Genomic DNA, 41,738 nt, shown 5'->3' with positions numbered 1-41,738 from the left:
GGGGGGCGGGGATGCTGCTGCTGCTGGGGCCCAGCGGTTGGCTGGCGCGGCTGGCCTTCCAACTGGGCTGGATTGCCTCGGATCAGGATTTTCCCTTGTGGGTGAACGACCGCGGCTATGTGGGGGTGTTGCTCTATTGGCTTTGGAAGGAGATCCCGTTTGCCGCTCTGGTGGCGCTGACGCTGCTGCGCGGGATGGGATCCGAGCTGGAGCAACAGGCTCGGCTGCTGGGGGCTTCTGCCGCCCAGACGTTTTGGTATGTAACGCTGCCCTTGCTGAGGCCGGGGCTGCTGGCCACCGGGATTCTCATCTTCGGCTTTGTCTTCAGCGCCTTTGAGGTTCCCTTGCTCTTAGGGCCCACCCACCCGCGCACCTTGCCCGTTCTGATCTATCAGCGCTTCACCCACATCAACCTGGAGCAGCGGCAGCAGGCGGTGGCGCTGGGGATCATCCTGCTGGCTGTCTCGGCAGCGGTGGTCAGCCTAATCGGAGGGCTGTTTGCAGCCAGAGTATCCTTTCTGCAGCTGCCGTTTGGCTCAGCGGGACGGAGTCCTTGGAGAAAGCCGTGAAAGGACGCAGATGGATTGGGGGATCCCTGCTCCGCCTTGGGGTGGCCGGAGTGGCCCTCCTTTGGGCTTTGCCCTTTGGGGTGCTGGCCCTTTGGGCCTTCACGCGGGCCTGGTATTTTCCCGATGCCCTGCCCCGGGCATGGAGCATAGCCGGTTGGCAGCAACTGCTGAGCTGGGGATCCCAGTTCCGGGCAGCCTTCGGCCAGAGCTTGCAAATTGCCCTGTTTACCACCCTGCTGGCCTTGGGGGTGGGGATCCCGGCAGGGCGAGTTTTGGGCACCCATCCTGTGCCCGCCTGGCTGCGCCTGCTGCTGCTATTGCCCATCATCACCTCTCCTCTGGCTGTGCTGATGGGCATCCAAGGGGTGCTGATTCGCCTGCGGCTGGACAGTACCCTGCTGGCGGTGGTTTTGGTGCATCTGATCCCCACCATTCCCTACATGGCTCTGGTGATGGGCAGTGTGTTCGCCCGTTTCGACCGCGGCTACGAGGCGCAGGCCCGCTGTTTGGGGGCGGATCCCTGGCAGGTGTGGTGGCAGGTAACGTTGCCCCTCATTGCCCCTGGGGCAGCCATTGGGGCGGTATTTGCCTTTTTGATCTCCTGGAACGAATTTTTGCTCACCTTCTTCGTCGGCGGTGGGCGGGTTCTCACGCTGCCGATGCTGCTCTACAGCCTTTTGCAAGGGGGAAACAATACCCTGGTGGCTGCAGTGGCCTTCCTGTCGCTGCTGCCGGGGTGGTTGGCCTTGCTGGGGGCCAGCGTCTGTTTGGGGCAGGCCATCGGGCTACCCCCCACAGAGGTTCAAGAGGGGGAGAGCTAATATCCCTTCAGGGCCAGGTTGGGCCGTTGCAGAGCAGCTCCCACCCGTTGAACCTGAGTTTTGAAGCTGCCATCTCGCTCCAACCATATCTGCCTCAGGGCAGGGGGAATTACCTCCAGGCCAAACTGGGGGCTCTTGGGACGAAATTGCACACAGGTTGAGGGACAAGCCAGGTAATCAACCCCCTCCCGCCGGCGGTGCAGGTCTTGGTGAATATGGCCGAATACAACGAGGCGGATGTGGTCGAACTCGTCCAGAACCCCAAACAACCGCTCTGGCTGCTGCAGGGCACTTTGATCCAGCCAGGCAGAATCCACCGAAAAAGGGGGATGGTGCAGGGCCAACAAAACATGGTGTTGGGCAGCTTTGCTCCGCTGCAATTCCTGTCTCAGCCACAGCAGCGTGCGATCCGTCAGGTAACCGCTGTCTTTGCCGGGCACGAGGGAGTTCAACAAAATAAAACTCCAATTTTCCCGGCTGAAGCTCTTGTCCCCGAATAGCCGCTCGGCGTGGAGCTCTTGGTTCATGTTGTGCAGGCGATCGTGGTTGCCTGCCAACCAGTAAGTATCGATGGGGAGAGCCTGCAAATGGGCTCTCAAACGGGCGTAAGATGCCGCACTGCCATCTTGAGAGAGATCTCCGGTAAGCAGCAGCAGATCCGGCAAGGGATCCAGAGCGGCAATGGCCTTTTGCACCTGCAGGAAAGAGGCTTCCGTGTCCACCCCCAGCAGCCGGTGATGGGGCTTGGCAAACAGATGCAGGTCGCTGATCTGAACCACGTATACGGTCATAGAGCAGGCCCAAGAGGGTGGGATCCCATCTCCGCAGGTTTAAAACACTACCGTTTTACGTTTTAACACCAGATGGCCCGGCTGGAACCAGTAGGTAGGGTCATTTCGATTCAAGCTAGGACACTGCACCCACACCTAAAATGTTGAATGCAGGGAACCACAAGTAAAATGTTGAATGCAGGGAACCACAAGGCTTTCCCCTGTAGGCCAGGCGTCTCGCCCCCAACCTAAATGACCACAACTCAGTCTTAAAGGGCTCAGCCCTGGCCTACAACCCGGTTCAACCCCTTGAGAAAGCCTCAGGAAACATTCAGAGAGCGGCCCACGTTCCTAAAAGCAGCCTGCACCTGAGGCCAGCGGGATTCTTGGGTAGAGGCTGTCAGCGTGTAGAGGCGATGGTGCCGAACGGTCACCGTCACCACCTCATGACGAAGCTGGGATCCCATATCGGTTTGGTATTCCAGCAGGTAATAGGGGTGCTCCTGCCGCTCAAAGGCTTCGGCAGACAACAGCTTGGCCGAGCGACCGGATCCCTCAGGAGCAATGATCTTCTCCGCCACCAACTGCCCCACCTCATCCGGGCTGCCCAAATCGGCAATCGTCTCCCCCTTGTCAAACGGGGCGATCATCAGGCTGACGTTCTCGGTCTCGTACACCAGGTCGCGCAGGAGTACCACCGGCCCTTTCCCCGGCCCAAGATTGACCGCCACCATGCCATTGGGGTAGGCAAAAGCAAAGGCTCCGCTGGGATCCCTGTAGGCCCGTAGGTTAGAGCCTGCGGAACAGGCACCGACCACCAAGCTGAGGCAGACACAGAGCAGCAACAGCGCTCTAGACAGCCACGGGCTGGTTGCGTAAGTGGGCCACAGGCCTGATCGGGCAGAATGCGCGCCTCGTGCTGCTGACATTGCTGGGATCCTCTCCTCAGATGGGTTGCCTATTGTTCCTTTATCATCCTAGTACGAGCGCACTCCCTCTAGCCCGTTGACCGTCAATTCCCAACGGAAAACTCCCCCTGCAACTTAGCAGCGGGGTTGCCGACGTGGGTTGAAAAGCGAGGGATCCCCAAGCTTGGAAGCAACTGCCGCTATTGGGGGAGCCGCTTCTCGAAATCCAGATCCGGTAGCGGCGGGTTGGCCTGGGCACCTCCTTGGCCGGTGAGCATTGCCAAGCGGCGGGAGATTTCATCGTCCATGGCCATTTCATCCAATTGGGCAGCAATCTGCTCGCTGCGATCTTCCGAGAGCTCGCTCATGGCTCGGGATCTGAGCTGGCGAGCCTGGATAGCATTCTTCGCCGCCTCAAATTGCGACTTGGCCGAGTCGATGTTGTAGGAATTGTTGACGCGGGCCATCTGCTCCAGAGCTTGGTTCACCTCGTTGATGTCTTTGAGGTTGCTCAGCTCGCTCTTGTAAGCGGCCAATCGCTCTTTCTCGCGGGCCAGCTTTTGCTTGGCGGCGTTGACGTAGCGCTCGGCAGTTTCCACGTTCTCCTTAAGGGGGCCGAGAATGGCCTCAATTTGCAGCGCTTGGGACATAGCCAGACGGGCAGCCTCTTGATCGCCCCGTTGGGCGGCCAGGCGAGCTTTGTTCTCCAGGGCCTGGTACTCCCGCACCTTTTGCATGTACTTCTGCTCAGCCCGCTGATAGGCGGCTACTTGGGTGGCAACGGCTTCCGTGAGACGCTGAACCGTCTCCTGCATCGTGCGTAGGGATTCTTCCGCCACCATCACCGCCCCTGTGCCACCTTTCTCCACCGGGATCCCCCACAGCCAGTTCCAAGTTCCGACGATGACGCTGCCGGCCCGTTGCCCAAAAATGCCGTAGATGATCTTGCGTGCGCCCATGGCTTGACCCTCTTGCCTACGCGTGCCTCTACTGTATTTAATTTCTCCCCAACTGGAAAGATCTCAGGGATCCGGCAAGTGGACAAATTCAAATCCCCGCTTCTTCAAAGTTGGGATCAACTGCCGCGTTACCTCAACCACTTGGGCTCCTCCTTGTACCCCATCGTGCAGCACGATTAAGGAGCCAGGCCGCACCTGGGCCAGCACCCGCTCCACTACCACCGATACCGGTGGGATCAGCCAATCCTCAGGCACCACGCTCCACATCACCGGACAAAAGCCCCAACGGCGCAAATCCGCAAGCGTCTGCGGCCAAAACAAGCCATTGGGCGGGCGCACAGCCCGATAATCGTCAGGGATCCCGCCACAGGCAGCCACGAGGGTGGTTTGGCTGCGCTTCAGGCTCTGATAAAGCTCTCCAGGGGCAAGCTCGGTAAAAGGGCGATGCTGCCAGCCGTGAAGGCCAATGCGGTGGCCTTGTTGGCGGATCTGACGGGCCAGGTGGGGCCAGCGCTGCACCCGTTCTCCCAACACAAAAAACGTGGCCGGCACCTGAAAATCCATCAAAACCTGCAACAAAGCAGGGGTGTACTCAGGGTGAGGGCCATCGTCAAAGGTCAGAGCCACCCGCTGGGTATGGGGATCTGCCGGCAACTCCCACAGGCCGTCGGGAAAGAGGGTCTTGAGGCCCCAATGCAGGGGTGGGTAGAGAGATGGGGGCAGGATTTGCTGAGAAGAGAAGAGCATTGTGGTGGGCTGTATTTTGTCCAGAACCAGAGGGCAATGCTTTGGGTGATCAACTGGGTAACAAATTTAGGTATTGCCGATTGAGCCAACCAATTGAAAAAATGGGCATGAGCATTGTAGCCCGCAAAACGGAAATCAGGGTTGGCGGGCCCGTCGATGGGCTTTTGGATCTCGTCCTAGCCAGTTGTGATTACAGATTGTGCCTACAGATTGTGCCTACAGATTGTGATTACAGAAGTTGCCATTGGGTGTCGGCAGCAGCCCGCCGCTCGAGTTCTTGAGACGGATGTGGGATCCCTTCTGCCCATAGCCCAGATCCGATAGGCTAGATTCACCCTCAAGGTATCAGCTGATGGCTTGGCAAACTCCAACACTGCTGCTGGTGGATGGTCACTCTCTGGCCTATCGCTCCTTCTACGCCTTTGCCTACAGCCGCGAGGGGGGGTTGCGCACTTCCACTGGGATCCCCACCAGCGTCAGCTTTGGCTTTTTGAAATCGCTGTTAGAAGTCTTGGACAAATACACCCCTACCCATGTAGCCGTTGCCTTTGATACACGGCAGCCCACTTTTCGCCACGAGGCCGACGAAACCTACAAATCAGGCCGCCCGGAAACGCCACCGGAGTTTATCGAAGATGTGGAGAACCTGAAGCAGGTGTTGACGGCACTACGCATCCCGATTTTGGTGGTGCCTGGTTTTGAAGCCGATGACATTTTGGGCACCCTCAGTAGGCTAGCCCCCCAAGATTACCGGGTGCAGATCTTAAGTGGCGATCAAGATCTGTTCCAGTTGATCGATACCGATGGAAGAGTTCGGGTTTTGCACCTCAACAGCAAAGATCGCATCAGCGAGTTTGGCCCCGAACAAGTGAAAGAAAAATTGGGCATCTGGCCTTGGCAGGTGGTGGATTATAAGGCCCTCTGTGGTGACCCTTCTGACAACATTCCCGGGGTGAAAGGGATCGGCCCCAAGCGAGCTGTGGAGCTGCTGGAGCGCTACGGCAGTTTGGATGAAATTTTCGACCACCTGGACGAGATCCAAGGAAAAGTCCAGCAATACCTCAAAGAAGGGATCCCGGCGGCCCATCACTCGCAATTTATGGCTCGGATCAAATGCGACGTTCCTCTTTCTCCCGACTGGGAGAGCATGAAATTAACCGGGTTTGATCAAGCAGAATTGCTGCCGCTGCTGGAAAAATTGGAGTTTCACAGCTTCATCGCCCAAGTGCGCAAAATACAAACGGCTTTGGGGGGGATCCCAACCGAGGCAGAGGTGGTTGGCGCTTTTAATCCCACCGGGGATCCCGCAAACGCTCCTGACGAAGCCCTGTGGTTTGATTTTGCCCTCGATCCCGTCCCTTCTCTGCCGGCGGTGCGCATCATCGATACGCCGGAGCAACTGGAGCTTTTGCGGCAAGAGCTGTTGGCCTGCCCAGGGATTGTAGCTTGGGATACTGAAACCACCAGTCTAGATCCACGGGATGCCCAATTGGTGGGGATCGGCTGTTGTTGGTCAGAGGGAGATATCGCCTACTTGCCCATCGGCCACCGCCAGGGATCCAACCTGGATTGGGAGCTGGTGAAACAAAGCCTGCAACCCCTTTGGGAAGATCCCAACCGACCCAAAAGCCTACAAAACTGTAAGTACGACCTGAGCATTTTCCGCGCCCACGGGATCCGCCTGCAAGGGATCCAGTTTGATCCCATGTTGGCCAGCTACGTTTTGGATCCAGAAGCCAGCCACAATTTGGCCGATTTGGCAGCCACCCATTTGAATTTGCCGACCACCAGCTACAAAAAGTTGCTGGGCAAGGAACAGTCCATTGCCGATATCCCGATTTCCAAAGTTGCAGAATACTGTGGAACCGACGCCTATTGTGCCTATCGTCTGGTGCCGATCCTCGCCGAAAAGCTACAGAAAACCGATCCGCGCCTGTGGGATCTTTTTATTCAGGTCGAGCTGCCCTTGGCCCAAGTTCTGGAAGAGATGGAGTGGATCGGCATTCGCATTGATACCGAGTTTCTGAGGCAATTTTCCCAAGAGCTGGAACAAGAGCTGCAAAGTTTGGAGCAGAAAGCCTATGCCCAGGCTGGAGAAACCTTTAACCTCAATTCTCCCAAGCAACTGGGATCCCTGCTCTTTGAAAAGCTGAAATTGGACATTCGCAAAACCCGCAAAACGGCTACTGGCTATTCCACTGATGCCTCAGTTTTAGAAAAGCTAGAGGGGGATCATCCTCTCATCGAAACCATCGTGCAATACCGCACCTTGGCCAAGCTGAAATCGACCTATGTGGATGCTCTGCCTGCCCTGGTAAGAAGCGATACCGGCAGAGTCCACACCGACTTTAACCAAACCGTTACTGCCACCGGCAGGCTCAGCTCCTCAAACCCCAACTTGCAAAATATTCCCATTCGCACCGAGTTCAGTCGCCGGATTCGACAAGCTTTTATTCCCCAAGAGGGATGGCTATTGGCGGCAGCAGATTACTCTCAAATTGAGCTGCGCATTTTGGCCCACCTCAGCCAAGAACCTGCCTTGCTGGAAGGCTTTCGCTCAGGGGAAGATGTGCATACCCTGACCGCCCGCCTGCTCCTGGAAAAACAGGAAATAACCAGCGAAGAACGCCGCCTGGCCAAAACGATCAACTATGGGGTGATCTATGGCATGGGAGCGCAGCGCTTTGCCCGCACTGCGGGGGTTTCTTTGTCGGAAGCCAAGCAATTTTTACAGCGATTTAACGAGCGCTACGCCGGCATTTTTGCCTATCTGCGCTCCACTGAAGCCTTTGTGGAAAAGCATGGCTATGTAGAAACGATCTTGGGTCGCCGTCGCTATTTTCCCAATTTGTCTCGTCTGACAGGCCATCGCAAACAAGCGGAATTGCGGGCAGCTGTGAATGCTCCCATTCAGGGATCCGCCTCGGACATTATCAAAGTAGCAATGGTGCGCCTGCGGCAAAAGCTGCAGAACTTTCGTTCCCGCTTGCTCCTGCAAGTGCATGATGAGCTGGTGTTTGAGGTGGATCCCTCGGAATGGCAGGCCCTAAAACCGCTGATCCAAAGGGAAATGGAAGGAGCAGTGCCCCTCTCCATACCGCTGGTGGTGGATATCCAAATTGGCCACAATTGGAAGGAAGCCAACTAGACCATGGGAGGCAGAAAACCCCAGGTTTGCAAGGAAAGGGATCCCGGCTCCGTGAAAATGTTAAGCTATGTAAAAGCGTTTGTTGTTTTCTTATGACTGTTGAGATTTACACCTGGCGTTTTTGTCCCTTTTGCATCCGGGCTAAGCAACTGCTGGATCGCAAAGGCGTGAAGTATATCGAGTACGCCATCGATGGAGACGAGGCAGCACGGGCGGAAATGGCCAAGCGGGCCAACGGCCGCCGTTCGGTGCCGCAAATTTTCATCAACGACCAGCATATCGGCGGCTGCGACGATCTTTACGCGCTAGAGGCTCGCGGCCAGTTGGATCTGCTCCTACAGCAGGCCAGCTAAGCCTCAACTGTATCTCTCATCACTTTGTAGCCTGTTTAACTTGAGCGCGAGCCTGCTTCACCATGGCAATTAAGGTTTGATGGGCGTCCTCGGAGTCCCGCAGGGGGTGGTCGAAGCGGATCCGCAGCGTTTGTACGGCCCCGTCGACCTGCACCCGCAAGTCCATCCCTTCCGGGTCAATGGCCTGCATGCAGGCTTGGGTAACTCCTTCCACCTGGCCAAAGACCCTGGCGTAGAGGGCTATTGCATCGGCATGATCTTCGTTCATGTGCTTGCAGATGCGCTCGCTAACTTGGGGGGTGAGAGGATCGCCCATGGCAGTTGTTTTTAGCTTACAGCCCTCAGTTTAAAGCTCCCGCCAGTCCACAGTAAACTACCCAACCCTACCCCTGGCCAGTACAATAATGCGGCTAACCCAGCGTTAAAAGCGGCGCTCCCGGATAGGCAGCCGTTTAGGTTTCAGAATAAAAAGGCAGGGATCCCTTCCCCTCCATCCCAGAGAACATCAGGGATCCAGGGGATCAAGCTTGTCCTTGGGCCTGTAGCTCCAACAGCTCATCTGCCATATCCAAAAAAGCCTCCCGATCCAGATAGGAGACATCTCCCACCCACTCCCCCAGCTTGACCACATAGACCTCGCTCAAGGTGGGCCGGCGCTGCAAATCGCGGGAATAGGCTTTCACCAACCCGAGCACCGATTGCTTTTTGACAATTCGCCTGTAGCGGGGATCGTCCTTGGCCCGCACACGATAGACGACTCCGGTCTCATCGCCAATTTCCATCTCAAACTGGCGCTCCCGCACCTCTTCAATGTAGAAGTTGCCCTCTTCATCCAGCTTTTCTCGCTCTTCCACCACCACCTCGTAGCGGCGAGTGCGCAACACCTGCCCAAAAAACAATCCCCCATAGGGAATCTCGCGAAAGGCTAGCTGACGGCGGGAGATGGTATAGAGCGGCCCCCACAGGAAGGGATAGAGCAACGAGAGAATCCCGACCAGGAAGGCGATTGCCCCCAGAAAGGATCCCTCGCCGAAAGCGCGAGAGAGAACCAGCAACGCCACACCCACCAAAATGGCCGTGATGATGCGGCCCGTGCTCTTGAGGGCATCGCTCCAGTAAGCCGCATACTGAAGGCGCGTTGGCACCACCGGAATCACCGATTCGCATTCTTCTGGGGTTAGCTCCAACAACATGCTCCAAGGATCCTCACAATGCCACACTCCACCTGCAACGGGCCAGACCCTATCTTAAAATGAGGCAGGGGCGCTTTGCCGCCGGGCTTGTCTGCTGCCAGTTCTTGCACACTTCCCATTTCCATGCTGACAGGATCCCATTGCTCCTCGACCAGCCAGGCCATCAGACAGCAGGTGGCCCAATTGGACGAGGGATCCCGTCGAGACAAGGCTTGGCTGGGGGATGCGGTGTTGAGCTTGTTTGCCCGGCAGTGGCTGCTTGGGCCACCTCAAGACTGGCAAGTGCCTTCCCCGCCCAGTTGTGACTTGAATCGCGCAGAACTCTTCACTTGGCTGACCTCCAATCAATTTTTGTCGGCCTTCAGGGATCCCACGCAGGTGGAAGCGGAAATCGGCCTGATTTACGAAAAAGAAGGTCTGCAAGCAGCGTTTGAATATATCCGGGCGCACCTGCTGCCTCTGTTTGTAAGGCAGGTGAACAACCGCGCCAAAGCCCTGCGTGGCAAACGCCACTAGCCAGTTTCTGAGCGAAGCAAGAGCGCGGCAGGATGGCTGGACAGGTCGCTTTTTGAGGGGGAAGCAGAGTTAATGGGAAGAAGGGGGATCCACCCAGCGCCCATCGGCTTTGATCAGGTCGATCAGCGCCTGCACGCCTTCCGATTCCGGCACCCTCTTCACTTCTTCTTTGCCGCGGTAGAGAGAGATCACCCCCGGCGTTTTACCCACATAGCCGTAGTCGGCGTCGGCCATTTCTCCCGGCCCATTGACAATGCAGCCCATCACGGCAATGTCTAACCCCACCAGGTGCTGGGTTGCGGCGCGCACCTTCTGCAGCACCTCCTCCAAATTGAACAGGGTGCGGCCACAGGAAGGGCAGGCCACATACTCCACCATGGTTTTGCGCAGGTTCAGAGCTTGCAAAATGCCGTAGGCCACCGGGATCTCCTTCTCTGGCGCTTCCGTGAGAGAAACCCGAATCGTGTCGCCGATCCCTTCAGCCAAGAGGGTTCCGATCCCCACCGCCGACTTGATGCGCCCATATTCTCCATCGCCCGCCTCGGTGACGCCCAAGTGGAAGGGATAGTTTAGGCCCAGGGCATCGAAGCGACGGGCTGCTAGACGGTAGGCCGCCAACATGACCTGCGGGCGGGAAGCCTTGAAGGAAAGCACCACATTGTGAAAGTCTTGCTCGGCGCAAATTTGGGCAAATTCCAGGGCCGACTCCACCATGCCCTCAGGCGTATCCCCGTAGGTGAAGAGCATCCGCTCTGCCAGGGATCCATGATTTACCCCGATGCGCAGGGCTTTGTTCTGGGCTTTGAGGGTCTGGACAAGGGGGGTGAAGGTTTCCCGGATTTTGTTACGAATGGCCTCAAATTCCGCCTGGGTATATTCTGTGCGACCGGGCTGAGGTTTTTCAAAGACGAACAACCCTGGATTGATGCGCACCTTGTCCACGTATTTGGCCACCTCCAGGGCGATCTTGATGCCGTTGTGATGGACATCAGCTACCAAAGGCACGGGCTTGTAGGTTTGGATCAGCTTCTCCCGAATCGCCTCCATCGCCTTGGCATGGGCCATGCTGGGAACGGTAACCCGCACAATCTCTGAGCCTGCCTCGTGCAGACGGCGGATCCCGGCCACTGCCGCGTCGATGTCGAGGGTGTCCTCGTTGATCATGGACTGTACCACCACCGGGTGCTGGCTGCCGATCAACACATCAGCTACGGCCACCGTGCGGGTGGGGCGACGGGGATAGACCGGTTCTGGGTAGGGCTGCTGGGTGGGGGCGTTGGGCCGATCCAGGGTTTGCATAGCTTGGTCAAGCCAAAAGAGCTGCTCTAGCTTGATTGTAGGTCGGAAACTAACCTGGGGTTCGATTCAGCTCAGGGTAAAGGCTGAGGGGTTCAACCCCGAGGATTTCGACGGGATCCCCAACCCTCAGGTGCTTGCCCGCCTCCGTTCTCGGGATCCACGTATTGATTCCAAGGCGATAGAAATGGTCAAAGCGGCTGGCTTCGGCCCAGGGTGGCAAGGTTTTCTGCCGTTGCGCTACGAAGTGCTTTTGAAAACCGGGATAGGCCTCTCCGCTCAGGGGATCCCGGGTGGGCACCACACAGCGGGCGCAGGGGTTGAGGCCCAGCAGCTCCACTTCCCCAATGCGAAAGCGCACCCCTTGATCTGCCTGGGCAAAGAGCCGATCCTCCCAAAAGGCAGAGCAATCCGACAGCTCGATATTCATGCGAAAGCGCTGCCGAACCGCTTCCAGGGTCAAGTTGGGGAACCAACCGGCCACCGTCTCCAGAGTGGCTGTGCTGATCAGGGTGGGGCCGTTGGCATAGGGATCATCCGGAAACCCCCTGAGAGGCTCCTCCAGCAGTTGCACCGGAAAACCGAACCAATCGCTGAGCCAAGTCTGCAAAGCATCCCGCTGCTGCTGCAGGTCAAACTGAGCCGCCTTGCCCTCCCCCCACAACTGCACCCGGCACAACCGGGGATCAAACCGGGCACGCAGGCGGTGGACTGCAGCATGGCGTTTGCCGTTCACCCGCTTCCCCTCCGCATCCAAGAGGGCGTAGCGGCGATCCCCTTCCAAAGTTCCCCCCGCCGTCAGCCTCACCTCAGACAGAGGGATCTCATCCAGGGACTTGATGGGATAGACCGTTAACCTGGCAACCTGGGGCATGGCCTGTCTGCCGGGATCCCTGGGGGTGGGATCCGCCTTAGCTGCTTAACTGTCGGCTTCGGTGGGATGGTCGGTCATGGGGTAGCTGCGGATAAAGTCTCTGGGGGTTACATTTTCTACAAACTTGCGAAAGGCCTCCCGCTCTGCTTCGTCGGCATCTTGGTTCATGGGGATCGAGGCTTCCGCAATGACCTCTTCCACCGTCCAGATGGGAACATGGGCCCGCAGAGCGAGGGCAATGGCGTCGCTGGGGCGGCAGTCGATCTCTTGTTTTTTGTCACCATTCACGGTGACGAGCACCGCGTAGAAGGTGTTATCCAGCAACGCGTGAATGATGACTCGCTCCAGCTTGATCCCCCACGTCTTCCAGGAGTTGAGGATGAGATCATGGGTCATGGGGCGCAGTGGCTTTTGGTCGTCCAGGGCCTGCAAAATGGCGTTGGCCTCTGCTTTTCCCACCCAAATGGGCAGGGCACGACGCTCACTGCCATCGCGCAGGATGACAATGGGGTTTTGGTTGACGGCATCGACCGCAATCCCAGCCACATGCATCTCGATCATGAGCAATTGCCTCCAGCCGGTGATCTTGATCGTATCTACGGGCGTCAAAGTTTGGCAACACACCATGAGCTCAGTTGGTAGTCCAGTTGAAGTGGCTTTGATCGGGGGCACTAGCGAGAGCCGCAGCTTGGCCGACGCCCTCAGCCGGCAGGGGATCCCTTGGGTGGCAACCGTCACCACCGAAGGGGCTAGAAGGCTGTATCAGGATTTGCCCGGTCAGGTGGTGGTCACCCGATTTTCGCCGCCATCTCTGGAAGAATTCCTGCAAGAGTGCCGGATCCGCGTAGTGGTGGATGCCTCTCATCCTTTTGCCCAGCAAATCTCGCAACTGGCCATCCAGGTGACGGCTCAACTGAGGATCCCCTACCTGCGCTACGAACGCCCTCCTCTGGAGCTGGATCCCTGGGTCCAGGTGGTGCCGGACTGGCAGGGGGTGCTCACAGAGGCGGTGCTGGCGGGGCGGCGGGTGCTGCTGACGGTGGGAGTGAAGGCCCTGCCCCTGTTTGTACCTTGGCAAGACCGCTGCCAACTGTGGGCGCGGGTGCTGCCGGAATCGGTTTCCCAGGCGGTGCAAACGGGGATCCCTGCCGAGCGGGTGATTGGGATGCGCTTACCCCTCAGCTTGGAGCAGGAACTACAGCTTTGGCAACAGCTCAGCCCTCAGGTGGTGATCAGCAAAGCTTCTGGGGAAGCAGGTGGGCTGGGGATCAAACAGGCAGTGGCCAAAACCCTGGGGATCCCTCTGTGGGTGATCCGGCGACCCCCGTTGGACTATCCCTGGTGCAGCCAGGATTTGACAGAGGTGGTGCAGGAATGCAGGCGATGCTTGGAAGGAGCGGGACCTTGAGGTTGCCCAGCTCCAGTCCAACGGGTCAAAACGGCTCTTCGGGGGGCAGGTTGGAGTCGCGGTCTTGACGGGATCCCAGCAGTTCTAGGCGATCTACAGCGATGATGGGCCTCTGGCGCTCTTCTCCGGTGGATTTGTCTTTCCAGCGATCGAACTTGAGGCTGCCCGTTACTCCGATAAGACTGCCTTTGCGCACATACTCTCCGGCCACCTCGGCAGTGCGGCCCCACAACTCTAGGCTGAACCAATCGGGCTTGTCTTCTCCTTTGCGGAATCGGTTGACCGCCAAGCTAAAAGTACAGACCACCTTGCCTGACTCAAAGTAGCGCACCTCCGGATCCATGCCGGCTCGCCCCACCAAGGTCACCAGGTTCAAGCTCATGGGTAGTTTCTCCAGACCGCCAGTAGATCTAGCCTTTGTTGTAGCGTTGGCAAGGGATCCCTGTCATCTTTTTGCTTGCGACCGTCAGCTTGGGCTCAGAGCCGATTCTTTAGGATATTTACAGATTTAGCTGCGGGGATCCCGATTGATCTCTGGGAAAAGCCTCTGCTGTGATGGACTTGATGCTCGGGATCCGGATCCGCACTCTGTCGCAAAAGTTTACAATGGCAGAAGCAGTTGAGCAAATGCCAGCCCACCAGACACTCCCACCGGCCAATTGCAGGGCTAGCAGAGCAGGTTCGTTGCTGTGAGAGGACGCATTCGGAAGCATTTCCCATGGAATTCATCTACACATACGCCTGGTTGATCCCCGTCTATCCTTTGGTGGCAGCCTTTCTCCTCGGCTTAGGTATCCTGATGTTCAACGCCTGGACAAGGGCCAACCGCTCTCTGGCTGCCTTTTTGAGCGTGTTCGCGACCGGGACGGCGATGGTTCATGCCTTTGCCCTTTTGGTCAGCCAGGTGCAAGGGCACGAAACCGTCCTCAGAACCATCACCTGGGCCCAGGCGGGATCCTTCTCGGTGGACATGGGCTTTGTCGTGGATCACCTGAGCGCCATGATGCTGGTGGTGGTGACCACGGTGGCCTTTCTGGTGCAGATCTACTCCCATGGCTACATGGCCCACGATCCCGGCTATGTGCGTTTCTACGCCTACCTGAGCTTATTTAGCTCCTCGATGCTGGGCTTGGTGGTCAGCCCCAACCTGGTGCAGATCTACATCTTCTGGGAGCTGGTGGGGATGTGCTCCTACCTGCTCATCGGCTTTTGGCACGACCGGCAGGCAGCGGCAGAAGCAGCGCAAAAGGCGTTTGTGGTCAACCGGGTGGGAGATTTCGGCCTGCTGTTGGGCATTTTGGGCTTTTACTGGATTTCCGGCACCTTCGCGTTTGACGAGATCGGGCGCAACTTGCAGGAGATGCTGGCTAGCGGGGCAGTGAGCAGCAGCTTGATTGCCCTGTTTGCGGTGTTGGTGTTCTTGGGGCCGGTGGCCAAGTCGGCCCAGTTCCCGCTGCATGTGTGGTTGCCGGATGCTATGGAAGGTCCCACGCCTATCTCGGCTCTCATCCACGCGGCGACGATGGTGGCGGCTGGGGTATTCCTCTTGGCCCGCATGTTCCCGGTGCTGGAAGGGATCCCGGTGGCTATGGACATCATTGCCTGGACAGGGGCGGGCACGGCCTTTTTGGGGGCCAGCATTGCCATCACCCAAAATGACATCAAAAAGGGCTTGGCCTACTCCACCATTTCCCAGCTGGGCTACATGGTCATGGCCATGGGGTGCGGCGCCTATGGGGCGGGCCTGTTTCACCTGATGACCCACGCCTACTTTAAGGCGATGCTCTTTTTGTGCTCTGGCTCGGTTATCCACGGCATGGAAGCGGTGGTCGGCCATGACCCGGTTTTGGCCCAAGACATGCGCCTGATGGGGGGGTTGCGCAAATACATGCCGGTTACGGCCATCACGTTTTTGATCGGCACGTTGGCCATTTGTGGGATCCCGCCCTTCGCCGGCTTTTGGTCTAAAGACGAGATCTTGGGCGCTGTTTTCGAACGGAACCCAGCTCTGTGGGGGGTGGGCTTCCTCACCGCCGGGATCACCGCCTTCTACATGTTCCGCATCTACTTCCTCACCTTCGAAGGGGAGTTTCGCGGCACCAACCTGAGACTGCGGCAGGAGGTGGCCATCAGCCACGGCCGTCCTGTGCCGGCTTTTGCCTACGTTTTTGCGGGGAAACAGCCGGCCTTTGGCCCTGGAGCCATGAACATTCAAGAAAAACCCCAGCCCAGCAGCCATCCTGAAGCCCACGAAAACCTGCACGACGGAGATGCCCATGCCTCAGAGCCCCATGAGTCCCCTTGGTCGATGACCTTCCCGCTGTTGGCTCTGGCCGTCCCTTCTGTGCTGATTGGCCTGGTGGGTACCCCTTTTGCCAACTTCTTTGAAGCTTTCATCCACCCACCGACTGAGTCTGTGGCAGAGGCAGGCTCGATTTTGCCGCTGGTGGCAGCAGAGTGGCAGGAGGTGCTGGCGGGCCATTTCGATTGGGCAGAGTTTCTGATCATGGCGGGTAGCTCCGTGGGCATTGGGCTGATCGGCATCACCTTGGCCAGCTTGATCTACTGGCAAAAGCGCATCGACCCGGGCACCTTCCCCCAAAGCCTGCAGCCGCTCTACTACTTCTCCCTCAACAAGTGGTACATTGACGACCTCTATGAGCGAGTCTTTGTGCAGGGCACCCGCTTCGTGGCACGGGAGGCGCTGGAGGTGGACAGCCGCATTGTGGATGGTGTGGTCAACCTGACGGGCTTGGTGACCATGGTGAGCGGCGAGGCGATGAAATACCTGGAGAGCGGCAAGGCCCAGTTTTACGCCTTGATTATCTTTGCGGCGGTGGTGGTGATGGTGGTGGCATCAGGGGTAGGGTTCTAGCTCGAAGGCGAGGATGGATCCGGCCCGCTTGGCCAAGGGATCCCTCAGCCTAGAACTGCTGCTATGCTACGGAGCAAGTTAAGCGGATCCCTTGTTGCAATGGCCCCGCGTTCTCTTAAGTCGATTTCGCATCCCTTGTTGGCGGAAAGGCAAGGTCAGAGGGAGCGTGTCTTGGCCCTGAAAAATCAGATCGAAGCGATCCTCTACTTAAAAGGGCAGCCCCTGGAGCTATCCGCCCTGGCCCAGTTGGCCCATTGCAGTCGCGACGAAGCCTACGATGCGCTGCTGGAATTAATGGAAGACTATGCCCATCGCGATTCTGCCCTGGAAGTCCTACAGGTGGGGGAAGGGTTTGCCCTGCAGTTGCGGGAGCCGTTTTTGGAGCTGGCCAACCGGCTCTTGCCCCCTGAGATTGGGGTGGGTGCCACCCGTACCCTGGCCACCATCATTCTGCGTGGCCCCCTCTCGCAGGCGGAGTTGGTGGAGTTGCGCGGCCAAGGTGCTTATCAGCACGTGGCAGAGCTGGTAGAAAAAGGCTTCGTTACCCGCTATCGCAAAGAAGGCTGCCGTTCCCCTTGGTTGCGGGTGACCGATAAGTTTCATCGCTACTTCACAGTAGATGAGCTGGCCAAAAAAGCAGCAGAGGCGGCTTCTTTCCCCGAAGAATAAACTTTCCCCAACTGCAAAATGAGGGATCCCTAACTCCTCTCTCCCAAAGGGAAAGTGTCTCAATCTGGCTTGAAATAAAAAAGGATCCCCTGGTCGGGGATCCAAATCGAGGGGAGCGCAGCTTCGGCAGAGAAGGGATCAGCCGAAAGTAGGTTCGATTGCTGAGACTTCTACTTGTTGGGCTGAGGGGTGACCCGCAAATAGGGCTTAATTTCCTTGTAGCCTTTTGGGAACTTCTCTTTCAGCACTTCCGGATCTTTCAGCGAAGGCGGAATGATGACATCGTCACCGTCTTTCCAGTCGGCAGGGGTGACGACATTGTACTTATCCGTCAGCTGTAGGGCATCGATCACCCGCAGGAGCTCGTCGAAGTTGCGGCCTGTGCTGGCCGGGTAGGTAAGAATGAGGCGTATCTTCTTGTTGGGATCGATGATGAACACCGAGCGCACCGTCAGGGGCAGCCCTTCTTGATTGAGGTTGGTTTGATCCAACATGCCGTAGAGCTGAGAGACCTTGCGGTCTGCATCTGCCAAAATGGGATAGGTCAAAGTGGCGTTCTGGGTTTCCTCGATGTCCTTTACCCAGCCGACGTGGGAGTCCACATCGTCCACACTGAGGGCGATCACCTTCACACCCCGCTTTTCAAATTCGGGCATCAGCTTCGCAACAGTGCCTAGCTCCGTGGTGCAGACCGGCGTGTAGTCGGCGGGGTGAGAGAACAACACCACCCAGCTATCCCCGGCCCAAGAGTAGAAATCGATTTCGCCGTGGGTAGACTTTTGCGTGAAATTGGGAGCAGTATCGCCAAGTCGGAGAGACATACGCTCTTGATCCTCCGTAAAAGGGTTCAATCCGGTGAGACAGGGATCCGGATCCTTCGACCCGATCCCTTCCGATCTTGCCACATAACTCCACTTTTCCGAGCGGATTGCAGGTGATTTTAAGATTCTTGCTGGCGGGAGGGAGTGCTCCTCCTCTTCCCTGACGCCTTGCGCCCAGGCAGAACGTAAACAATTGCTGCGCGGATCTTAACGTTCCTTAAGTTCTTTGCTGCAGCGGTAGCCCCCTAGAAGTATGCTAGGTAGCACTAGATCCTCTGACGTAAGGTAGGCCATGGAAGAATTGAGGCAAGACGCAGAAACCGTTACACCTTGCAGCTTGGCCACCCTGTGGGCGCAAAAATATGTAGACAAGCTACGGGCACAGGCTGCCTTGGGCGAGCTGCCAGGCGCCCCTCTAGCTGACAAGGTGAAGGGATCTTTGCGCTTTGCCAGCTCCCAGGCCTGGGCGAAGACGGAGCGGCTCTTGGCTGCTGAAATACCGAGGCAGCGGCTGGATCCGGACTTGATTGATCCCTGGCAAATTGCCGAGGATTCCCAGGAGTTATTTGAAAAGGCAGCAGCAAGTTGTGGGGAGGGCCTCTCACCAGCCCGCTTTTCGGTAAAGATCGCGCCATCTTGTGGCCAGCTGCGGGCTCGCTACAGCAAGCCGGATCCGCGGGTACTTGGCTTTTTAAGCATGCAATTTCACTACACGGGGCAAATGGTCCTGCAGGCTCTGCTGCCCCAGGAGCGGGGTCTCTTCCACCCCTACTTGAAGGTTATGGATGACCACCTGTACATGCCTTTGCAGAGGATGTACGAGGCCGCTGCCGCCCAGGCAGGCGATCACTTTTCTGCGCCTTTGGCTGCTATTCAAGAGCTCTTGCCCCTGGTTACCAGCGTGGCAGAGTCCATTTGTGCCGAGGTAGCCCAACGTTTTCCGGACTATCACTGCGAAAGCGGTCCTTTGACAGATCTGAACGTGCGGATTTCCAGCATCCGCGATGTGGAGATGTTTCAGGTGTACTTGGGCCTCTGTGCCCTAGAAGGCAGCATGGCGGCTATCCAGCAGGAGCTGTTTCCCCTCTGTGTGATGCTCTACCCCCCTTTGAAAGTGAGCTGGGAGCTGGTACGGCAGATGCTCAAGCTCTTGGATAAGGTTCTGAGGTCTGGTCTCAGCCAGGCCAGCTATGCCGTCCTGCTGCCCTACCTCCAGGCAGTGCAGGGTATGTTCTCGCTGGAGGTTTTTCCTGAAAATGACCCCATCTGGAGCCATCATCCCGATGTGATGCGCTTTATGGAGACGGCGCAGAATCTGTTGCAAGAATTGCTGGCTCAAAAAGCTTAAAGGCCAGTTAACGCCACCATTCCTATTCCCGCTCGCGACCTCCCAGTTACGCAAGGAAGGGAACATTGGCAGTTGCTGCTCAGCCTGCCTGCAGCTTGGGATCCACCAGCTCGGCTACGAATTGGTGCAGGATGGTGACATAGCGCTCTCTGGCCACCTGCAGCAAGTTGTTGTGATCGGCTCCCTCGATGGGCACCAAGCGTTTGGGATCCCGTGCTGCTTGGTAAAGGGCTTCAGCATGCCAGAAGGGGATTAGACGATCCTGGGTACCGTGCAAAATTAGCAGCGGGCAATTGATCTTGGCCATGCGGCTGAGGTTGTCGAAGCGATCGAAAGGTAGCAGCGGGATGCGCGTCAAGACGCGGAAGGCAGTCACGAAAGTAGATTCCAGGATCAGGCCGCCCACTGGTTTTTGCGCTGCCAGGTAAACCGAGGGCCCGCCCCCTACTGATCTTCCATAGACCAAGATCCGCTCCGGCGGGATCCCTTGGGCAACTAGGTAAGTGTAAGCGGCCTCGATATCTTTGTAAGCGCCGGCCTCGGAAGGGATCCCTTCGCTGGTGCCGTAACCGCGGTAGTCGTAGGCCAAGACGGCAAACCCAGCCTGCTGCAGGCCCACCAGGCGGGGCAGGATATCCCCCAAGTCTTCGGCGTTGCCATGGCTGTAGAGGAGGGTGTAGGCAGCGGCGGGATTGGGCAAATGTACCGCTGAAATCTGTAGCCCATCAGAGGTCGTGAGCTTGAGAATGGCATCCCCATCTCGATAGCTGGCGGGCTGGGGCAGAAAGATCAGCCGCTCCGATTGAAACCAGCCCAGCCAGAGCAGGTAGCCGTACACCACCAGCCCGACCAGCAGCAAGGATCGCCCCACGCGCAGCCATGGGAAGGATCCCCAAACTAGTTGTAGGAGATCTCGGTGGGGCATTGACAGGAAGGCATCGACAAGTAAGTTAAGCTCAATTTGCGGCACTTGCCCAAGGTTCTGCGCTGCTTACAGGCAACCCCTTTCCCATAAGGGAAGAGGGGAGCAGGAAAACTGCATCCTTCAGGGCTCCGCTTGAGAGAAAAAGCATTTCCAGGCACAAACCCCAATCCAGTTGACAAGGGTGTGGGCGACAATGGTGACCAACAGGTTTCCCGACAGCCACAAGCCAATCCCCATGAGGATACCAACCCCGCTGGCCCAGACGGCATAGGGCCAGCCCTGCCATCCCAGCCAATGCAAGGCGCCAAACAAGAGGCCGCTCAGCAGGATCCCGCCTGTCCACCCTAAGGGGCTGGCCACCAGAGCTGACAGCAGCACACCGCGAAACAGCCATTCCTCGCTCCAGCCCGGCAGCAGGCCCACCCAAAGGATATCTCCCCACTGCAAGGGATCCGCCACCCAGTGTAAGTAGGCAGTGGCTGCCCGACGATAGGCTGGCCAGAGCCGGTAAACCCCGCCGCTGAGCAGAGCCACCCCCAGTCCCAGCCCTGCCCCCCACGCCAAGGCCAGGGGATCCCAGCGAAACGGCACGGGAAAGGAGGATCCCAGCCAGATCCAGAGACCCACAATGAGAGCCGAAAACAGGGTGGTGATGCCCATTCCATTCAAGATCTGTTCGCGTGTGCAGGGCTGAATCTGGGAAGTCATGGAGGGGATCCCTAGGCTTCGAAGTCCGGAGGGTTAACAGCAGCTGCTGTTTTTATCATCGTTTATCTCAGCGGTCCTAGGTTCACGGCAGGTTGACAGCAGCTACAGAGCGTCCCTCAAAACTGCCTCAGCTTGTAAGCCAGCATGGATATGAGCCTTGAGTGTGACCAAAGGGACTCAATCGCCCCCTTGCTCTGTCTTCTGAGCCTCTGTGTAGCGCTTGATAACCTCTCCGGAAACTTGCCCCGCTGTACCCGCGTAGTAGCTTGGGTTCTACAAATAACCACCCCAGAGCCTCTTTTTGAGTTCAGAATGTCTCCCAAAGAGAGCAGGAGCCGTGGAACTTTTAATACCTTGGCAACGACCGCCGGAGCCGCCTTGGGAGAAGCAGAAAGAAAAACGTGATTCAAGGCTTAGAGTAGAGAAGGGCTTCCAAGCTTTTACCCTCAGCCCGGCTATACCCCAAATACCCACACCCGAGATGGGTGCAAAGTGCTCCGCACCACGGACGCGACCGAGCGGCGCATTCACCAAGCCATTCAAAACGCGCAGGCTCGCTTCGACAGCGACAAGTTCGCCGACAAATTTGCCCAGCAACTGCGGGGAGAGCCGGGGAACTGAAGAAAAGCGAGCAGGAATGGCTCAGTCGCCTGGGAGCCTTGGGCAACCCAACCAACGGCGGATCTACTGCTGGCCAATTCAAATCTGCGGTGGGATTGTTTTCTGGAGAGTTGCCGCTACCATTACACTTTGAGCGTTGCCACCGGAAACTCCCCGGCGGGAAAAGAAGAGGGGGCTGCGTCCAAAGTGGGGAATTAAGGTCATGTTCCAGCGTATTGCTCTCGGCTCTGCTGCATTGGGATTGCTTCTGGCCATACCCGTCCTTCCCAGCCACGGGTTTGGAGAGCCCCGGGTCGTTCCCGATACCCCGTTCTACTTCGACAACCACCGCTTCGATCGCTACCCAGATGCGGTTGTGGTGCGGGTGGTCAACGGCGACACCCTAGTGGTGCAAATCGAAGGGGAACAGAAGATGCGCCTAATCCGGTTGGCCGGGATCGAGGGTCTCAGCCCGGAAGAAAACCCCTATTACCAGCAAGCCATTGAACTGATGCGGGAGCGCATCCTCTACCGCACCGTCAAGCTGGAAGGGGATAAGTTGCTGCGCAACGTAGATGCTACGGGCTTGGTGGAGGCCTATGTCTGGTTAGAAGGCCATCAGATGAACGCCATGTTGGTGCGCAATGGCCTGGCCCGCATCATCCCCTACAGCCACAACATCAAGTACGACAGCTACTACGGTGGCCTACAAGAAAAAGCCCAGCAGGAGCGCCTTGGCATTTGGAGCCGTCTCTGAGTTGGCTTTATACTGAACTTCAGTTCTTTAATCTTCAAGGGAGCAGAGAGGAAAGAGCTTCTCCCTTCTCTCCCGTTACTTCCTCTAGGTTATGCCTAGCCTGCCTTGACGGTTGAACCCACCCCAGCCCCCAGGGATCCCAATCGCTGGGTGAGGCGGCTGCCTCTGGTGACCGGCCTTTTGGGCAGCGTCCTTTTGGTTATTAATCGACTGGCCTTTACGCCGGAATTGCTTACCAGCCAGTCCCGTTCAGATGCCTTGGGGATCCTCCTCAGCGCCGTTTTGATCCTGACCGGCCTGCTGTGGCAGCAGATCCAGCCTCTTCCACCCCAAACGGCCCCCCTGCAGGGGATCCCCGGCTGTGATTGGCATCCCGATCTTTCCGAAAGCGAGAAACTGGAGCTGGCTTGGGCCTCCCATACCCTGCTCAGCACCACCGCCGCCCGCACCGTGGTGATCTGGGTGGGTGGGCGAACCCTCCTACAACGGGGGATCCTGGCCAACCCCGGCCAGATGCCCTCCATTCAGCCCAAGAGCGTTTTGCAGCGGGTTTTGCAAACGGGGCGACCCGTCTATCTGGTGGATCTCAAGCTGTTCCCGGCCCGCGCCGAGTTCGATGGCCTGTTGCCCCCCGGATCCCAGGCCGTGCTGTGCCAGCCCATCGGCCAGCGAGGGTGCTTGATTTTGGGGAGCGATACCCCACGCAGCTTCAGCCGGCAGGAGCAAACCTGGATTGCCGCCATTGCCGACAAGCTAGCAGCCACCCTACTCCCCTCTCCCCCTGGGAGAGGGGCTGGGGGGTGAGGGCACACTCCCCCTGGGAGAGGGGCTGGGGGGTGAGGGCTAGGCGGCGCTCTCCAAGCTCACCTGGAACACTTCGCTGAAGGCTTTTTCCACCTTGTAGCCGGAGTCGATGGTTTCCAAGGGATCCTTGCGCAGGCGGTGACGCAAACACAGGCTGATCACCCGACGGATATCGGCGACGGTGACCTCGCTCCGCCCTTCCAAAGCCGCCAGGGCCTTGGCAGCCCGGTTGGTGACAATGTCTCCGCGCAGTCCATCCACCTCCAAAGCCGCACATACTCCGGAGATCTTCAAGCGCAAATCGGGATCCACTGCCACGTTGGGCAAAAGATGTTGGGCTTTTTCGATGCGTTCCCGCAGGCGCTGCTGGGAATCGGCATACTTGGCCAAAAAAGCCTGGGGATCGGCGTCGAACTGGCTGCGCTCCTCCACGATCCGCACCCGCAGGGCAGCATCTCGCACCGTTTCGATCTGGACGAACATGCCAAAGCGATCCAGCAGTTGAGGCCGCAATTCCCCCTCTTCCGGGTTGCCGGATCCCACCAGCACAAACCGAGCCGGATGACGAATGGAAATGCCCTCCCGTTCCACGGTGTTCCAGCCTGAGGCCGCCGCATCCAGCAACACATCCACCAAGTGGTCATCCAGCAAGTTGACTTCATCCACGTAAAGGATGCCTCGATTGGCCTTGGCTAGTAGCCCCGGCTCAAAAGCCTTCACCCCCTGAGCCAAGGCCCGCTCAATGTCGAGAGTGCCACACACTCGGTCTTCTGTTGCCCCCAAGGGCAGATCCACCATCGGCACCTGGATCCAAGTGCTTTCCAGCGTTTCTCCCGCCTGCAGGCGTTCCCACACTTGATCGCTCATCAAGTCCCGCTGCCGTGGGTGGCTGTTGAAGGGATCCCCTTTCACCACCTCGATCCGGGGCAGCAGGTCGGCCAAAGCGCGAATGGTGGTGGACTTGCCCGTGCCGCGATCCCCCATGATCAGCACCCCGCCAATGCGCGGGTCGATCACGTTGAGGAGCAAGGCCAATTTCATCTCCTCTTGGCCGACGATGGCCGTAAACGGGAAAACCGGGCGACGTTCCAAATGCATAGGGGCAATAACCAACAATTCATCCCCATTATCCCAGAGGCCACTCCCTTCTGGGTGTCAGATAGGCTGGAAAGGGACTGGAACTGGAACCTAAAGACCAGTTTTCGGTCAAATGGAAAAGCAAGCTCAGTTGTCAGCGTGGACGACGCCCTAGGCTTTCACAGAGAGAAGCAGATAGGATCGAAGCCCGCGGGGTTCATCAGAGTGTTGAACCGGCGTGGGGCCGAAAGCTCACAAAAACCCTAGGCAACCTGAGCAACATTTGGCGGGTGGGGAGACATCAGCGGTGTCAGGCAAAGCAAGTCGGAGATGGTGGACGGCATTTCCAATCCAAAGCGTGGTCCAAAAAGGGCTGGTGGGTTTGATCTGGGTTTGCACTTGGATCCCTGTGCTGACTGTTTCTCTTGCCGTGGCTCAAACCCCCACCACCTCTGTGGTGTTGAGCGATGAGCAGGTAACAATGTACGCCCGTATCGTCTTGGAGATGGAGCCCCACCGGCAAGAGGCCCAAAAGCGCTCCCAAGCCACAAACGACCCGGCCAGCAAAGATCAAATCCGGCGAGAATTCATCCGCACCGCGACCGAGATCATCACTCGCCACGGTATGACCGTGCCCGACTACAACCGCATTACCCTCCTGATTCGCTCCGAAGAGGGAAAAGCTTTGCAACAGCGCATTGAGGCCGAAATTCTCCGCCTACAAAGCGAGGATCCCCAACCGCCAGCCCGATAAAAGTGACTGGTAAAAGTGACTGGGGCCGGAGAATGAAGATAGGCTGGAAGCGAACGTTGGTGTTCATCCAGGCGAGCGGGGGAAAAAGATGAACGAGCCCATGTCGCCGTCAGTACGGGCGGCTATCGAGCGGATGAAGTCTCGTTTGCGCATGACTCGTCGCTTTGGGTTTTGGTTCCAGGCAATCTTGGGGGCGACGGCGCTGCTGCTGTGGTTTGGCTTTTTAATCGGCCAAAATACCGTCTATCGAGATGACTCGCTGGGGGCTGTCATCGCCTTCTGGTTCACCTTGTTTACATTGCTCACCCTGGCAGCCGGTCTATTTTTCAACTGGCGCTACTTGCTCCACGCGGAGCGCCGCTCAGCTTCTGCTGATGCCCTAAGCCAATTGGATTTGCCCAAGCAGTTGCAGTTGGTCACCTATGTCAGCCTCATTGGGGCCTTCCTTGCTTTGATTGGTATGGAAGCCCAAGTGGGCGAGCTGTTGGCGCGCATGTTTTCCCGCACCCAGGCCAACCAGGTGACAGGAGTGCTGCTGCTGGCCGCCAACATCAACGTGACGTTTGCCCACTTCGTCTGCTTGGCAGGGGTTCTCTGGATTACCGGTGTCCTCGACCGCGAACCCTAGCGCCGGATCCCTGGCCCAGTTTTGGGAGTCATTGGCATTTACGTTTTTGACCAGTGACAAGACGGCTTGTCGCTTTTGCCGGGGTATAGCAACAAACCCCCCAACCTGGGAGAGGAGCTGGGGGGAAGCACCTCGGCCCTGCCTGAGTTTCCTCCGGACAAGACCTCAGCAGGAGCGATGGCTTCACTTGAAGCCCACTGCCGCTTGCCAGACAAAGGCCAGCAGGAAAAACAGAACAGGGATGATCGGCAAAATGTCGATCAGCGGGTCAAACAATTCATAGCCTTCCGGCAAACTGGCCAGGAGCATCATCGCTGACATGGCAACAAACCTCAGGGGAAAACGCGGCTGAAGGAACTGCTTTTTTCAGAATCGAAATAGAGTGTAACATCACCAAGCAGGGATCCCGGCCAAGTTCAAGAAACTTGACATACCCCCCTGCCTACAGGCAAGGGATTCTGGTTCCTGGTTCTGCGACAGCACTTACTGTGTTGGGTTGTCCCTCCACGACAGCGGTGCTTATTTCCCCAGGCGTTCCCTCTTCCGTTCGCGTCAGCCTAAAGAACGCCAATGTTAGAGAGGCCCAAAACGACCCCCACTCCCAACAAATGGCCAAAGCTGGCAACCCCGATGACTTCCGGCCAGGTCATTCCCAGTACCGGCCCAGTCTCTGAGGCCACTCCAGAGGAGGATTTGAAGCTCAGGTAAGCCAGCCCTGTGCAGAGCAGAATGATCACGGCGTTCAGGGGGGACCAGGGGCTGGTTTGAGCGGTCAGAGCCAACAGCGCAACAACAGGCATCATGGTTTCCATCCTCAGCTCAGGTTAACCGACCCTTAGATTACCCCTCCTGCTGGGATCCCCTCGCAATCTGCACATGAATTGCAACAAAACCTCACACTACGGCTTTTCTCTGGCTTCAGGGGCAGTTTGCCGTTGCCGGGATCCTTCGGGAATCCTTGGCCAGGAGAGGAAGGTGCCCCCATGGCTGGGGTTGTGAGGAAAATAAGGCTTGGGCTGAGAAGCTGGGCAGGTCTCTGCCGTATACTAACGAAAGTTAACAAACTTATCTCTTCGATCTCTTTTCGGTGTGATGACTGGGACGCGCTGCCTCGACCCATCCTCTCTGTCTGCACTGTGCGCACCTAAGGATGGCTGCCGATGACTGTTGCTGCTACTGCTGAACCAGCCCAAAAACCTTTCGCATTGCCTCGTGAGCTGTTGGGGCCACCCTCGGAATTTTGGAATCCCACCTTGCTGATGTTTTTGGCTGCGGTGGTGCTTTCGGCCTCTTGCTTTGGCGGGTACGCCTTTTGGCACTGGCCCAAATGGATGGTGTTCTGGCTCAATTTTGTGGCCCTCTATGTTCTGGGCACGGTGATTCACGATGCTTCCCATGGCTCGGCCCACCGCAACCGCTTTCTGAACGAGGCACTCGGACACGGCTCTGCCCTGTTGCAGGGTTTTGTCTATCCCGTCTTTAAGCGGGTACACATGCAGCACCACGCCCACGTCAACCATCCTGAAGACGATCCCGATCACTATGTCTCAACGGGAGGGCCGCTGTGGCTGATCGCGCCGCGGTTTTTCTACCATGAGGTGTTTTTCTTTAAGCGGCAGCTCTGGCGGAAAGGTCGCTGGGATCTGCTGGAGTGGGGCTTGAGTCGGCTGGTGGTTATCCTGACCTTTGGTCTGGCCAGCTACTTCGGCTACACCGACTACATCATGAACTATTGGCTACCCCCTGCCTTTATCATGGGGTTCTTGCTGGGCTTGTTTTTTGACTACCTGCCCCATCGCCCTTTTCAATCCCAAGAGCGGTGGTACAATGCCCGCGTCTATCCCGGATGGCTGACCAACATTCTGCTGTTGGGGCAAAACTATCACCTGATCCACCATCTCTGGCCTTCTGTTCCCTGGTACAAATACCAAGCAGCCTACTGGGCAGCCAAACCTGAGCTGGACGCGCGCAACTGCCAGCAAACGCTGGGGATCTGGGAGAAGGGAGAGTTTTGGGGCTTTTTGTACGATGCTCTGATCGGTCTGCACTGGCACAAGCCCACTTCAGCTCACCCCGCTGCGCCAGCCAATCCAGAATCGGAGGGATCCCCTGCGGATCCACAGCCCGGCTAGCATGGTTTGGCCAACGCTGCAAGTCCCGCAGGTGCTGCTGTTTGTGGAAGCGGCCAGCCTGTTGCAGGACTCTAGCCAGGTTTTGTTGCAGGCCGGTCGGGCAACGGCAGATTTGCCGGAGTTGATTGCAGAAGCGCAGGCGCGGGCCGAAGTCCAGGTGCAGCTCCTTGGGATCCCCGCAGACTTGCGGGCACAGGTGCGAGGGATCCTCAGGTTGACCTCGCCTCAAGAGGTGTTGGCCTACTTGCAGGACTTGCTGGACAGGGGATCCGGCCCGGATTTGGAAACCTTTTTGGAGCAGGCGGGATCTGCCTCTACGGTGCTGCGCTTTCCCCCTCTGTTGGTGGGGGCTGTGGCTCTGGAGGTGGTGCTGGAGCGGTTGGACTTTTCCCCAGAAGAGCGGGCTGTGGTGCAAGCCCAACGGGATCAATGGGAACAGGCCCTGGCGGAATTGGCCATCCACCACAGGGTTTCCCCAGAGCCGCTCCGGGCCACTGCCGAGACGGTGCTGCGGGCTGCTTCAGCAGAAGAGCTGCTGCAACTGGGGCAGGATCTTTTTCAAGATCTCCAAGATCTCGCTGCTGCCGATTCTGAGCCAGAAGCCGAGCCCCAGGTGGAATTGGCGGGGCCTCTGCTGTTCATGATGGTGGCCGATCACCTGTTGGCCCAAACAGAGTATCCGCTGACCCCGGAGCAGCGGCTGGACTTGCAAACCAATCGCGCCGCGGCAGAAACCCGCTACTTGGCCATGCAAAAGTTGGGCCGCATTGAAAACTTGGCGGAGCAGCAGGCTTATATTCGATCCTGGATTGACCAAGCTTCCGTACCGGATTTGCTGCAGGCTTTGGATCGCTTTTTCGCGGCGTCTGAACCCAACTCGTGAGGCCCAGAGATCACCAAAGGTTTGCTATCCCCTATCCTGGAAGCAAAGGGATCCCACTTGAGGTGCGAAAGTGGACTGGGGCAGCCTGTTCTGGATTTTCCTGATCTTCAGCTCTTTGCAACCTCTGCTGAACCGTCGTGCCCAAGAGTTCCGGCGCTTGATGGCCATTCGGGAGTTGGAGCAAAAGCGGGGCAGCCGGGTGATTCTGCTCATTCACCGCCAGGAGTCGATCAGTTTTTTGGGGATCCCGGTTTCCCGCTACATCAGCATCGAGGACTCCGAACAGGTGTTGAGGGCAATTCGCCTTACCCCACCCAATACCCCGATTGATTTGATTTTGCATACCCCTGGTGGCCTGGTGCTGGCCACGGAGCAAATTGCCCGCGCCCTGATCCGCCATCCGGCCAAAGTGACAGTGTTTGTGCCCCACTACGCCATGTCGGGGGGGACGATGCTGGCCCTGGCCGCCGACGAAATCGTCATGGATGCCAATGCAGTCCTGGGGCCGGTGGATCCACAGTTGGGGGGGTATGCTGCCGCCAGTATTCTGCAGGTGGTGGCGGATAAACCCATTGCCGAAATCGATGACCAAACCTTGATCCTAGCAGATCTGGCCCGCAAAGCGATGCAACAGGTACAGAACTTCGTGCGGGATCTCCTGAAGGACGATGTGCCCAAGCGCAAAATTGCCCCCGAACGCATCGAGCCCCTCATCCAGTACCTAACCAGTGGACAAGTTACCCACGACTACCCGATCACTGCCGAAGAAGCCCAAAGGTTGGGCCTGCCCATTTCTACCGAGTTGCCACCCCAAATCTATGCCCTGATGGACTTGTACCCACAGGCCACCATGGGCCGCCCTTCCGTGCAGTACATCCCCATCCCCTATGATCCTCGCCCCTCTCTGCCCAGGGGAGGATCCCGCTCTGGCTTAGGGTGAACTCTTGGCGTAAGCTTCCATAGCTTCCAGGCGCAGCCCCCCTGCCCGGCGAAACAGCTCTTGTCCGGTGTGCAGATGGCGGTCGTCGAAGTTCAGGGGGAAATACTGCAGCTCCTCTAGAGCGTCCTCTAGGTGGTTGAGGGCGTAGTAGAGGCGAGAAGCCACTCCCCCCAGGCTGCTGGGATTGGGGAGGCGGCCAAAGATCTGCTGGGCTTGGGCCAGTTTCTGCGCACACTCTTCCAGATAGTCAGCAAAAGACTGCAACAGGTCGGGATCAAAGGGATCCGCCGCCAAAGCATTTAACTGAGGCTTTAGGGAAGACAACAAGGGCCCCAACACTCGGTTTAGAGGGGTGTAGACCTGTCGGATCCAGGCTGCACGGGCGATGGCTTCGTGGCTGACGGTTTCACGGGGGGATCCCGTCGGCTGAGGGCAGGGTGAGGTGCGGCTGGAGTGCAATTGCCGGTCGTATTCGCGGCGAGATTGGGGATCCTTGAGCACCGCGTAGGCAGCGTTGATCTGGCGGATGCGCTCAGCGGTGGCCCGATCTTTTTTGGCCAGCAGGCTATCGGGATGGTGATACTTGACCAAACGACGGTAGGCAGACTTGATCTCCTCCGCCGTCGCCGCCACGGAAACGCCCAAAACTTCGTAATGGGATCCGCTCTCCATACTCCCCAGGCCTGCCGGAAAGAAAAGAAACTTCCACATTGTACCTGCAGCCTAGAATAAAGGTGAGTTTTCCGGTGCTGCCCCATGTCTTCCGCCTCGCCCCAGGGATCCCCCCATCCTTTCAGTGCCCTCTTGGGGGCCGCCATCGCCGTCAGTTTGGGCTACGGGTTCTTTCAACTGCTGCTCTCGATGTTGGCCAAGTTGCCGCCAATTGAGGTGGAGATTGGATCGTTGGCCCGCGGAATCAGCATTCTGGTGCGCTACCTGCTGGTCGGTTCCGTTTCCCTGATTGCCTTCATGTTTGCCATGGTGGGGTTGGGGCTGGCGGCCTATTGTGTGCAATTGCTGGGAGAGCGGCTGACCTCCTCTCAGCGCTGAACCTAGGGGCACAACCTCTGGCCGACTCGTTGGGCGTTTATCATGATGAGCCAGCTTCTTCTCAGCGCAGCACCACCTTGGGGGAGAGCAACAAAGTCAGGGATCCCTGGCGGTAGTCAATCCGGCCTTCGGCAAAGCGCACTTGGGCTAGGCCTGCTTTTTTGAGGGTGATCGCGTGGGCGTTGGCCGGGTTTAGACCAACAGCCGCTTGTACCCACAGGCTCAGATCCGGCTGGTGACCGACTAGAGCCAAAGACGCCAGAGGTTCCCGCTCTGCTTGCCAGCGCACCAGGTCAGCAAAACTGCCCCCCGGAGCCAGCGGTTCAAACACCTCCACAGCTTCGGCCAGGTTCTCGTCCAAAAAGATCTCAGCGGTCTGTCGAGCCCTCACCAAGGGACTGGTGAGCAGGAGATCCCACCTCCAGCCCATGTTCTTGAGCTGGCGGGCAACCTTGCGGCAACGCTTGCGACCTTCGTCTGTAAGGGCCCGAAAGGCATCCTCGACTTCTGGCCGGGGTTCCTCGGCTATGCCATGGCGAATAAAATCCACAGCCAGCTCCTGTCGGGCAGTCTGCTTTTCTGCCGCCCCCTGATGGTGCTCCGCGCTGCTAACGCGAACGCTCTCCTGTTGTTCAGACCCAGAGACCATAGAACCCCGTCCTGTCAGCGCGAACGGCACTGTCAAATCTTGACTGCCAAATCTTGGAATAACTGTAACTCTCCCAGAATACTGTGGGAAAAAAGCCCACTCCCTCTACGGCAGCACTCCCGCGAAAAAACCGGAAGTCATGAAGAAGACGAGGGGTTATGCAGTCGCTGGCTGACCAGAGTGCGCCCCTCCTGGGTGTAGAGCTGCCAGTAGTTCCAGTAGTTGCCAAACACGGACTTCACATAGCCCCGGGTTTCGGGGAAGGGGATCTGCTCCACAAACACATCCGGATCCCCGAAGCCAAAGCGGTTCAGCCATCTGGCCACGTTGCCGGGGCCACCGTTGTAGCTGGCCAGGGCCAGCAAGGTGTTGTCTTGATAGGTGCGGTGGGTGTAGTCGAAGTACCAGGATCCCAGGTAGAGATTGTCGGCGGGGTTGGTGAGGCTGTACTGGGCCAGGCCGACCTGCTGGGCAATCCAGCGGCCAGTAGCGGGCATCACCTGCATCAAGCCCAAAGCCCCCGAGGCCGAGACGATCTCCGGCTCAAAGCGGGATTCCTGCCGGATCAAAGCCGCCACCATCAAGGGATTGAGGTTAAATTGCCGTGACCAGTGGGCCAAGCCGGGTTGGGCGTAGGGATCCCCGCTCCAGGAATTGTCGGGGCCCGCATAGTAGTGCAGCGGATAGATGGCCTGCCAGAAATCTTGGCGCTGCCTCAACGTCTCCAGCAAGGGATCCGGCTCTTCGCTAAAGCGCAAAGCAGCCACCTGGTTAATGCCCCGCAGGTGCTCTCCGGCGCTGTTGCGCAAAATGCCCGTAACAAAGCGCTCGGCAACGCTCATCTGGCGGGGATCCCGCTGCACCGGAGTTTCGCCCTGCCAGCGTTCCCAGGCCAGTTGGCTGGCTCCCATCAAATGCAGGGTTTGCGTAACTGCAGAGACCCCTGGCAACGGTTGGCGCACCGGCTGAAAATCCACCTCCACTCTTTTGCGCCCGCTGTAGAAATCCCCCACCGGCCAGCCCAGTTGCACTGCCGACCGCCAGCCGTAGTAGGTGTGGGGAAACTGCCGCAGCACCTGCCGATAGGTCTGCCGAGCCGCAGCCACATCCCCCTGCTGTTCCCGCCATTTGCCCGCCCAGTAGAGCAGTTGTGCCCCCATTTCCGTGTCCCGCTGAGCAGATCCGATCTGTTGGGCCAGGGCGATGGCTTGGCTGAGATTGCCTGCTTGTGCTTGGCTCCAGGCCACCGTCCAGGCGGCATTGGCTGCAGCTTCGCTGGCCGGAAAGCGATCCCAAAGGGCTTGCCGGGTGGCTTGGGCCGATTGGGGGCTGGCGTTGCGATCATAGAGCTGGCTGAGGCTGAGCAACGCCTCTGGAGCTTCTTTATCTGAGCCGGATCCCACCTGTCGGAGGAGTTCAATTGCCGTCGGCAGGTCGCTCAGTTCCGCCAAACGGCGGCGGGTGAGAGAAGCCTCTGGCCCATCGGGAAACTGTGCCAGCAGCGCTTGGTAAGCCGCTTTGGCCTGGGGAAACTCCCGCGAGATCTGGTGGCTGCGGCCCCAGCGGTAGAGGTTCTGAGAGGTGGCGGGGGCACGCCCATAGGCCCGGGCAGCTTTGCCGTACTCCCGTTGCTCCCAGTAGGCATCGGCGAGGATCTGCCAGTCGGAAGCCGTGAGGGATCCCTCCTGAGCCTGCCGCCAGCGATCCAGCAGCGGCGTTAGCCCAGGGGTTTGCGGGTGATGTTGGGCCAAATCCCGCAGCAGGTCATAGCGGTCGGGGTTCAGCTCTAGCAAATGCTTGAGGGCACGTCCGGTCAGCGGATGGGTGGGAAATTGCTGCCGCAGCCGATCCACCTGGCCCATCCCCCAGAGGGCGTAGGCGGCCACAGGACTGTGGGGATATTCCTGCAAAATCTGGGGCCACCAGATCCCTTGGGCTGTTTCCTTGTCCTGCAACTGTTCATAGGCTTGGGCCCTGAGCTTCCAAATCTCTTCCCTCAGAACCGGCAGGCTCTCTTCCAGCCCCTGCAAATGCTTCAAGGCAGATTGCGCTTGGCCGGCTTGCAGCGCTGCGTAGGCCCGCAGAAAGGCCGTTGTGGAAGTTTGGGGCAGTTGCGTCGGATCCCTGCCTTCTCGTGCAGAGGCCACTTCTACGGTTTCTGCCCAGGATGAGGTGTAGAAGCCCCAGACAGCTCCACCCAGAGCCGCTCCTGCTGCCAGCACACCGGCAGCCCATCTTGTCCAGCGTCGTTGGCTGCTTGTCAGGATCCCCATGCTTTACCTCCCCACCACCTCTGACCTACGATACTCAACCTGACTGCGTTGAGTCACCAGACAACTCGATACTTGCGAAACGGCTGGAAAGCTCACCTGGCAAGCGGTCACCGAGCATTGGGGCCAGACGATAAGCAGGGAGAGGAGCAGTTCTTTCCTCAAATCTTCAAATTTCAGACAGCAGTGAAACAGCTCATTTCCCCAATTGCGGGATCCCTGTCGGGCTTTCGCTGCGGTACACCTTGGCCCCGACACTGCGCAGCTTTTCATCAATGGCTTCGTAGCCCCGGTCGATGTAGTGCAATCCGTGGATCGTGGAGCAGCCTTCAGCCGCCAGACCGGCCAACACCAGGGCCGCACCCGCCCGCAGGTCGGTAGCCACCACCGGAGCGCCGGAAAGGGACGGCACCCCTCGGATCAGGGCCACTCGGTTCTTCAGGCGAATATCGGCTCCCATGCGATTCAGCTCGGGAATGTGGTGCATGCGGTTTTCAAACACTGTCTCCTCAATGGTGCAACTGCCCTCGCTCAAGGCGGCCAAAGCCATGATCGGCGCCTGCACATCGGTGGGGAAACCGGGATAGGGCAGCGTTTGAATATCAGTTGCCTGACAGAGCCAGCCTGAGCTCAGTTGAGCTGGGGCAATGCGCAACCGGTTTGGGCCCTCTTCTTCCACCCGCAGACCCATGGCTTGCAACTTGGCGATCACCGCCCGCAGATGATCGGGAATAACAGGGCCAACTGTGAGGTGAGAGCGGGTAATGGCCCCGGCAATGAGATAGGTGCTGGCCTCAATGCGGTCGGGAATGACGGTGTACTCTGTTCCATGCAAGCGGGGCACCCCTACCACCACAACCGTATTGGTGCCGACACCGCGAATGCGGGCCCCCATGGCTTGACAAAAACGGGCTAGATCCGCCACCTCCGGCTCTTGGGCGGCGTTCTCGATCACCGTTTCTCCATCCGCCAGCGTAGCGGCCATCATCAAGGTCTCGGTGGCACCGACGCTGGGATAGTCCAGGTAAATACGGGTTCCCAACAGTTTACGGGCATAGGCATGAACCACCCCATGCTCGATTTGGACCGTTGCCCCCAAGGCTTGCAGACCCCGCACATGCAGATCCACGGGACGAGACCCAATCGCACAGCCACCGGGCAGGGGAACTCTGGCCACCCCCAGCCGCGCCAACAGAGGCCCTATGATGAAAAAGCTGGCCCGCAACTGGCTGACCAATTCATAAGGGGCTTGAGAGGTTTTGAGGGAGCTGGCATCCAGGTCCAGGGTATTGCCAACATGGGAAACCTTAACTCCCAGCGTGGCCAGGATCTGCCCCATGCGTTCAATGTCCAGCAGACGCGGCACGTTGTGAATTCGACAGGCCTCAGGAGCCAAGATGGCCCCGGCCATCAGCGCCAAGGCAGAGTTTTTTGCCCCGCCAATAGGGATGTGGCCACTCAGGGTCTGCTTGCCAATGATTTTCAGCACTGGCCCCATCATCTCTGGCGCGGTTGCCATGCCGGTCTGGGGCGGCGTCAGGCCAGGCTCTAGGGGATCCGCCCCGCTGACGCGATTGTCAAAACCTTTCAATCTCCCTCCTCACCCACAAAAAATAGGCGAACCCTTCTCAGAGAATACTCTGGGGATCACAGCAGCGGCTAAACTCGCAAGCCAAATTGGGTGTGAGGAAGAAGTTCCCATGGCTGTGCTTCTATCCTGCAGCAGCGGACAGGGGAGCGGCTAGGCCAGTTCACCAGATGCAGGCTCTCAGCGAAGGCAACTGGGGGGCAGCCCAACAGCAGGGGGCGGTATGATGGATGCTCAGGGGAAGTGCTTGCAAGGAAAACAGGAAGGAGACAGCCGATGATCGCCACTCAAGTCTCTGCCCAAGAGTTGTTTCGGGCCGCCTATGAAAACCGCTACACCTGGGATCCCGCTTTCCCGGGCTACAGCGCCGAGGTCACCTATTGGGATGGGGAGCGCACATTCGTTGGGCAGGTGCGAGTGGGAGCAGACCTAAAGGCCACTGTTACCGGCGTAGAGGATGAGGAAGCTCGAAAAGCCATTCACAACCAACTCTGGGAGATTGCCATTCACCGGGTGCGCCGCAGCTTCGACGAGACCCATGGGAACAATACCTTCCGCTATGGCCAAACCCTGCCCGATGGCACAGTGGAGATCCTGGTGGGGGGCAAAGCAGAAGGGGATCGCTACCACGTGCGCGATAACCAGGTTACTATGGTGCACCGGCATATCCACGGAGTGGTGGTTACCATCCACACCTTCAGCAGCCACGATACCGGCGAAGGCTATCTTTCCCACCGCTACGATTCCGTCTATCACGATCCCCAAACGGGCGAGCAAAAAGGCGGGCGCAGCCAATTCGAGGATCTGTACACAAAAGTGGGCAAGTATTACATCCTCTCGGAGCGGCGTATCCAGACGGAGACGGAAACCGGCCCTGTGGAGAAGCGCTTCACCTTCAGCAACTTGACCTTGCTGGACACTGGGGCGTGAGCGACCCGGCATTGCTCTCTGCGGGGTAGGGGGCCAGCTCTCCCGTTCGTCACTGTTGGGCAGCTACCGGGAGGCTGAGTTCACGCCCTTCTTGGCGGCCAAGCCTTTCTCGATAACGGGAAAGCCGATTTGTAGGCTTTCAAGCTTTGTTGCAGAACGATCCTCCCGGTTAGAAAAAGCAAGAGAGCCTGAGCTATGCTTTGAATATTCTCCCGCCTGCGATTGGCATGGACAACACCACAGCAAGACCCGACCCGGATGCCGAAGCCCCCATTGGTGCCCCTGAACTGATCATTCGCCCCGCCCAACTGGGGGATCTGGAGGCTGTGGAAGAGATTTTGGCGCAAGCCTTTGATGAAGAGTACAGCAGCCGCTCGGTGGATATTCGTCGCCAAGTGCGGCGGTTGCGCCAGTGGTATGGGCCCCTGAAAACCCTGACCCTGTTTCCCAATCGCTTCCAGCACATGTTTACAGTGCATGTGGCGGAGCTGAAGGGCAAGATTCAGGGGGTGATTCAGGTTTCCCCCTTCAACCATTCCCGCAGCACCTGGCGGGTCGATCATATCGCAGTGGCGCCCTCTGCCCAGCGACAGGGGGTGGGATCCCGGCTGCTCAAGCACTGCATGGAGCACTTTCGGGAAGCTCGCACCTGGATCCTGGAGGTGAACATCCACAACAAGGGGGCAATGGCGCTCTACCGGCGCAACGGCTTCCAACCCTTGGCTCAGATCACCTACTGGTCGATTCCAGCCGATATTCTGGCAGCTCTCAGCCAGCACGAGCCCAAATTGCCCAACCTGGTGCCGGTGACCAACCGGGATGCCTATGCCATCTACCAACTGGATACGGGATCCATGCCGGCCACTGTGCGCCAGGTGTACGACCGTGAGGTGAACGATTTTCGCACTAGCCCACTGGATTGGCTTTTGGAGCAGGCCAAATGCGCCATTAGCCAGACGGAGCGGGTGGAAGTGTGTGTTTACGAGCCCGAACGCAAAACCGCCATCGGCTACTTCAACTTGAAGTTGGATCGCACCGGGCAGCAACCTCATGTGGCCAAGCTTACGGTTCACCCTGCCTACACTTGGCTTTACCCCGAACTCATGGCCAAGATGGCCCAGCTTACTCAGGCTCATCCGCCGCAATCTCTGGCCTTGGCCTCCACCGATTACCAGCCGGAACGGGAGGAGTTCTTGCTGAAGCTGGGAGCCCAGGATGTAGAGCGGACGTTGCTGATGTCGCGTTCGGTGTGGCACAAAATCCGCGAAAGCCGCTTCTTTAGCTGGGATAGCGCCTATCTCAACGCGGTGTTGCGGGGATTGCAGGTGAAGCAGCCGGTGCCGGAGCGGTTTGAGGGGCCACCGGAAGGCTGGCTGGAGCACCACTTTCATCCCATCAGCCCAACTGAGCCGGATCCCAGCTCTGGTCGCGTCGGCGGTGCGGAGTCCTCACCAAGGCACTCCAGAGACTCCCAATCTGAGACTTCTCCACCCCCTAGCTAAGGGAGAGAGAGCCCCAATCCTGGCTTGCTTGCACCTTGCGAAAAACGGATGAAAGACCCGAAGGGCAATTCTACTGCGGATCCCTCTTGGCGGGCGCTGATTCAGGCGGCACTGCACCGGAACCGTAGCGATCCCGGTGTGCGGTATTTGCAATTGGCCACGGTGGATCCCCAGGGGCATCCGCGCAACCGCACGGTCGTTTTCCGGGGGTTTTTGGGCGATACCGACCGCATTCAATTGGCGGTGGATAGTCGCAGCGAGAAGATCCGACAAATTGCCCACTGCCCCCAAGCCCAGATCTGCTGGTATTTCTGCAAAACCCGCGAGCAATTCCGCATCGCTGGCACCCTTGAGGCCATCGCCGCCGATCATCCGGATCCCCAGGCTCAGCGCCAGCGGCAGCAGTTGTGGCAACAGATATCGGAAAAAGGACGGCTCCTCTGGTTTTGGCCGGAACCCAAAGGGCCGCTCGCCCCGCCAGAGGCTTTTATTCAAGAGTTGCCGAAAGAGAAAGATCTGCTGCCTCCGCAGACCTTTGTGGCTTTACTGCTGGAGCCAACGGAGGTGGATCACCTACAGCTTAAGGGGGATCAGATCTATCCCCAATTGCGGACAGTGTACGAACGTACCTCCCAAGGGTGGCAGCGTCGGGCTGTGAATCCCTAAAAGGGATCCAAACTTGCTTAGCCTGGTCTGGAGTGGGGGATCCCTTCTTTCCTTGACGTTCCCCGAAAGCCCAAAGAATAGAGGAATGGACGTGTTAACGTAGCTGAACGATCGTGTTCTGCACGGTGGGGGCGTTATCCTCTGATGGAACTCTGTACGCGTATGGCTGGTCTATCAGGGGTAGGGCAGCAGTTGATGCCTTTTGTCTAACTCGACACGTATCACTTTGGCTTGCAGTGGTCTCGATGTGCGTCTTGATCTGCTCATTCGCTCAGGCTGTTGCCTCTTTTTTCGCCGGCGGCCCATTGCTGAACAGAGCTTTGAGGGGCAAGGGATCCCTAGTGTTGTCTGTCGCTTTGGTTGGGGTAGGGGTTCTTGTGCAGGGATTGAGAGCACAAACTCTGGAGAAACCGATGCTGGAAGCCTTGGAAGATTCTGTTGAGGGGAATGTTATCCCTGTTCTGCCCTCAGAGCCTGTCTTATCCCCCCAGGCTGCCCCCACCTCCGCCCGTACGGGACCCTTTCGGGTCGGCAATCGCACGCCCCATCCGGTTCGGCTGGTGATCTTGATGCGCAGCGGCGAACGGATGATCAATCCGGAAACGGCCCACTGGGACTTTGCCCCTGGAGAGGGGGGGAGCGAGGGATTGCTGCTGAGCTTGGGAGAAGAACCGCTGCAAATCGGCCCCGGAGACATTGTGGTGGCTTTCGCCTTGGATGGAACCCGCCGCTATTGGGGGCCCAATGTGGTGGGAGAGTCTCTGGCCCCGTTTTGGGATGGGGAGAGCGGCTCCTGGTCGATGATCTTGCAGCCTTAGGGTGCTCCGCGCGCAGCTTGGACATTTGCAGCGGTCACCTCAAACTCCTCTGGGGCAACTTCTCCATTCCTCACTCTTCTGGGCCAAAGGGGGAGGATCCAAGCAACAGAACATTTTGAGAACAGTCTCCAGACCATAGTCATTTCAAGCTAGATTGAGACACTCCCCAAGCGCTCTGTGCCGCTGCCGCGACCAACCCCAGCTCTTCTCCCAGAGAGAGAGGGAAGTTAGGGAACAATGCAACAGAAATGTTTCATTCCTGTTTAATAATGACTACACAAGTGGCTGCGCAGTTTATAGCTCTGTAGGGTGTTGGCCAGCAGCATCGTTACCGTCATCGGCCCTACGCCTCCCGGTACGGGCGTGATGGCAGCGGCCAACTCTTTGACCGCTTCATAGTCCACATCTCCCACCAATTGCTCGGCTCCGGCAGGGGTCTCGATGCGGTTGATGCCAACGTCGATGACCACCGCGCCGGGTTTCACCATGTCTGCCCTCAATAGGCGGGGGCGGCCCACGGCCATCACCACAATGTCGGCGGCGCGGGTCACTTCTGCCAAGTCGGGGGTGCGGGAGTGGGCTAGGGTGACCGTCGCATCGGCGGCCAACAACATCAAGCTCAAGGGCTTGCCCACCAAGATGCTGCGACCGACCACCACTGCCTTTCGGCCTGCAATCGGGATCCCTTCTGCCTGCAACAGGCGCATCACGCCCAAAGGGGTACAACTGCGTAGGCCGGGCTCGCCGCGCAACAGCCGGCCCAGGTTGAGGGGATGGAGTCCATCCACATCTTTGTCGGGATTGATGGCCAGAAGGGGGGGGATGGGATCCCAGCCGGGGGGCAGGGGCAGTTGGACGAGGATGCCATCCACCCGCTCGTCCTGATTGAGTTGGTCGATGGTGTCGAGCAAATGGGCAGGGGAGTCTTGGGCGGAAAAATGTCGGCCAAAAGAAGCAATGCCCAACCGCTCACAGGCCCGCTCTTTGCCACGCACGTAAGCCGCACTGGCGGGATCCTCTCCAACCCGCAGCACTGCCAATCCCGGTGGCCGCCCCACCTGGGGTATCCAAGCTTGCACTTGGGCGGCCATCTCCGCTTGCAAGCGGGCGGCTAAGGCTTTGCCATCGAGGATCTTTGCGGGCATGGGGGCGCAAGGATAAAGACAACCATCCAACGACCATCCATAGTGAAGCAGAATGGCGACAGCAGTGCAGGGGGAATGATCGGGTGGGATCCCTAGAACGCTTGAGAGTCTTCTTCCTCTTGGCCCAATTGCTCGATGATGATCTCCACCTGCTGCCGCTTTTGCTCCAGGAAGTCCGCGCAGGTTTTCAGGGTTCGGGCGGCCTGTTGAAAGCGCTCCACCACCTCGGCCAGATCCAGCTCCCCCGATTCAATCTGGGCAATCAAAGTTTCCACTTCGGCAATGGCTGCTTCATAGCGCCACGGCTCCTCACGTTTGCGGCGGCTCATGGCTCTCCTCTACTCGTACCCATAGGCTTCCCGAGGCCAGTTGTATCATCAGGCGGGTTTGGGGAGGCAGGCGATGGGTGCGGATCAGGGATCCCTCTTCATCTCGCACCAAGGCATAGCCCCGTTTCAGAATGGCTTCGGGATCGAGCGCTTGGAGGCGATCTTGCAGGGCCTGTTGGTGCTGTTGGCGTTGCTGGAAGCGATGGCGCACGGCTTGGAGCAGGCGATGTTGGTGTTGGGTCAAGCGATCCTGAGCCTGTTGCAACAGCCGCTCTGGATGCACGTAAGCCAGGTGGTGTTGGGCCTGCTGCAAACGCTGCTGGGCTTTTTCCAAAGCTTGGCGAGTGCGTTCGATCAACTTCTGGCGCAACTGGGATCCCTGACGCTGCAATTCCCCCAGATCCGGCACGATCCGCTCGGCAGCTGCCGTTGGGGTATGGGCGGCGTAGTCGGCAGCGTAGTCAGCCAGGGTTTCATCCCGCTGGTGGCCAATCCCGGTGACCACCGGGATCCGACATTCGGCAATGGCTCGCACCACCCGCTCATCGTTAAAACAGGCCAAATCTTCGCTGGCTCCACCGCCCCGCGCCAAAAGAAGCACTTCCGCCCGCCCATCCTGTTCCACCCGGCGAATGGCCCGCACAATTGATTCCGGGGCCGCCTCCCCTTGCACTTGAGCTGGGGAGAACAGCACCCGTAGCCCGGGGTAGCGCTGGTTGAGGGTGCGCCGAATATCTCCCCAGCCGGCAGCGTGGGGGGAACTGACGACGGCAATGCACTGGGGATGAACAGGCAGAGGTCGTTGGTTATCGAACAAGCCCTCAGCACTGAGGCGGGCCTTGAGCTGTTGAAATCGCAACGCCAACAGCCCTTCCCCGGCAGGCAGCAATTGCCAGATGACGAGGCGATAATGGCTGCCGCCGCTATAGATGCCAAGTTGCCCAAGGGCAAGCACCTGTTGCCCCACTTCCGGCCAGAAGCTGAGCCTGGAAGTTTGGCCCTGCCAGACCACCCCCTTGAGAACGTCACCGGTTTCCGGATCGACTAGGGTCAAGAACAGGTGGCCATTGCGGTTGCGCTGGCAACTGGAGACTTCCCCGCTCACCCACAGCCTGACCAAGTAGGGATCCCCAGCCAGCAGCGATTTCAAATAACGGGACACTCCCCCCACCGAGAGCAGGGGAGCTTCATCCGTGAGCAAAAACTCCATCCCACTGCTGCGGGCGGCTAAAGTCACTTGTAAACTACCCGACCCTGACTACTTCGCAGTACAGGGCGGGCTTAAGGCCTCCGGCCCGCTGGCGCGAA

General features: G+C 58.3%; 45 protein-coding genes. 22 read left to right on the top strand and 23 right to left on the bottom strand.

Annotation, left to right across the window (positions count from 1 at the left end; translation table 11 throughout):
* Both NW839_RS01395 and NW839_RS01390 read left to right on the top strand, forming a co-directional pair.
* A partial coding sequence (locus NW839_RS01395; protein ID WP_414380446.1) for an ABC transporter permease subunit occupies positions 1–569 on the top strand: 569 nt, incomplete at its 5' end.
* Positions 566–1,390: an ABC transporter permease gene (locus NW839_RS01390; RefSeq protein WP_414350254.1), complete on the top strand. Its 825-nt coding sequence runs from the start codon at positions 566–568 to the stop codon at positions 1,388–1,390. The genes NW839_RS01395 and NW839_RS01390, both read left to right, overlap by 4 nt.
* Here the strand turns inward: NW839_RS01390 and cpdA are convergent.
* The 4 genes from cpdA to NW839_RS01370 all read right to left on the bottom strand — a co-directional run bounded on the left by cpdA (position 1,387) and on the right by NW839_RS01370 (position 4,774).
* On the bottom strand, positions 1,387–2,181 hold the full coding sequence (cpdA, locus tag NW839_RS01385) for a 3',5'-cyclic-AMP phosphodiesterase (RefSeq protein ID WP_414350255.1): 795 nt from the start codon (positions 2,179–2,181) through the stop codon (positions 1,387–1,389). The two genes, NW839_RS01390 and cpdA, sit on opposite strands and share 4 nt — an antisense overlap.
* 299 nt (positions 2,182–2,480) lie before the next feature.
* A complete protein-coding gene (gene psbP / locus NW839_RS01380) occupies positions 2,481–3,005 on the bottom strand; it encodes a photosystem II reaction center PsbP (RefSeq protein ID WP_414329451.1) in 525 nt (174 codons plus the stop codon).
* Positions 3,006–3,268: 263 nt separating this feature from the next.
* Positions 3,269–4,027, bottom strand: a complete 759-nt coding sequence (locus NW839_RS01375) for a PspA/IM30 family protein (protein WP_414350257.1) — start codon at positions 4,025–4,027, stop codon at positions 3,269–3,271.
* Positions 4,028–4,090: 63 nt separating this feature from the next.
* Complete coding sequence (locus NW839_RS01370) at positions 4,091–4,774, bottom strand: polysaccharide deacetylase family protein (protein ID WP_414350259.1); 684 nt, start codon at positions 4,772–4,774, stop codon at positions 4,091–4,093.
* A gap of 352 nt (positions 4,775–5,126) precedes the next feature.
* On the opposite strand from NW839_RS01370, the gene polA reads away from it, so the two are divergent.
* The gene (gene polA, locus NW839_RS01365) at positions 5,127–7,922 is read left to right on the top strand and encodes a DNA polymerase I (RefSeq protein ID WP_414350261.1); all 2,796 of its coding nucleotides are present in this window, start codon (positions 5,127–5,129) and stop codon (positions 7,920–7,922) included.
* 92 nt (positions 7,923–8,014) lie between these two features.
* Positions 8,015–8,275 carry a glutaredoxin 3 gene (grxC, locus tag NW839_RS01360; protein WP_011431797.1) on the top strand — a complete coding sequence of 87 codons (261 nt, stop codon included), beginning with the start codon at positions 8,015–8,017 and terminating at the stop codon, positions 8,273–8,275.
* A gap of 19 nt (positions 8,276–8,294) precedes the next feature.
* On the opposite strand, the gene NW839_RS01355 is transcribed toward grxC, so the two are convergent.
* A complete protein-coding gene (locus tag NW839_RS01355) occupies positions 8,295–8,591 on the bottom strand; it encodes a DUF2470 domain-containing protein (RefSeq protein WP_414350262.1) in 297 nt (98 codons plus the stop codon).
* A 205-nt stretch (positions 8,592–8,796) separates the two neighbouring features.
* Positions 8,797–9,468, bottom strand: coding sequence for a hypothetical protein (locus NW839_RS01350; protein ID WP_414350264.1), 672 nt, complete (start codon positions 9,466–9,468; stop codon positions 8,797–8,799).
* An 87-nt stretch (positions 9,469–9,555) separates the two neighbouring features.
* On the opposite strand from NW839_RS01350, the gene NW839_RS01345 reads away from it, so the two are divergent.
* Complete coding sequence (locus NW839_RS01345) at positions 9,556–9,984, top strand: hypothetical protein (RefSeq protein ID WP_414350266.1); 429 nt, start codon at positions 9,556–9,558, stop codon at positions 9,982–9,984.
* 69 nt (positions 9,985–10,053) lie between these two features.
* Here the strand turns inward: NW839_RS01345 and ispG are convergent, their stop codons facing one another.
* Genes ispG through NW839_RS01330 form a run of 3 tightly spaced genes read right to left on the bottom strand, consistent with a single transcriptional unit; the run spans position 10,054 to position 12,715 of the window.
* Complete coding sequence (ispG, locus tag NW839_RS01340) at positions 10,054–11,283, bottom strand: (E)-4-hydroxy-3-methylbut-2-enyl-diphosphate synthase (protein WP_414343922.1); 1,230 nt, start codon at positions 11,281–11,283, stop codon at positions 10,054–10,056.
* 49 nt (positions 11,284–11,332) lie between these two features.
* Entirely contained in the window at positions 11,333–12,154 is an 822-nt protein-coding gene (locus NW839_RS01335; RefSeq protein ID WP_414350267.1) for an MOSC domain-containing protein, read from the bottom strand.
* A gap of 45 nt (positions 12,155–12,199) precedes the next feature.
* Entirely contained in the window at positions 12,200–12,715 is a 516-nt protein-coding gene (locus tag NW839_RS01330) for a bifunctional nuclease family protein (protein WP_011431791.1), read from the bottom strand.
* Between the two features lie 64 nt (positions 12,716–12,779).
* Between NW839_RS01330 and NW839_RS01325 the strand changes: the two genes are divergently transcribed.
* On the top strand, positions 12,780–13,562 hold the full coding sequence (locus tag NW839_RS01325) for a cobalt-precorrin-6A reductase (protein ID WP_414350269.1): 783 nt from the start codon (positions 12,780–12,782) through the stop codon (positions 13,560–13,562).
* 25 nt (positions 13,563–13,587) lie between these two features.
* Here NW839_RS01325 and NW839_RS01320 read toward each other — a convergent pair whose 3' ends face one another.
* Positions 13,588–13,944 carry a single-stranded DNA-binding protein gene (locus NW839_RS01320; protein WP_414350270.1) on the bottom strand — a complete coding sequence of 119 codons (357 nt, stop codon included), beginning with the start codon at positions 13,942–13,944 and terminating at the stop codon, positions 13,588–13,590.
* A gap of 336 nt (positions 13,945–14,280) precedes the next feature.
* Here NW839_RS01320 and NW839_RS01315 point away from each other — a divergent pair, with 336 nt between their 5' ends.
* Positions 14,281–16,437, top strand: a complete 2,157-nt coding sequence (locus tag NW839_RS01315; RefSeq protein WP_414350272.1) for an NAD(P)H-quinone oxidoreductase subunit 5 — start codon at positions 14,281–14,283, stop codon at positions 16,435–16,437.
* Between the two features lie 171 nt (positions 16,438–16,608).
* Positions 16,609–17,106 carry an SMC-Scp complex subunit ScpB gene (gene scpB, locus NW839_RS01310; RefSeq protein WP_414350273.1) on the top strand — a complete coding sequence of 166 codons (498 nt, stop codon included), beginning with the start codon at positions 16,609–16,611 and terminating at the stop codon, positions 17,104–17,106.
* Between the two features lie 170 nt (positions 17,107–17,276).
* On the opposite strand, the gene NW839_RS01305 is transcribed toward scpB, so the two are convergent.
* On the bottom strand, positions 17,277–17,927 hold the full coding sequence (locus tag NW839_RS01305) for a peroxiredoxin (RefSeq protein WP_414350274.1): 651 nt from the start codon (positions 17,925–17,927) through the stop codon (positions 17,277–17,279).
* A gap of 292 nt (positions 17,928–18,219) precedes the next feature.
* On the opposite strand from NW839_RS01305, the gene NW839_RS01300 reads away from it, so the two are divergent.
* On the top strand, positions 18,220–19,275 hold the full coding sequence (locus NW839_RS01300; protein WP_414342724.1) for a hypothetical protein: 1,056 nt from the start codon (positions 18,220–18,222) through the stop codon (positions 19,273–19,275).
* A gap of 79 nt (positions 19,276–19,354) precedes the next feature.
* Here NW839_RS01300 and NW839_RS01295 read toward each other — a convergent pair whose 3' ends face one another.
* Both NW839_RS01295 and NW839_RS01290 read right to left on the bottom strand, forming a co-directional pair.
* The gene (locus NW839_RS01295; protein WP_414342726.1) at positions 19,355–20,146 is read right to left on the bottom strand and encodes an alpha/beta hydrolase; all 792 of its coding nucleotides are present in this window, start codon (positions 20,144–20,146) and stop codon (positions 19,355–19,357) included.
* 174 nt (positions 20,147–20,320) lie between these two features.
* On the bottom strand, positions 20,321–20,908 hold the full coding sequence (locus NW839_RS01290) for a lysostaphin resistance A-like protein (protein ID WP_414328684.1): 588 nt from the start codon (positions 20,906–20,908) through the stop codon (positions 20,321–20,323).
* 492 nt (positions 20,909–21,400) lie between these two features.
* Between NW839_RS01290 and NW839_RS01285 the strand changes: the two genes are divergently transcribed.
* The 3 genes from NW839_RS01285 (at position 21,401) to NW839_RS01275 (ending at position 23,069) form a co-directional block, all read left to right on the top strand.
* A complete protein-coding gene (locus NW839_RS01285; protein WP_414328685.1) occupies positions 21,401–21,529 on the top strand; it encodes a hypothetical protein in 129 nt (42 codons plus the stop codon).
* A 202-nt stretch (positions 21,530–21,731) separates the two neighbouring features.
* A complete protein-coding gene (locus tag NW839_RS01280) occupies positions 21,732–22,265 on the top strand; it encodes a thermonuclease family protein (protein ID WP_011431781.1) in 534 nt (177 codons plus the stop codon).
* A 105-nt stretch (positions 22,266–22,370) separates the two neighbouring features.
* Positions 22,371–23,069 (top strand): cofactor assembly of complex C subunit B, encoded by a 699-nt coding sequence (locus NW839_RS01275; RefSeq protein WP_414350276.1) that lies wholly within the window; start codon positions 22,371–22,373, stop codon positions 23,067–23,069.
* Positions 23,070–23,108: 39 nt separating this feature from the next.
* Here the strand turns inward: NW839_RS01275 and bchI are convergent, their stop codons facing one another.
* Positions 23,109–24,167, bottom strand: coding sequence for a magnesium chelatase ATPase subunit I (gene bchI, locus NW839_RS01270; RefSeq protein WP_414350299.1), 1,059 nt, complete (start codon positions 24,165–24,167; stop codon positions 23,109–23,111).
* 388 nt (positions 24,168–24,555) lie between these two features.
* Here bchI and NW839_RS01265 point away from each other — a divergent pair, with 388 nt between their 5' ends.
* Complete coding sequence (locus NW839_RS01265) at positions 24,556–24,900, top strand: DUF4168 domain-containing protein (RefSeq protein WP_238376835.1); 345 nt, start codon at positions 24,556–24,558, stop codon at positions 24,898–24,900.
* Between the two features lie 88 nt (positions 24,901–24,988).
* On the top strand, positions 24,989–25,528 hold the full coding sequence (locus NW839_RS01260; protein ID WP_414332564.1) for a DUF3611 family protein: 540 nt from the start codon (positions 24,989–24,991) through the stop codon (positions 25,526–25,528).
* A gap of 183 nt (positions 25,529–25,711) precedes the next feature.
* On the opposite strand, the gene NW839_RS01255 is transcribed toward NW839_RS01260, so the two are convergent.
* Together NW839_RS01255 and psaK are read right to left on the bottom strand one after the other, a co-directional pair.
* Positions 25,712–25,849, bottom strand: coding sequence for a photosystem II reaction center protein K (locus NW839_RS01255; protein ID WP_414350277.1), 138 nt, complete (start codon positions 25,847–25,849; stop codon positions 25,712–25,714).
* Between the two features lie 236 nt (positions 25,850–26,085).
* Positions 26,086–26,331, bottom strand: coding sequence for a photosystem I reaction center subunit PsaK (gene psaK, locus NW839_RS01250; protein ID WP_011431775.1), 246 nt, complete (start codon positions 26,329–26,331; stop codon positions 26,086–26,088).
* 357 nt (positions 26,332–26,688) lie between these two features.
* Here psaK and NW839_RS01245 point away from each other — a divergent pair, with 357 nt between their 5' ends.
* From NW839_RS01245 to NW839_RS01235, 3 genes are all read left to right on the top strand, one after another.
* The gene (locus NW839_RS01245) at positions 26,689–27,660 is read left to right on the top strand and encodes a fatty acid desaturase (protein ID WP_414350279.1); all 972 of its coding nucleotides are present in this window, start codon (positions 26,689–26,691) and stop codon (positions 27,658–27,660) included.
* Between the two features lies 1 nt (position 27,661).
* Positions 27,662–28,543 carry a hypothetical protein gene (locus NW839_RS01240; protein ID WP_414350281.1) on the top strand — a complete coding sequence of 294 codons (882 nt, stop codon included), beginning with the start codon at positions 27,662–27,664 and terminating at the stop codon, positions 28,541–28,543.
* Positions 28,544–28,613: 70 nt separating this feature from the next.
* Positions 28,614–29,483, top strand: coding sequence for an SDH family Clp fold serine proteinase (locus NW839_RS01235; RefSeq protein WP_414350282.1), 870 nt, complete (start codon positions 28,614–28,616; stop codon positions 29,481–29,483).
* On the opposite strand, the gene NW839_RS01230 is transcribed toward NW839_RS01235, so the two are convergent.
* Entirely contained in the window at positions 29,475–30,194 is a 720-nt protein-coding gene (locus NW839_RS01230; RefSeq protein WP_414380444.1) for a J domain-containing protein, read from the bottom strand. The two genes, NW839_RS01235 and NW839_RS01230, sit on opposite strands and share 9 nt — an antisense overlap.
* Positions 30,195–30,239: 45 nt before the next feature.
* Between NW839_RS01230 and NW839_RS01225 the strand changes: the two genes are divergently transcribed.
* Positions 30,240–30,533: a DUF3082 domain-containing protein gene (locus tag NW839_RS01225; RefSeq protein WP_414350285.1), complete on the top strand. Its 294-nt coding sequence runs from the start codon at positions 30,240–30,242 to the stop codon at positions 30,531–30,533.
* Between the two features lie 61 nt (positions 30,534–30,594).
* Here the strand turns inward: NW839_RS01225 and sixA are convergent, their stop codons facing one another.
* The 3 genes from sixA to murA form a co-directional block, all read right to left on the bottom strand.
* Entirely contained in the window at positions 30,595–31,182 is a 588-nt protein-coding gene (sixA, locus tag NW839_RS01220; protein WP_414350286.1) for a phosphohistidine phosphatase SixA, read from the bottom strand.
* A gap of 137 nt (positions 31,183–31,319) precedes the next feature.
* The gene (locus NW839_RS01215) at positions 31,320–33,455 is read right to left on the bottom strand and encodes a transglycosylase SLT domain-containing protein (RefSeq protein WP_414350288.1); all 2,136 of its coding nucleotides are present in this window, start codon (positions 33,453–33,455) and stop codon (positions 31,320–31,322) included.
* 193 nt (positions 33,456–33,648) lie between these two features.
* The gene (gene murA, locus NW839_RS01210) at positions 33,649–34,971 is read right to left on the bottom strand and encodes a UDP-N-acetylglucosamine 1-carboxyvinyltransferase (protein ID WP_202943714.1); all 1,323 of its coding nucleotides are present in this window, start codon (positions 34,969–34,971) and stop codon (positions 33,649–33,651) included.
* A 345-nt stretch (positions 34,972–35,316) separates the two neighbouring features.
* Between murA and NW839_RS01205 the strand changes: the two genes are divergently transcribed.
* From NW839_RS01205 to NW839_RS01190, 4 genes are all read left to right on the top strand, one after another.
* A complete protein-coding gene (locus NW839_RS01205; protein WP_011431766.1) occupies positions 35,317–35,970 on the top strand; it encodes a DUF3386 domain-containing protein in 654 nt (217 codons plus the stop codon).
* 227 nt (positions 35,971–36,197) lie between these two features.
* Positions 36,198–37,472, top strand: a complete 1,275-nt coding sequence (locus tag NW839_RS01200) for a GNAT family N-acetyltransferase (RefSeq protein WP_414350290.1) — start codon at positions 36,198–36,200, stop codon at positions 37,470–37,472.
* Between the two features lie 48 nt (positions 37,473–37,520).
* Positions 37,521–38,138 carry an Npun_F5749 family FMN-dependent PPOX-type flavoprotein gene (locus NW839_RS01195; RefSeq protein WP_414342653.1) on the top strand — a complete coding sequence of 206 codons (618 nt, stop codon included), beginning with the start codon at positions 37,521–37,523 and terminating at the stop codon, positions 38,136–38,138.
* 344 nt (positions 38,139–38,482) lie between these two features.
* The gene (locus NW839_RS01190) at positions 38,483–38,956 is read left to right on the top strand and encodes a hypothetical protein (RefSeq protein WP_414350292.1); all 474 of its coding nucleotides are present in this window, start codon (positions 38,483–38,485) and stop codon (positions 38,954–38,956) included.
* A 263-nt stretch (positions 38,957–39,219) separates the two neighbouring features.
* Here NW839_RS01190 and folD read toward each other — a convergent pair whose 3' ends face one another.
* The 3 genes from folD to xseA form a co-directional block, all read right to left on the bottom strand.
* Entirely contained in the window at positions 39,220–40,101 is an 882-nt protein-coding gene (gene folD / locus NW839_RS01185) for a bifunctional methylenetetrahydrofolate dehydrogenase/methenyltetrahydrofolate cyclohydrolase FolD (RefSeq protein WP_414350294.1), read from the bottom strand.
* Positions 40,102–40,193: 92 nt separating this feature from the next.
* Positions 40,194–40,430, bottom strand: coding sequence for an exodeoxyribonuclease VII small subunit (xseB, locus tag NW839_RS01180; RefSeq protein WP_414350295.1), 237 nt, complete (start codon positions 40,428–40,430; stop codon positions 40,194–40,196).
* The gene (gene xseA / locus NW839_RS01175; RefSeq protein WP_414350297.1) at positions 40,411–41,667 is read right to left on the bottom strand and encodes an exodeoxyribonuclease VII large subunit; all 1,257 of its coding nucleotides are present in this window, start codon (positions 41,665–41,667) and stop codon (positions 40,411–40,413) included. The genes xseB and xseA overlap by 20 nt, the downstream gene beginning before the upstream one ends.
* Between the last annotated feature and the right edge of the window lie 71 nt (positions 41,668–41,738).

Source organism: Synechococcus sp. R5-15, from assembly GCF_047462035.1.
Classification (GTDB): Bacteria; Cyanobacteriota; Cyanobacteriia; order Thermostichales; family Thermostichaceae; genus Thermostichus.
Note: the sequence above shows the minus strand (reverse complement) of the source record. Positions and strands in the feature narration are given on the sequence as shown.

What these genes read in the sequence shown, in the direction of transcription:
- murA (WP_202943714.1), bottom strand. Translation starts at nt 34,971, where the DNA reads ATGGCAACCGCGCCAGAGATGATGGGGCCAGTGCTGAAAATCATTGGC.
- NW839_RS01245 (WP_414350279.1), top strand. Translation starts at nt 26,689, where the DNA reads ATGACTGTTGCTGCTACTGCTGAACCAGCCCAAAAACCTTTCGCATTG.
- NW839_RS01200 (WP_414350290.1), top strand. Translation starts at nt 36,198, where the DNA reads ATGGACAACACCACAGCAAGACCCGACCCGGATGCCGAAGCCCCCATT.
- NW839_RS01370 (WP_414350259.1), bottom strand. Translation starts at nt 4,774, where the DNA reads ATGCTCTTCTCTTCTCAGCAAATCCTGCCCCCATCTCTCTACCCACCC.
- cpdA (WP_414350255.1), bottom strand. Translation starts at nt 2,181, where the DNA reads ATGACCGTATACGTGGTTCAGATCAGCGACCTGCATCTGTTTGCCAAG.
- NW839_RS01205 (WP_011431766.1), top strand. Translation starts at nt 35,317, where the DNA reads ATGATCGCCACTCAAGTCTCTGCCCAAGAGTTGTTTCGGGCCGCCTAT.
- NW839_RS01330 (WP_011431791.1), bottom strand. Translation starts at nt 12,715, where the DNA reads ATGATCGAGATGCATGTGGCTGGGATTGCGGTCGATGCCGTCAACCAA.
- NW839_RS01240 (WP_414350281.1), top strand. Translation starts at nt 27,662, where the DNA reads ATGGTTTGGCCAACGCTGCAAGTCCCGCAGGTGCTGCTGTTTGTGGAA.
- NW839_RS01230 (WP_414380444.1), bottom strand. Translation starts at nt 30,194, where the DNA reads ATGTGGAAGTTTCTTTTCTTTCCGGCAGGCCTGGGGAGTATGGAGAGC.
- NW839_RS01305 (WP_414350274.1), bottom strand. Translation starts at nt 17,927, where the DNA reads ATGTCTCTCCGACTTGGCGATACTGCTCCCAATTTCACGCAAAAGTCT.
- NW839_RS01215 (WP_414350288.1), bottom strand. Translation starts at nt 33,455, where the DNA reads ATGGGGATCCTGACAAGCAGCCAACGACGCTGGACAAGATGGGCTGCC.
- NW839_RS01350 (WP_414350264.1), bottom strand. Translation starts at nt 9,468, where the DNA reads ATGTTGTTGGAGCTAACCCCAGAAGAATGCGAATCGGTGATTCCGGTG.
- NW839_RS01315 (WP_414350272.1), top strand. Translation starts at nt 14,281, where the DNA reads ATGGAATTCATCTACACATACGCCTGGTTGATCCCCGTCTATCCTTTG.
- polA (WP_414350261.1), top strand. Translation starts at nt 5,127, where the DNA reads ATGGCTTGGCAAACTCCAACACTGCTGCTGGTGGATGGTCACTCTCTG.
- NW839_RS01355 (WP_414350262.1), bottom strand. Translation starts at nt 8,591, where the DNA reads ATGGGCGATCCTCTCACCCCCCAAGTTAGCGAGCGCATCTGCAAGCAC.
- NW839_RS01255 (WP_414350277.1), bottom strand. Translation starts at nt 25,849, where the DNA reads ATGTCAGCGATGATGCTCCTGGCCAGTTTGCCGGAAGGCTATGAATTG.
- bchI (WP_414350299.1), bottom strand. Translation starts at nt 24,167, where the DNA reads ATGCATTTGGAACGTCGCCCGGTTTTCCCGTTTACGGCCATCGTCGGC.
- folD (WP_414350294.1), bottom strand. Translation starts at nt 40,101, where the DNA reads ATGCCCGCAAAGATCCTCGATGGCAAAGCCTTAGCCGCCCGCTTGCAA.
- NW839_RS01280 (WP_011431781.1), top strand. Translation starts at nt 21,732, where the DNA reads ATGTTCCAGCGTATTGCTCTCGGCTCTGCTGCATTGGGATTGCTTCTG.
- ispG (WP_414343922.1), bottom strand. Translation starts at nt 11,283, where the DNA reads ATGCAAACCCTGGATCGGCCCAACGCCCCCACCCAGCAGCCCTACCCA.
- NW839_RS01195 (WP_414342653.1), top strand. Translation starts at nt 37,521, where the DNA reads ATGAAAGACCCGAAGGGCAATTCTACTGCGGATCCCTCTTGGCGGGCG.
- NW839_RS01325 (WP_414350269.1), top strand. Translation starts at nt 12,780, where the DNA reads ATGAGCTCAGTTGGTAGTCCAGTTGAAGTGGCTTTGATCGGGGGCACT.
- NW839_RS01375 (WP_414350257.1), bottom strand. Translation starts at nt 4,027, where the DNA reads ATGGGCGCACGCAAGATCATCTACGGCATTTTTGGGCAACGGGCCGGC.
- NW839_RS01260 (WP_414332564.1), top strand. Translation starts at nt 24,989, where the DNA reads ATGAACGAGCCCATGTCGCCGTCAGTACGGGCGGCTATCGAGCGGATG.
- xseB (WP_414350295.1), bottom strand. Translation starts at nt 40,430, where the DNA reads ATGAGCCGCCGCAAACGTGAGGAGCCGTGGCGCTATGAAGCAGCCATT.
- grxC (WP_011431797.1), top strand. Translation starts at nt 8,015, where the DNA reads ATGACTGTTGAGATTTACACCTGGCGTTTTTGTCCCTTTTGCATCCGG.
- psaK (WP_011431775.1), bottom strand. Translation starts at nt 26,331, where the DNA reads ATGATGCCTGTTGTTGCGCTGTTGGCTCTGACCGCTCAAACCAGCCCC.
- NW839_RS01320 (WP_414350270.1), bottom strand. Translation starts at nt 13,944, where the DNA reads ATGAGCTTGAACCTGGTGACCTTGGTGGGGCGAGCCGGCATGGATCCG.
- NW839_RS01225 (WP_414350285.1), top strand. Translation starts at nt 30,240, where the DNA reads ATGTCTTCCGCCTCGCCCCAGGGATCCCCCCATCCTTTCAGTGCCCTC.
- NW839_RS01335 (WP_414350267.1), bottom strand. Translation starts at nt 12,154, where the DNA reads ATGCCCCAGGTTGCCAGGTTAACGGTCTATCCCATCAAGTCCCTGGAT.
- sixA (WP_414350286.1), bottom strand. Translation starts at nt 31,182, where the DNA reads ATGGTCTCTGGGTCTGAACAACAGGAGAGCGTTCGCGTTAGCAGCGCG.
- NW839_RS01300 (WP_414342724.1), top strand. Translation starts at nt 18,220, where the DNA reads ATGGAAGAATTGAGGCAAGACGCAGAAACCGTTACACCTTGCAGCTTG.
- NW839_RS01290 (WP_414328684.1), bottom strand. Translation starts at nt 20,908, where the DNA reads ATGACTTCCCAGATTCAGCCCTGCACACGCGAACAGATCTTGAATGGA.